Genomic DNA, 57,671 nt, shown 5'->3' on the forward strand with positions numbered 1-57,671 from the left:
TCAACACAAGACCCCGAATGACCCTCGGCTGGGCCAACCCAGCTGACAAAATGGCCCAACTACTCGGTGTTGCAACCACCGGTTGAGCTCGCCCATAGCGACGGTGGAGCGCCAAGATCCGACGCCACGGCGTTGCCGCAATATCCGTGTAATCGCGGCCTCAGCCACGCGCGGACACAGCATTACCCGCGAAGTTGACGGCTCCGCCCTCGCGCGAAGGCCGCAGCCCCGGCACGCGCGCGCCGACGTACGCGGCCGACGCATGGGTTGCGGTAGCCGACGCGCCGGGTCCACGGCGCCGCGCCGGGTCCACGGCCGTGACGACCGTATGCGCAGGTCTATGGCGACCAATGCCGCTGCCAGCGGCCGCCGTCCACAATGAGCTCGACGGCGGCTGCGGCGGCGAGGCTGGGCCAGGTCGCGCGTCGCGTCGATCAAGGTCATTCGCATGGATCAAGGGCGAACGCACGCGGAAAAGAGATCGAACCACGTGCATTCGCCCTTGATCGGCGCGCAGGAGGGCGCGCGCAGGAGGGCGCGCGCAGGGCGGCCGGCGCGGCGCCGTGCGGGGGTTAGCCGACGGGGCTGCCGTGTGGGCGGACGAGTAGGTCGGCGAGCGTGGTCTGGTCGACCACCTCTTCGATCGCCGAGTGCACGGCCAGCCACACCTCACGCAGGCCGGTGGCGACGCCGTGGTAGATGGCGAAGTCGGCCGGCAGCCCGCGTACCGTCGTCAAAGAGCCGCTGACGGCGCGCAGCACGTCGCCGACGGTGATCGTGCTGGCGGCTCTGGCCAGCGCGTATCCGCCCTCGACACCGCGGTGGCTGTGCAGGAGTCCCGCCCGGCGCAGGTCCAGCAGGATGCCCTGCAGGAAGCTGAGCGGGATCTCCTGGGCCGAGGCCAATGCGGCTGCCTTGACCAGTTCCTGGCTGTCGTCGGCGGCGATGGCGAGCATCGCCCGGACGGCGTAGTCGCTGCGCGCGGAGACGTACAAGGACTCACGCTCCTGCCTGGTCGAGCACTCCCCAACGGCGGCGGACCGCTCGGTCGGCGGCGCCGAAAGCGGCGTCCACGACCAGGCCGACCACCAGGATGACGATCATGATGGACATCAGCCGCGGCGCCTCGGAGAGTTCCCGGGCGTAGGTCAGCTGGGCGCCGATGGATGTCTTGGTGGCGATGACGACGAGCAGCTCGCCGGCCATCAGGCTGCGCCAGGCGAACGCCCAGCCCTGCTTGAGTCCGGCGATGATCGCCGGCAGCGCGGCCGGCACGATGACGTACCGGTACAGGCTGGCGCCGCGCGCGCCGATGTTGCGGCCGGCCCGCAGCAGCAGCGGCGGGATGTAGTCCAGGCCGTAGATGACACCGTTGGCGATCGACGGGGCGGCGCCGAGCACCACGACGAAGAAGATGGCCTGCTCGCTGAGCTGGAAGAGCAGGATCGCCAGCGGGAACCAGGCGATCGACGGCATGGTCTGCAACGCCGTGATCATCGAGCCGATCGCGGCCCGCAGGATGCGTACGCGGGCCACCGCGAGCCCGATGGCGAGGCCGATCGCGACCGCGGCCGCGAAGCCGACGGCTGCCCGCCGGAGCGTGGTGGCGAGACCGTGCCAGAACGCGCCCTGCGTGACGTACGTCCCGAGGTCGCTGAAGACCTCGGCGGGCGGCGGCAGGGAGTACGGCGGCTTCCAGCCGGTCCACACGACCACCTGCCAGATGAAGATGGCGATGCCGATCGCGGCGACCTTCGGCCAGGTGCCAGACCACAGCCGCCCCGCACGGCTGGTGACCTTCTGCTTGCTCGCGATCTCCAGGGCGTCGAGGCCGCTGATGGTGCTGTCGTCGCGGGTGAGTACGTCATTGGCCATGGCGCCCGACCTCCTTGCGGAGTTCCTCGGTTACCTTCGCCGCGACCGCCGCGACCTCGGGCGAGTCGATGCGGCGGGGACGTGGGATGTCGACCCGGGTCTCGGAGATGACCCGGCCCGGCCGGCTGGACAGCAGCACGATGCGGTCGGATAGCCGCGCCGCCTCCCGCACGTTGTGAGTGACGAACACGACCGTGAGCTGGCGTTCGGACCAGATCCGTTCGAGCTCGTCGTGCAGGATGTCGCGGGTCATCGCGTCGAGCGCGCCGAACGGCTCGTCCATGAGCAGTACCCGGGTGTCGAGCGCGAGCGTGCGGGCGAGCGCGGCCCGTTGGCGCATGCCGCCGGACAGCTCGTGCGGCTGCCGGTCGCCGAACTCTCCCAAGTGGACGGTGCCGAGCAGCTCGGCGACCCGGGCCTTGCGCTCGGCCCGTGCCACACCGGCCAGCTTGAGCGGAAGCTCCACATTGGCCTCGACGGTGAGCCAGGGGAAGAGCGCGGGCTCCTGAAACATGAGGCCGGGAGTGGAGTCACCCTCGACGGCAACGCTGCCCCCCGATGGCCGGTCGAGACCGGCCATCAGGTTCAGCAGCGTGCTTTTCCCGCAGCCGGACGCGCCCACCAGGCACACGAACTCGCCCGGACGCACGTCGAGCGACACCTGGTCCAGGGCCAGTACGGCGTTGGGTCCGCGACCGTAAACCTTCGTGATCCCGGTGAGCGCGACCGACGTCATGGCTGTACGACCTCCGGTTCGCCGGCGGCCGTGAGTGCCTTGTTCAGGTACTTGAGGTCGTAGAGGCCGTTCAGGTCGACCGGTTGGGTCAGGCCGACCGCGACGGCGTGGTCGAGGCCCGTCTTCAGCGACGAGGCGATCGGGTCGTTGGTGAACGTCAGCGTCGGCCACGCCTGCTGGATCAGCTTGATGTCGAGTGGCTTGCCGGTGATCTTGCCGATGTGCGCCGAGATGGCCTGCTGCGCCTCGGCCGGCTGCTTGTTGACGAAGTCGTTCGCGGCCACCTGGCCATCGACGAGCTTCTGCACGACATCGGGGTGCGCGTCGAGGAACTTCTTGCTGACGATCAGGTTGGTGATGACGAACTTCTTGTCCGGCCACAGGTCGCGCTCGTCGACGAGGACCTTGCCGCCGGCGTTGACCAGCCGGGAGACGAACGGCTCGGGCACCCAGGCGCCCTGGATCGCGCCGCTCTGGAAGGTCTCCAGCGTCTGCGCGTTCTCCTGCGGCACGATGCTGACGTCGCCGCCACCCTCCTTGGTGGTGGTGATGCCCTTCTCCTTGAGCCAGTAGCGGAGCGCCACGTCCTGCGTGTTGCCGAGCTGCGGCGTGGCGATCTTCTTGCCCTTGAGGTCGTCGACGCTGTTGATGTCGGGCTTCACGACCAGCGCGACGCCGCCCGACGCGGCACCGGAGATGACCCGGATCGCCTCGCCCTTGGACTTGGAGAACGCGTTGACCGTCGGGTTCGGGCCGATGTACGTGGCGTCGAGCGCGCCGGAGAAGATCGCCTCGACCGCGGCAGGGCCGGCGTTGAAGGTCGTCGTCTCCAGTTTGACGTTGCTGCCGAGCTTCTCGGCAAAGATGCCCTTCTCCACGCCGACAAGGGCTGGTGCGTGGGTGATGTTGGGGAAGTAGCCGAGGCGGAGGGTCACCGGCCCGGAGCTGCCACTATCGCCGCCGCTGCTGTCGTCGCCGCACGCGGCGGCGCCGCCGAGCGCGGCGGTGGCGAGCACCGCGACGGTCGCCAGAGCACGCAGTCTCATCGAAGATCCAATCCCGAGAATCCCTACTTGTTTGGTAGGTCCAGTGGACTAGATCGGATATCCCCCTGTCAAGAGGGGTTCGGTCGGATGTCTGCGCCGGGTGGGGCGCGTCACCGCTGACGCGCTAGTGTCGCCGTGTGGCGCGGAGATCAAGGATTCCAGCGACGAAGTACCCGGTAGAGCGGCGCACGCTCGACAACGGCCTGCGGGTGGTGCTGGCCCCCGATCGCAGCGCCCCGGTGATCGGTGTGGCGGTCGTCTACGACGTCGGCATCCGGTCCGAGCCCGAGGGGCGCACCGGCTTCGCGCACCTCTTCGAGCACCTGATGTTTCAGGGTTCGGAAAACCTCGAGAAACTGGCGCATTTCCGTCATGTGCAAGGTTCCGGGGGCACCTTCAACGGTTCCACCCATCTGGACTACACGGACTACTTCGAGACGCTCCCGAGCAACGCGCTCGAACGGGCGCTCTTCCTCGAAGCCGACCGCATGCGCGGCCCTCGCCTGACCGAGGAGAACCTGCGCAACCAGGTCGACGTGGTCAAGGAGGAGATCCGGGTCAACGTGCTCAACCGGCCGTATGGCGGCTTCCCCTGGCTGAAGCTGCCGCCGGTCATGTTCGACACGTTCCCCAACGCGCACGACGGGTACGGCTCGTTCGACGACCTGGAGAGCGCGACTGTCAGCGACGCGGCCGAGTTCTTCGACCGGTACTACGCCTGCGGCAACGCGGTGCTCTCGGTCTCCGGCGATCTCGACATCGACGGGGCGATGGAGCTGATCGAGCGGCACTTCGGCGATGTGCCCGCGCGGCCCGCGCCGCAGCGCCCCAGCTTCGCCGAGCCCGACCTGACCGCCGAGCGCCGCGAGTCGTACACCGACCCGCTCGCGCCCCTGCCCGCGGTGGCCGCCGGCTGGCGCATACCCGATCCGGTGAACGACTTTGCCGGCTACCTGCCCTACGTGGTGCTCGCCGAGGTCCTCACCGATGGCGACGCGTCCCGCCTCGTCGAGCGCCTGGTACTGCGCGACCGCACCGTCACGAGCGTCGGCGGATACATCGGCTTCCTCGGCGAGCCGTACGAGGTGCGCGATCCCACCGCGTTCCTGCTCCAGGCGCACCTGCCGCCCGGTGGCGACTCCGACAAGGTGATGCGCACGATCGACGAGGAGCTCGACCGGCTGGCCACCGACGGCCTGGCCGACGGTGAGCTGGCGCGTACCCAGGCGCGGATGGCCACGCACCTGCTGCGCGACACCGACGCGGTGCTCGGGCGGGCGCTGCGGATGGCGGTACTGGAGCAGCAGCGGGGGGAGCCCGCGCTGCTCAACGAGCTGCCCCGGCTGGTGGGCGAGGTCACCGAGGCGCAGATCCGGGAGGCGGCCGCGGCGCTGCGCCCGCAGCGCCGCGCATCCATCGAGGTCGTACCGGGAGCGGGCGCATGACGGCACAGACTGTGAAAAAGCTGCCGGACCTCGGTCCCACGAAGAAGCTCAAGCTCCCCAAGGAGACCGAGCGCAAGCTCCCCAACGGGCTGACCGTGCTCGCGATCCGGCGTCCCGCCGTGCCGCTGGTCGAGGTGCGGCTGCGAGTGCCGTTCGGCCGGGCGAATCTGGCGCGGGCGGCGCTGCTGTCGCAGACGCTGTTCTCCGGCACGGCCGAGAAGTCCACTGTGGAGATCGCGGCCGAGCTCCAGTCGGTGGGCGGCGGGCTCTCGGCGGGCGTCGACCCCGACCGGCTGATGATCAGCGGCAACGGCCTGGTGTCCGGTCTCGACCGGCTGCTGGAGGTGCTCGCCGAGGTGCTCACCGGCGCGGCGTTCCCGGCCGACGAGGTCTCCACCGAGCGCAGCCGCCTGATCGACCGCATCCAGGTCGCGCAGAGCCAGCCGTCGCACCTGGCACGCGTGGCACTGCTCAAGCGCATGTACGGCAAGCACCCGTACGCGGTGCAGACGCCCGAGGCGGATCAGGTGCGGGCGGTACGGCCGGCGCAGATCCGGGCGCTGCACGGCGAGCGGCTGCACCCGGCCGGTGCCACGCTCGTCCTGGTCGGCGACATCAACCCGGAAAGGGCGATCGACGCGGCGGAGAAGGCCCTCGGCACCTGGAACGGCGGCGGCAAGCAGGCCGACCTGCCGCCCGTGCCGGAGCTCGTGCCGGGCCCGCTGACACTGGTCGACCGGCCGAGCGCGGTGCAGTCGTCGCTGCGGATGGCGCTGCCGGCGGTACGGCGCACGCACGAGGACCACGCGGTGCTCCAGCTCGCCAACCTGCTCTTCGGCGGGTACTTCTCGTCGCGCTGGGTGGAGAACATCCGCGAAGACAAGGGCTACACGTACGGGCCGAGCTCGGGCATCGAGCACTCGGAAGCCGGCTCGGCCCTGATCGTCGCCGCCGAGGTGGCCACCGAGGTCACCGGCCCCGCGCTCCTGGAGACGTTCTACGAGCTGGGCCGGCTTGCCTCGCTCCCGCCCAAGGACGAGGAGTTGGAGCAGGCCCGGCAGTACGCGCTCGGCACGCTGCAACTCGGCATGTCGACCCAGTCGGGGCTGGCGAGCCTGGCCAGCACGTACGCCGGCTCCGGGCTGCGCCTGGACTACCTCGCCGAGCACGCGGCGCGGTTGGCCAAGGCGACCCGCGACGACGTGGCGGCGGCCGCCGCGCGGTACCTGGCGCCCAGCCAGGCGGTCACCGTGCTGCTCGGCGACGCGAGCAAGGTCGAGCAGCCGCTGCGCGCGCTGACCGCGGTCGAACGGGCCTGACGTGGCGCTGCCGCCGCTCGCGAGATCCACGCTCGACCGGGCGGCGCACCACCGCACCGACCCCGACTGGCTGGCGGACGCGTGGGCCCGCGCCCGCGTACTGGCGATCGACGTGGTGAGCGGCGGCAAGGCGCTCCTCGACGAGGGCGGCCTGGTCCTGCTGGACGCCAAGGAGGCGCCCGACGGCGATCGGCTCTTCCTCGGCATGGAGCCCGACGGCACGCCCGTCTTCGCCGTCGACGCGCCGCTGCCCGATCGCCCGGGCGCCACTGCGGTGGCCCTGCGGGAGGTGGGGCACGAGCTCAGCGACCGCGACGCCGGCCTGTTCGTCGCCGCGCTCGCCCTGGCCCAGTGGCACGCCGGGCACCCGTACTCGTCGGCCACCGGCCTGCCCACGACTCTCGCCGAGGGCGGCTGGGTGCGCGTCGACGAGGGCGGCGCGCAGAGCTTCCCGCGCACCGACCCCGCGATGATCGTGCTGGTGCACGACGGGGTGGCCGGACCAGACGGCCGGTGCCTGCTCGGCAACAACGCGACGTGGGGCCGGAGCTCGACCATCCGGCGGTTCTCGTGCCTCGCCGGCTACGTCGAGCCCGGCGAGTCGGCCGAGGCCGCCGTCGTGCGCGAGGTCGTCGAGGAGGTCGGCGTCGCGGTCGGGGACATCGTGTACGAGGGCAGCCAGTCCTGGCCGTACCCGGGTTCGCTGATGTTGGGCTTCACCGCGTACGCCGACCCGAGCCAGCCGGTGCGCGTGGACCCGGCGGAGATCGCATACGCCCGCTGGTTCACGCGCCGCGAGATCAGTGCGGCGCTGGCCGGTGAGATGGTCGACGCCGGCGACGGCCTGCGGCTGACGCTGCCGCCGCCCGCGTCGATCGCGTACTTCCTGGTGACGGCCTGGCTCAACCGCTAGGACTCTCGTGGTCGAACTCACCGTCTTTGGTGCTCGCCACGAAGTCACGCCACCGCTGCCGTTCGAAGACAAGCATCGGGCCGCCACGGTCTTTGCTGTCCCGCATGGCGACCGGTGAGGCGTTGCTCCGCCCGAGCGCGGCGACCTCGACGCAGTTGGTGTTCTGGCTGCGGGAACTTGTCCGCCAACGAACGGTTTTGGCGTTCGACCGGGCAGACCTCATGTGGCCACTCCTCTCTCTGCTGAGCGGTGCACATGTGGCCGGCGCTGTGCCGGCCGCTTCGGGGGGCGATGCGCTGCGGCGACCTCGGCGATGATCGCGAGGGAATCGTCGGGTGGCAGCGCCGCCGCGCGCAGCCACTCCGCAACCCGCCGGTACCGGGTGAGCGTGGGTTCGTCGGCCAGGATCATGTCGGCGGCCAGCGTCTCCACCGCAACAGTGTCGGGGTCGTCAGGGTCCGCGAACCGGTAAATCGAGAACGCCGTCTCCGGTACGAACCAGTTGGCGAGAGACACACCGTGTGGCAGCACCCGGATCGTGATCGTGGGTGACTCGCCCAACCGCAGCAGGCGATGCAGTTGGACGGTCATGACGTCGGCCGGTCCACCGCGCGGGCCGAGAGCGCCCTCCTCCAGCACCGCCTCGTATCGGGGCGGATCCTCGCGGGACAGGGTCGCCTGCCGCGAGCCGCGTGCCGCGATCTCCGTCTCGATCTCTTCACGCGCGAGAGTTTCGTCGTCGTCGGGCGCGAGCAGCGGGCGCGACGAGAACAGCCGGAGGCGGGTGTACTCGGGCACCTGGAGCAGGCCCGGGATGATGGCCGGCCCGTACTCGAAGATCTCCGCACACCCGGCTTCCAGCTCGGCGTATCCGCGCTGGCGCTGCGTCATCACGGGGTACGACCGCAGCCAGCCACGCGTGTTGCCGGCGTCGCGAGTGATCGCGATGAGGTCGTCGCGGGCCGCGCCTGTCACCTCGTACAGGTCGAGCAGGTCGAGGACGTCGCCCAGGTCGGGGCGGCTTCGGCCGTTTTCCAACCGGGAGAGCTTGGAGGCCGACGCCCAGCCGATCCGCGCCACCACCTGGTCACCGGTCAGCCCAGCGGCCTCCCGCAGCCGGCGCAGCTCCGCCCCCAACCGTCGGCGCCGCACCATGGGGCTGGGGGCTGGCGGCACGACTCGTCTCCCTCGATGAGGAATCCTGTGGGCCGACTCAGTATGAACCCGGCTGGGCCCGATTGCGGGTACCCGCCAAAAACCTTCTTCGATTAGCGGGTTATCTGCGTCAACCGGTCCTTGACCTGCGTGATCGACGGGTTCGTCAGCGCGGTTCCGTCCGGGAAACGCACCGTCGGCACCGTCTGGTTGCCCCCGTTGACGCTCATGACGTATTCGGCGGCCGTGAGATCCTGCTCGATGTCGACGACGACGTACCCGATGCCCTCCCGATCGAACTGCGACTTGAGCCGGTGGCAGTAGCCGCACCAGGCCGTCGAGTACATGGTCAGCATCAGTGGTCCTTTCGTCGGGGCCGTCATGCGCGTCAACGTCGGGGGTGGGTGTCATGATTCCTAGCTGTGGCGGGTGACTCACGGGCGACGGGAGTGCTGGCCGGGCTCGACCCGGAGCAGTGCACGGCGGTGACGGCAGCCGCCGGCCCGGTGTGCATCCTCGCTGGCGCGGGCACCGGCAAGACCCGGGCCATCACCCACCGCATCGCGCATCGGGTGCTCTCCGGTGAGATCGAGGCGCGGCATGTGCTCGCGGTCACGTTCACCGCGCGGGCGGCCGCCGAGATGCGCGCCCGGCTCGCCGAGCTCGGCGTCGGCGGCGTCCAGGCCCGCACGTTCCACGCGGCGGCGCTGCGCCAGGTGCGGTATTTCGCACCGCGGCTGCTCGACGGGCGGGCCATGCCCGAGCTGCTGGAGAGCAAGGCGCGCCTGATCACGCTGGCCGCGAGCCGTGCCGGGCTGCGCGTCGACCGCACCGGCGCCCGAGATCTGGCCAGCGAGATCGAGTGGGCGAAGTCGTCGCTGGTCGAGCCGGCTGAATACGCCGTCGCCGCCGCCAAGGCCCTGCGCGAGCCGCCGTACGAGCCGGCGAAGGTGGCCGAGGTGTTCGCGGCGTACGAGCGGGTCAAGCGTGCCGGTGGCGTCATCGACTTCGAAGACATGCTCCGGGCCGCTGTCTGGGGCATCGAGGAGCACCCCGACGTCGCCGAGCAGGTGCGCGCTCAATACCGGCATTTCGTGGTCGACGAGTACCAAGACGTCAACCCGCTCCAGCAGCGGCTGCTCGACGCGTGGCTCGGTGGGCGCGACGACCTCACCGTGGTGGGTGACGCCAGCCAGACGATCTATTCGTTCACGGGTGCCACATCGGGATACCTCATCGACTTTCCGCGCCTGCGGCGCGACGCCGTCGTGGTCCGGCTGGTCCGTGACTACCGCTCCACGCCGCAGGTCGTCGGGCTGGCCAACGCGGTGATCCGCCAGGCTCGCGGCGCCGAGGCCCGGTTGCGCCTGGAGTTGGTCGGGCAGCGACCGCGAGGGCCCGAGCCCGACCTGCGGATCTTTCCTGACGAGCCCAGCGAGGCGGCGGCGGTGGCGGTGCGCTGCAAGCAGCTGATCGCCGAGGGCGTCCCGGCCAGCGAGATCGCCGTGCTGTTCCGCATCAACGCGCAGTCCGAGACGTACGAGGAGGCGCTGGCGGCCGCCGAGGTGCCGTACGTGGTCCAGGGCGCCGAGCGGTTCTTCGACCGGGCCGAGATCCGGCAGGGCATGATCGCGCTGCGGGCGGCGACCCGTGCCACACCGGCCGACGCACCGGTGGTGCCGGCGGTCGTCGAGGCGCTCGCGGCCACCGGCTGGCAGCACGACATGCCGCCGCCGGGTGGCGCCGCACGGGAGCGCTGGGAGGCGCTCGCCGCCCTCGTCACGCTCGCCGAAGGCGCCGCCTCACTCGCCGACTTCGTTGACGACCTCCAGCGCAGGGCCGCCCAGCAGCACGCGCCCACGGTGGAGGGTGTGACGCTCGCCTCACTGCACTCGGCCAAGGGGCTGGAGTGGGACGCGGTGTTTCTGGTCGGGCTGTCCGATGGCACGCTCCCGACGACGTACGCCAAGACACCTGAAGCGGTCGAGGAGGAGCGCCGCCTGTTGTATGTCGGCGTGACCCGGGCGCGGCAGCGGCTGTGGCTCTCGTACGGCCAGGCCCGCTCGCCGGGTGGTCGGGCCCGCCGTCCATGTCGCTTCTTGCCGCAGTTCGAGCGGGGCGGTGGTGCGTCTTCGAGCGGCACGCCGGCGCTGAGTCGCAAACCCGACGGCCGCCGCGCTCAGACCGTCTCCTGCCGGGTGTGTGGAGCGACACTCCTGTCCGGCGCCGACCGCAAGCTGGGGCGTTGCGCGAGCTGTCCGTCCGATTTGGACGGAGAGTTGCTGGAGCGCCTGCGCGAATGGCGGGTTCGAGTGGCGGGTGTGCAGAAAGTTCCCGCATACGTGGTTTTCACCGACGCGACACTCGTAGCGCTGGCCGAGCGGCAGCCGAGCAAACCAGCGGAACTCCTGGCCATCGCCGGTATCGGCCCGCGCAAGCTCGGCCTGTACGGCGAGGCCGTGCTCGCTCTGGTAGCCGGCGCGAGCGTAGATGATCTTGCTCCGGAAAAAAGTTCCGCAACATAGCCGTAAAACCGTTTGCCAGCGCCCCGGGCAGGGGCTTAGCCTCAAGGCACACCTCGCGCGCGGCGACATTAACGCTGCTCGCAAGGCACCGGAGACCGAAACTGACGACGAGCATGAGACAGGAGGTGGCCCCGGTGAAGAAATTCAATCTGATTGAGCGACCGTCGGCGCTGCCTGCTGCCCACGCTCCCGTGTCGACCGAATGCGCCAATTGGCTCATGCACGTCGACGTCCCGCAGGTTCCGCAGGCGCACCAGGTCCAGGCCGTAAACCCGGTCAAGGCCTCGGTGCTCGTCGATGGACGCTACGGGATCAGTGGATCCACGGCGAAGGACGTCCCGGCTGGCGCCAAGAAGCGGCTGGATGTCCGCGGTGTTCCACCTCGAGGAAGGCCGGTCTGAAAAGACCATCACCGGCTCACCTCGAGGCCGCGGAACCCGCATACCGGGATCCGCGGCCTCAGTTTTTTCCGCCACAAGCCACAAGCCACAAGCGAGAGAGAGGTGACCGGGCGATGAGTCTGGCCTTGGCCCCACTCGACGAGCGCGTCGAGTTGGAGGCGAACCTGCCATGTCGGAAGTTCGACCCTGACCTGTGGTTCTCTGACTCGCCCACCGAGCTGGAACTGGCCAAGTCGCTCTGCGGGGACTGCCCGCTGCGCGTCGAGTGCCTGGCCGGTGCGGTGGAGCGGGCCGAGCCCTGGGGTGTCTGGGGCGGCGAAATCTTCGAGCGTGGCGCGGTGGTTCCGCGCAAGCGGCCCCGTGGCCGTCCACGCAAGGAGGACGTCGCGCGTGACGCAGCCCTGCGGGTCGAGGTCGAGGCGCGGATGGCGGCCACTGGGCTCGCCGAGACCCGCGACAACGTTCGGCTGGCGGCCTGACATGAACCCGATCGTCGGAACTTCCAAGACTTCCCGAGTTGGAGACACCAAAATGCAACATCTACTTCACGAAGCGCTGTCCCGGGCTCGAATGCTTAGGCCTCAGGCCGGCAAGACCACGAGCGCTGAGGCAACCGCAACCCGATCCGCCCGTCGCGTAGCGATGCGGGCCCGCCAGCAGGCGGCCCGTGAGATGGGCGTTCTCTGACCGCTACCAAGGGGATCTCGCCCCGGCGCCACGCGCCGGGGCGAGCCCCGTTCAGCGGGGCGGTCAGTCGACCGCGATCAGTAAATCCTTCGCAAGGACGGCGACGGACGCCGAGACCGTCGCCGGCTCACCGACACCTTCCTCGGCACGTCCAGCCATCGTCGATCCCAGCGCATCCGGCCCGCTCGCGAAGAGCGCATCCAGGAAGCGGATTGCCTGCTCGCTGGCGTCTCCGGCCAGCTCACTCGCGCGCAAGTGGCGCAGGTCGGCCGCGAGGCGACCGGTCGATACCGCCACGAGCAGCCGGTAGATGTCGTGCGCATCCTTGTCGATCAGCCGTGTCGGTGTCGCTTGCCGCTCGCCGACCTTGTGCAGCTTGGCGACGAGAAGAGCGGCAGGACCGGCGACGTTGGCGACGGGGCAGCGCCGATCTTCTGGATCGAGCGCGGGTACCGCCATCGGCGCGTGGTCGACGACCGCCGCTTCGAGCCCGACCGCCCGGCGGGCCGCGTTTCTCTCGTGCGGAGGTATGCGGGCCGCCCGGCGACCGGCGGCTCCGGCAAGCGACTCTGGCACCATCAGGTCGACCGGGATGCCATCGGCGTTCAACCAGGAGCCGGGCTGGCGCCCTTCGACGTTCAGATGGAAGCCCGCCGTGCGCATGGCCTCTTCGATCAGAGGCGCAGGTCCCAGACGGCGTGTATCGAGGGCGAGGTCGCAGTCTTTGGTCGCCTCGGCGAGGGCGATCGGAGCCTTGCCGGTGTGCAGGTAGATCGCCTGGGCGCCGATCACCACGACGGCTTCTGCGTGGTCAGCGAGTGCCCCGAGGGCGTCGATCAGTGCCCTGCGAGCGGCTATCAGGAGGTCAGCGTCGCCACGAACTCTCATTGGCTTCCATCCAGTCCAGCAGCTCCCGGGCTTCGGCCGGGCTTCGCCCGGGGCCGGTGAGCAGATCAACGGCCGTTTGACTAGGCGCGGCATATGTCACGCCATCGACGTTGTCGCACCGTTCGAAGACCATGCCGTACTCACCCGTGGCAAGGAGGACGTTGGCGCCGGTGTCGACAGGGCGGAGGTTGAGCAGTTCGGCGGCCCGTTCCAGGTCGTCGACGTAGACCATGCCAAGGCGTGCGGGAGCGTAAGGGGCGAAGCGATGGGCGGCCAACGTGCCGGTGACCGCGTATCTCAAACCTTCGACCGCGGCCAACCGCTCGGTCAGGGCTTCGAGCCCACGAGGCTCGAGAAATCTGCCGATGGTGTTGCTGTGCTGGAATCCGTAGTCGAAGCTCCACCTCTCAAGGAGAGGCCGCCATGCGACGTCGGCGATCGGCCCACGTGGAGTGCGCTCGATGAGCACCTCCTGCTCCAAGAACTCGACAACTCGATACACCGTGCCTAGAGACGTCCCGGATCGGCGAGCCAACTCCGGCACGGTAAGGGGCGGGACGAGATCCACCAGACTGCGGACGATGCGTGCCGCGGGAGGCCCCTGCAAACTTCCGCGCGGGCGGCCCGGTCCGCGCCAGGGGTCACGATCTGCGCCCCTGTCACTGATGTATAGGGCAGGTGCGTTCATGCGCACACGAAGGTTTCCTGTCGCATCCACATACGAGAGACCCTGGCCGTCGAGCCATGCCCTTGTCGACGGAGCGAGGTAGCGTGCCGCCACCAAGATTTGGATGGTCGGGTCGCCGGTTTCGGACTTCATCGGGACGCTCGCGAGGTCCCTTGTCGTAGGAGTGCGCTTCGCTTCGATGGCGAGGTATCCCGTCGCGCCACCCGGTGCGGCCACTTCGAGCACCGCGTCGTCGCGAAGGCGCGTCGACCATTCCGGTGGCAGGCGTACGCGGAGGAGCTCCACCACACGGCGCAGCACCTCTGCCCTGCGTGTTGGCTCGTGTTCTGTCACCAGCGCTCCCACCAGGGGTTTTCTAGGAAATTGCCGAATTCCGTTGTCAACGGAACTCCAGAATATCCCGAAAATCGGCCGGGCGGGGGCTAGGGGACGGGGGCGAAGCCGGGGAGCCAGCGTTCGAGGATCGAGCGGTAGGGGGCCTTGGCTTCGAGCTGGCACAGGACGCCGATCGAGCCGAGCGTCACGCGGTGGATGAGCAGGTAGTTGGGCGGCAGGTTGAGGTGGCGGCTCAACTGGTACGCCGGGCTCTTCGGGCTGGCCAGCCGGGCGGCTTCGGCGCGTAGCCAGGGCCGGGTGAAGCGGAACTCCTCCGCCGCCACCGGCTCCAGCATCGGCAGGAGGAAGTCGAGCAGCGCGTGCGCGTCGATAGGGTCGTGCTCCTTGACGAACCCTTCGGCCATCAGCCCGTCCAGTACGCCGTCCGCGTCACCGGCGAGCGCCAGCCGCACCAGCCGCCCGATCGGCTCGGGGTGGCCCTCGGGCAGCCGGGCGACGGCACCGAAGTCGATGACGCCGAGCCGGCCGTCGGGCAGCATGCGGAAGTTGCCGGGGTGCGGGTCGGCGTGCAGGAGGCGGGCCCGCTCGGGAGCCGAGAAGTGCAGGGTCGCCATCAGGCGGCCGGCTTCGTCGCGTTCGGCCTCGGTGCCGCTGCTGATGATTTTGGCCAGCGGCGTGCCGTCTACCCACTCGGTGATCAGCACTCGGGGTGCGGCGGCGACGACCTGCGGTACGAAGATCTCCTCGTCGCCCGCGTACGCGGCGGCGAACGCCCGCTGCGCCTCGGCCTCCAACTCGTAGTCGAGCTCTTCGGTGATGCGGTCGCGCAGCTCGGTCAGCAGCGGCTTGACGTCGATGCCCGGCTGGATCACGCGGAACATGCCGCCGAGGCGGGAGAGCTGCTTCAGGTCCGCGACGAGGGCGTCGCCGGCGCCCGGGTACTGCACCTTGACGGCGACCTCGCGCTTGCCCTTCTTCCACACCGCGCGGTGCACTTGGCCGATACTCGCGGCTGCGGCGGGGGTGTCGTCGAACTCCGTGAACTTCGCTCGCCAGTTCTCGCCGAGCTGCGCCGCGATCGCCTTGTGCACACTGGCGGCGGGCATCGGCGGGGCCGACTCCTGCAGCTTGGTCAGTGCCTGGCGGTACGGCCCGGCCAGCTCGTCCGGCAGCGCCGCCTCGAACACCGAAAGGGCCTGGCCGAACTTCATCGCACCGCCCTTGAGCTGCCCCAACACGCTGAAAAGCTGCTCGGCTGTGCGCTGCTGGATGTCTGCCGAGATCACCTCGGAGGCCAGCCCGGTGACCCGCTTTCCAAGCCCGAGGACGGTGCGCCCGGCGAACCCGAGCGGCAGTGCGGCGAGCCTGGCGGTGCGGGAGACGGCGCGGCGCGGGATGTCGGTCACCGGATCATTGTGACCGACGGTGCACGGATTTGACGGCTGTGAATGTCATCGGGGCGTCGTGCGGGCACACCCGCATCCCGGGTGGGGCGGCCAGGTGCGGCGCCGGGTGCGCCCGGGCGCGCTGATCTCCACCGCGGCGCCGACCGTCTCCGGCGTCCCGCCGTCGAGATAGGCGAGGGCTTCGGCGGCCGCGTACGCGACGGCGGCGAGCAGCGTCGGGGTCGCGCACGTTTCGGGTACGCCCCCCGCGGCTAGCTGGGCGGCGATGGCGGGCCACGCGGGGTCGCGGTCGTTCCGGTGCAGGTCGAGGCAGTTCAGGCAGGGCGCGCCACCCGGCGGTACCAGCGGGCCGATGACGGCGGTCCCGTCGCGTACCCCGACGGCGAGGTGTGCCTGCCTGCGCTGGGCGAACCCGGCCGCCACCAGCGCCGCCGGCCGATCGGTGCCGGCCTGTACGACCAGGGCCGGCCGTCCGTTTCGTACCGGACCGGTGTCGGTGTCCGGAGTGGTGCGGGCGATGGCGTCGGCGGTGGCCGCCCCGCGCGGCCGCTGGACGTCATCGGCGGAAAGGGGCCCACCGGGCATGTCGGCGAGGTCTACGGAGCCGGCGAGCGCCGGATGGACGTGCCCGACGCCGGCCTGCGCGAGCGCCACCGCCAGGGGCGCCGCCAGCCTGCTGTGCCCCGTGAGCACCACCTTGGTGGCAGCGCGCCGCCGTAGCACCTGAGCGGGGCTGGCAGGCGCGTCCGCGCCTCGTAGGGCCATCGCTGTGGCCTCGGGGACCAGCCGGCGGCGTACGGGCTCAGGAAGGCTCGTGGGCACCAGGCTGGGCGCCGCTATGACGAGGCCGGCGGCTCGGAGCGTGTCGAGCAGGAGCCGCGCCTCGTCACGGCTCACGCCGATCTTGCTGGCCTCGTCGAAGACGGCCCGCTCGGGGTGCGCCCCGTCGAGCAGGTCGAGCAGGCGGGCGGCGCTCGGGTTGGCGACCTCCAGCAGCACGGCGCGAGCCGGGTCGAGACCCAGCTGAAGGGTGTGCCGGTCGCGCCAGATCCGGTGCAGGCCGGGCAGGAGTATGGGCCGGAGGAGGGGCGGCGAGCTGCTCATGGCATGACAGGGTGTCACCGTTTCCTCGCGCCACGTCGTTCGTTGTCCACAGGTGGGCAGGCCCAGGTTCAGGGTTATCCACAGTTTTTCGCCGCTTGTCCACAGGCGGTGGAAGCTAACCCTCTGTGGCGGCGTGCTCACATCGACAAAACGAAAGGGGCGGCCCACCGGGCCGCCCCTTTCCGTGACTGTGGAAACAGGTAGCGGCCGTGGGTGACCCCGACGGCGAACGACCCGAATTCCGGTTTCGGTTTACTTGGCCTTGCCAAGGATCCGGTTCACGGTCGTGCCGCAGACCGGGCACTTGCCCTTGGCCATGTTCATGCCGGTCTTCGACACCTCGACGGTGCCCTCGAAGTCCCGCTTCTCCTTGCACTTGACGCAGTACCCGTTGTAGGTCTGGGTTTTGGTGGCCACGGTGCCCCTCCTCGTACTCTTTGCCGGTTTTGCGTTCCGGCGTCCCCCCAACCGGCGCCCGGACGGCGCCGGCGCTGAGACCCCCTCCGCGGCCACCCGTGTGACCGCCGGTTCCGCCGGACCCTACCCATGTTTGGGCAGTTCCATGTCGACAACGCGTCGACACTGTGAGGAACCCGACGACGTGAGTGTGCATGGGGGAATGTACCGGATAAGTCAGTTTCGCCGGGACACGCCGGAGGAACCGCTCAGAACACCCCTGATCAAGTGATCACTAACTGTAATCATGCAAGATTTTTTCGGGATAATACGGTTCAAACCGGGCTTTTCTGGCAGGCCAAGATGTCTTGACTCTTGCGGCCACCTGGCACGTACGGATTAGCGTGCCATCGTGAACGTTGCCCGGGGCTGCGCGGGCCAGTAATGGCTGCGGCGCGCAAGCCAGTCGTCGAGGTACGGCGCAGTCAGCGCCGGCGGCGGACGGTGTCCGCGTACCGCGACGGCGAGCGCGTGGTAGTGCTCATCCCCGATCAGTTCTCCCGGGCCGAGGAGACCGAGTGGGTCGACCGCATGCTGGCCCGGCTCGCAGCCCGGGAGGAGCGGGTCAGCCGCTCCGACGACGAGCTGCTGGTGAGGGCGCGCCGGCTGATCGGGCGATACCTGAGCGAGCACACCCGGATCGTGGTACCGACGAGCGTGCGCTGGGTGACCAACCAGAACGGCCGCTGGGGCTCCTGCACCCCCGCCGACCGCACGATCCGCATCTCGCACCGCATCCAGGAGATGCCCGAGTGGGTGATCGACTACGTGCTGTTGCACGAGCTGGCCCACCTCGTCGTGCCGAGCCACAACGCCAGCTTCTGGGAGCTCGTGGGGCGCTATCCGAAGGCTGAGCGTGCCCGGGGGTACCTCGAAGGGATAGCGGCCGCCACAGGCGTCGTCCTGGCCGATTGAGGTTGGGTTAGCCTTCTCCCGTGGTACGACGCGTGATCATTGCGGTCCTCGGGCCGGTGACCTGGCATCCGCCGGGTGTCGATCACGAGACGTGGCGAGCCGCGCTGGTGGAAGACGTGGTCGATCTGCTCGCGACGCTCAACGAGGTCGAGCCGGCCATCGCCGCGACCGCCGGTGACCGCGCGCTCGCCGAGTCGGTGGCCTGGCCGAGCATGCCGGTCTACGAGGTGCCCGACCTGAGCGCCTCGGCGATCTTCGCGGCGGCGGCCAAGGACGGCTTCGAGCAGGCCGCCACCGTGGCCGGTGACGCTCCGGACGTACCCGGACTGCTGCTCGGAAAGCTCCTGCGCCCTCTGACCACCCGGCCGCTGGCGGCGGCGCCGGCCGACCCCGGGCCCGGCCTGCTCGGCCTGGCGGCCCGGTTGCCGGCACCCGACTGGCTGCCGGCCGTCGATCTCGACAGCGGCTCCGTCGCGGCGCTGCGGAGCGCGGCGCCGCGCGCGGCGAACGTGGGTGTCTCGCCGGGGTGGCGCCGCATGCGTGGCCCCGTGGACCTGGCGACGCTCAACCCGGCCGTGGAGGGCTGGGACACCACCCGAGCCCTCCTGTCGGCCTCTTGAACGGCTAGAGCAGGTCGTCGAGGTTGCCTAGGTCGAGCTGGGAGCGGGCGTAGCCGTCGGGGTCGGCGAAGTCTTCCGCCGACGGGAGCAGATCGGGGTGGCCCCACAGCGCGTCGCGGCCCGAGATGCCCCGGTGCTCGGTGAGCGCGGCCCACAGCGTGGCCGCCTCGCGCAGCCGCCTCGGCCGCAACTCCAGCCCCACCAGCGCCGCGAACGTCTGCTCCGCCGGGCCGCCGGCCGCCCGCCGGCGCCGGAACGCCTCGCCGAGCTTCACGACGTTGGGCAGCCGCTCGCCGGCGGCACTGTCGACCACGTGGCAGACCCAGCCCTCGACGAGCGCGAGCGCGGTCTCCAGCCGGGCGAGAGACGCCTTCTGCGCCGGGGTGTCCTCCGGCGTGAAGATGCCTTCGAGGACGATCGCCTGCATCGACTCCGGATTCGTCGGGTCGACCCGGCCCATCGCCTCTTCGATGGCCTCGCGGTTGACGGTGATGCCGGCCGCGTACATCTCGACCGCCGTCAGCACGTGACCACGCAGCCACGGCACGTGCTGGAAGAGCCGCTGGTGAGCCGCCTCGCGCAGGGCGACGTACAGGCGTACCTCGTCGAGCGGCAGCTCCAGCCCCTTGCCGTACTCGTTGATGTTGGCCGGGACGAGCGCGGCCGTGCCCGCCGGTCCGAGCGGCAGGCCGATGTCGCCGGCGGAGAGCACCTCCGATGCGAGCGACCCGAGCGCCTGGCCGAGCTGGCCTCCGAAGAGCGCGCCGCCGAGCGTGGCGACCATTGACTGCATCGGGCCGAGCTGAGCGCGGGCCTCCGGCGGCACGAGGTCGCCCATGGCGGCGACCATGCGGCCGGCCACCGGGTCGCACAGCTTCTTCCACACGGGGAGCGTGTTGAAGATCCACTCGTTGCGGTTCCAGGCGACCGAGGTGTGGATGCCGGACGGCAGTGCGGACGTCGGCTCCAGCCACAGGTCGGCCAGGCGCAGTGCCTCGTCGACCGCGTTGCGGTCGAACGGGTTGACCGCCGGGTCGCCCGCGGGGGAGAGCTGGCTCACCGCGACCTGGCGCGCCAGGTCCCAGTTGACCGGCCCGGTGCCGGGTGAGGCGAGCAGCTGCTGCAGTTGCGCCATGAACTGCTGCATCTGCTGCGGGTCGTTGGGGTCGGGCGGCTGTGCGCCTGGGAGAGCGAAGCCGAACGGGATATCAGGCACGCAGTCCACGGTACGCGCGGCATCTGTGGGCTGCCTGGCTACGTCCTTAAGCTCAGGGTGAAACCGGGGGTGGGTACGCTTCGCGCATGAGACGTCGCGGTGTCACTGTCCTCCTCGGTGCGGTGATTACCGCGCTGTTGAGCATCGGCGTGCTGGCGGCACCCATCCCCTACGTGGTGCTGGGGCCCGGGCCGACGGTCGACACGCTGGGCAAGGAAGACGGCAAGGAGGTCATCCAGATCTCTGGCACCGCGACCTCGACCTCGAAGGGTCAGCTCCGGCTGACCACGGTCGGCGTCCAGCCCGACGTGAAGCTGCTCGCCGCGATCGCCGGCTGGTTCAACGACGAGAAGGCCGTGGTGCCGCGCGAGCTGATCTACCCGCCGGACGAGAGCGAGAAGCAGGTCGAGGAGCGCAACGCCCAGGAGTTCGCGGCGTCGCAGACCAGCGCCGAGACCGCGGCGCTCGTCGAGCTTGGCTATCCGGTACAGGTAGCGGTGAAGAACGTCGTCGCCGGTGGGCCTTCGGAAGGCGTACTCCGTGCCGGCGACGTGATCACCAAGGTAGACGGTGAGGCGATCACCACCGCGCCCCGGCTGACCGAGCTGATCCAGGCGAAGCCGGCGGGCACCGTGTTCAACGTGGAGTTCACGCGGGACGGCAAGGCCACCAGCGCCAAGCTCACCACGCGGGCGCAGGAAGGGCAGCCGCCGCGCATCGGCATCGAGATCGAGCAGAAGCAGCCGCATCCGTTCGAGCTCAAGATCGACCTGGACGAGATCGGCGGCCCGAGCGCGGGGCTGATGTTCGCCCTCGGCATCATCGACAAGCTCGACACCGACGACGATCTCACCGGCGGCCACATCATCGCCGGCACCGGCACCATCGACGACGAGGGCCGGGTCGGGCCGATCGGTGGCATCGCGCAGAAGCTGGTCGGTGCCAAGAACGCGGGCGCCACGGTGTTCCTCACGCCCGCCGACAACTGCGCGGAGGCCAAGAGCAACGCACAGTCCGGGCTGCCGCTGGCCAAGGTCAGTACCTTGGACGACGCGCTGGCGGCGCTCAAGGCAGTGCGTGACGGAGCGCAGCCGAGCCTCTGCTAACCGCTCCAGGTACACCCCGTACTGTAGGTGGCCTGATCGGAGCAGATCGGACCCTAACTTTGCGGAGCCTGCCGTGGTTATGCGTAGTAGTCCCCTGCCGAGGATGAGCCGACGCGGTCGCGTCACGGTCGGCGTACTCATAGGGGTGTTCCTACTCTTCACCCTGCTGGGCTGGGCGGTCGAGGCGTGGACCGACTGGCTCTGGTTCGACGAGGTGCAGTACACGCAGGTCTTCACCGATGTGCTGACGACCCGCATCCTGCTCTTCCTGGCGGTCGGTCTGGCGATGGCGGTCGTCGTCGGCGGCAACCTGTACCTGGCCTACCGGCTGCGCCCGCTGCTGCGGCCGCACTCCGCCGAGCAGGCCACGCTGGAGCGGTACCGGATGGTGCTCAGCCCGCGCATCGGCACCTGGATCGCCGCGCTGGCCGCCATCATCGGCCTCTTCGCCGGCCTCTCCGCGCAGGGCCGATGGAGCCAGTGGATGCTCTTCCGTAACGCCCAGCCGTTCGGGGTGAAAGACCCGGAGTTCGGCGTCGACATCGGGTTCTACGTCTTCGAGTACCCGTTCTGGCGTTATCTGCTCGGCGTCGGCTTCACCGCGGTCGTCCTGTCGGTGCTCGGCGCGCTGGCGGTCCACTATGTCTTCGGGGGCGTGCGCCTGCAGGGCATCGGCGACCGCATGACCACCGCCGCCCGCGCGCACCTCACCTCGCTGGTCGCGGTGTTCGTGCTGCTGAAGGCGATCGCGTACGTGCTCGACCGGCGCGCGCTGCTGCTGTCGTACAACGAGGGCACCAAGCTGTACGGCGCCGGGTACGCCGACATCAACGCGCTGCTGCCGGCCAAGGAGATACTGGCCTACATCTCGATCGTCGTGGCGATCGCGATAGTGCTGTTCTCCAACGCGGTGATGCGCAACCTCGTCTGGCCCGGCGTCTCGCTGGCCCTGCTCGGCATCTCGGCGGTCGCGATCGGCGGCATCTACCCCTGGGCCGTGCAGACGTTCGAGGTCAACCCGAGCGTGCGCGACAAGGAGCGCCCGTACATCGAGCGCAGCATCCAGGCCACGCGCGACGCGTTCGGCCTCACCGACACCAAGAGCGCCAACTACCAGGCCAACAACCTGGTACCGCCGGCGACTCTCGCTACCGACACCTCCGTCGTGCCCAACATCCGGCTGCTCGACCCGGCGCTGGTGTCGCAGGCGTTCACCCAGCTCCAGCAGGTGCGTGGCTTCTACGACTTCGGTGAGAAGCTCGACATCGACCGGTACACGGTGAACGGCAAGACCCAGGACTACGTCGTGGGCATGCGCGAGATCAACTATGGCAAGCTGACCGAGCAGCAGGGCAACTGGATCAACCGGCACACTGTCTACACGCACGGGTACGGGCTGGTCAGCGCGCCCGCCAACCAGGTGTGCCCCGGCGGCCAGCCGTACTTCGTTTCCGGCTTCCTCGGTGAGCAGGCCAGCAAGGCGTGCTCGTCGGCGTCGGAGCAGATCAAGGTCGACCAGCCGCGGATCTACTACGGCGAGCTGATGGGCCAGACCGGCGCCGACTACGCGATCGTCGGCCAGGCCGACGCCGACCGCAACGTCGAGTTCGACCGGCCGATCGGCAGCACCGGCGAGCAGGGCCAGTACTACACGTACGACGGCACCGGCGGCGTCGAGATCGGTTCGTTCACGCGGCGGCTGCTGTACTCCATCAAGGAGCGCGAGTCGAACTTCATGCTCTCCGACGCGGTTACCGACAACTCGAAGCTGCTGTACGTGCGGAACCCCCGGGACCGGGTGGAGAAGGTCGCGCCGTTCCTGACCATCGACGGCGACCCGTACCCGGCGGTCGTCGACGGGCGCATCAAGTGGATCCTCGACGGCTACACGACGTCCGGCACCTACCCGTACTCCGAGCGCATCAACCTCCAGGCGGAGACGCGCGACGAGTTGACCGGCACGGGCACGTTCGCGCTCGCCCGGGAAGACGTGAACTACATCCGCAACTCGGTCAAGGCCACCGTCGACGCGTACGACGGCACCGTGACGCTGTACCAGTTCGACGAGACCGACCCGGTGCTCAAGGCGTGGAACAAGGCCTTCGGCGGTGAGCTGGTCAAGCCCAAGTCGGAGATCCCGCAGGAGCTGGCGCAGCACTTCCGGTACCCGGCCGACCTGTTCAAGGTGCAGCGCAACATGCTGTCGCGGTACCACGTCCAGGACCCGGGCGACTTCTTCTCCGGCTCGGACTTCTGGGAGGTGCCCAACGCTCCCGACGACCCTGACAGCGACGTCAAGCAGCCTCCGTACTACCTGATGACGCAGTTCCCCGGTCAGGACCAGCCACGCTTCCAGCTCACGTCGGCGGTCACACCGCTTGGCCGGCAGAACCTCGCCGCGCTGATCTCCGGCTCCTACGTGGACGACAAGCCACAGTTGGCCGTCTGGGAACTGCCGGATCAAACCGCCGTCTCCGGCCCCGTACAGGTCCATCAACAGATGACCAACACGGTGGCGCAGATCCGAACAGACCTGAACCTGTTGCAGTCCAACCAGGCCAGAGTGCTCTACGGCAACCTGCTCTCCCTGCCGTTCGGCGACGGCATGCTGTACGTCGAGCCGGTCTACGTGCAGAGCAACCAGGAGAACGCGTACCCGCTGCTGCAGAAGGTGCTGCTCTCCTACGGCGACGGCTCGTACGTCGTACTGGCAAACTCGCTCGCGGATGGCATCAAGGAACTCGTCAGACAGGGCCAGCAGGGCGGCGCACCACCGCCGACATCGGGCGGCGAGAATCCGCCGCCAACAACCGGCGGCAACCAGGCGCTTACTCCCGAACTGGCGGCCGCCGCCGACCGGGTGGAGAGCGCCTGGGCCGAGGTCAAGGCCGCCCGCGCGGCCGGTGACTTCGAGCGCGAGGGTCGGGCACTCAAGGCGTTCGACGACGCGATGACGGCGTTCCAGGCCGCCCTGAACGCCGCGGGCGCCGCACCGTCGACCCCAGCGCCATCGGCAACCCCGTCAGCCCCACCAGCCACCCCATCCCCAACCCCAGGCGGCTAACCCCACCGTGATCAGGGCGTCCCTCAAGTCGTAAGAGCGACTTGAGGGACGCCCTGATCATTGGGGCGCCCCCCGTGGCGCACGCCACGGGGGGTCGTTTTGGAGGTCCTGGGATCCGTGCGCTACTGTTAACGAGCCGACGCGGGGTGGAGCAGCTCGGTAGCTCGCTGGGCTCATAACCCAGAGGTCGCAGGTTCAAATCCTGTCCCCGCTACAAGGGAAAACGGCCCTCCAGAGATCATCTGGAGGGCCGTTTCGTATGTACGTGTAGCCAGATGTGTAGCTGAGACCCCACTCCTGACCTAGCTGTCCCAGATCGGACAGTAGAAGCAGCCGTCCGGCCGTTTCGATTTCCCTACGGCACCGGCGCGTCACGCTCCCGCCGGGAACCTCGATCGCCTAATGTTCGAGGTCAGGTGTGTTCCTCTGCTTTCGTGATCCCTGTGTATCTATGCCGGACTCGGCGCGTCGGCCCCCTCAGCCGGCGAACAGTGCGTCTGGCCTGAGATCCACGAAAGGGTTTCATGAGGGGTAAACACCGACGTAAAACCACTGTCCAGTTCCGAGACAAGGCAAGCCGTGGCCTAGCCCTGGCTTGTGGGCCACTGAACCTGACGTCCGATGTGCTTCACATGCACGGATATCACAGGGCGGCCTTCTTGCTTCGGATTGTTTCAGTGGGCGGGCAGGTAACGGCTGAGGTTTGCCGCCGCCGCCGCTAACCCGACCCGCACCACCGTTTCACCGCGAGGGGGGACGACGGCGAGAGCTGTCGCCCCCCTCGTCATTCCTGACGGGTGGACCAGGCTCGACCAGCCTGTCAGGAACGGTCGGGCAGAGGATTCCCATATCGACATGCATCGATAAATAAGCGCACGGTGCCGAAGGTGACCAGCACTGTCGCTGATTCTGGGCTATACCCCCTGCTTCGTTCTTGCCACCCCCTTTTGGGTGATGCCACCAACCTAGGGCCTTCGGAGTGACCTTGGGGAATTGACGCGCCGGAGTCACCTGAAAGGCATATCAGGCTAAACGGACATCTAATGAGTTATGAGCACAGACTTACCTATACTTAACCCCGGTATGGGCTGACTAGCTAGATTCGCCGGTTTGTGCGCTATTCGAGATCTCCCACCCTGAACTGAAGATCAAATCAGCCACCTTCTCGGCTGCACTCCGGTCCCGGCCTGTTGAACGGTGTGTGTAGATGCTCAGCGTGTACGCCATGTTGGCATGCCCGATTCGGTCGCTCACCACCTTCGGCTCGACGCCTGCGTCGAGGGACATCGTGGCGTAGGTGTGCCGTACATCATGGAGCCGGATCCGAGGGACCCCAGCCCGATCAACCAGTCGATTGAACCGGCGGGTGATCGTGTCTGCATGGATCGGTCGACCGTCGGGGTGACAGAAGAGCTTGCCGTGGCCGTGATACGCCATGCCGAACTCCCGGCTTTCCCGGTCGAGCATGGCCAGATGGAAGCGCAGGTACGTCACCGTGAGCGGATCGAGCGCGATGGTCCTGTTCGAACTTTCCGTCTTCCCATCCGAGTCTTCAGTCTTGCCGTTGACCACGACTCGGGTGTCTTCGATGGTCATTGTTCCGGCGTCAAGGTCGAGTAGGCCCCGATCAGCCCCAGCCAGCTCTGACCGCCGCATCCCGGTTGTGGCGACCAGCACCCACAGCGCGGCGTCCCGATCGGCGGTGGCCATCCGAAGCCACGCCTTGAGTTGATCGGGCGTCCACGTCGCACCGCGGCGGCGCTTTCCCTTTCGGCTCTCCCTTGGCAGGCTCGCATGCGCGGCCGGGTTGAACTCGATGTAGCGCCAGGCAACCGCGTCAATCCAGGCCCGGTGCAACATCCGGTGCACGTTCTTGACCGTCTTCGGGGCAAGTCCCGGTGACTTGGCGACCGGGATGCGGCCGCGACGGTACCGCAAAACAGCGGACCGGGCCGCATAAATGCTGACCTTGCAGTGCGCGGCGATCTCTCTCGGCCTGGGCTCGACCCCGGCGGCCTTGCGGGTCTGCCAGTAGTTGAACATCCGTGCGTTGTTGTCCGGCTTGCAGCGTCCGGACTTCAACAGGTATCGGTACAGGGCGTTCAACACCGGCACATCGATGTCCTGCAACCGTCGCTGACCGATCTGCGGAAGGACGTACGCGTCGATGTAGTCGACATAGTTCGCGTAGGTGGATGGCTTGATCGCGTCCTTGATCGAGGTCAGCCATTCGGCGAGGTAGGTGGCGACCGTCCGCCGGGACGGCGAAACCCGGCGACCGGCGTCAACCGCGGCTTTCGCCTTGAGCGCGGCGGTCCATGCCTCCTCCTCCGTCGTGAAGCCGCCCTTGTACTCATACCGAATCTTGCCGGTCAGGGGATCAGGTTCGAGGTCCACGTTGTACGCGAAGCTCTTCCCACGCGGATAGACCGTCACCCCCGGCACCGCCAGCCGTTGGACACGCTTTGGCTTGCTCATGCAGGCAGCTCCTCCGATCCGTCCAACAGGGACCGAATCTTGGCGGTGATGACATACACGCGTCCACCGAACCGTTTGACTGGAAGTTCACCGGCCGCTGCGTACCGATACGCCGATGCGCGGCTGAGTCCGAGGATCTTTGCAGCACGCGGAACCGTGAGCAGGGCGGGCAGGTCGGTTATGGCGTTGGTGCTCACTTGGACTCCCTTCGGGTTGGGCGTCGAGGTAGATCCGTTCCAAGGTGGACGGTGGCCGGTCGGGGTAGGGCCGGGTGACGGGTCCGGATGTGGAGCACATCGGCGAGGATCGCGAGCGTGGCGCGGTTCTCTGCCGGGTGCCGTGGAGCCTGAGACGCATCGTGGGCGCCTTTCGGAGGGGCGGGCGGTTCCGGGGTGGGTATGGGGGTCGATTCGTCAGCGGGCCGTAGGGCGGCCCGCTGAGAGCACCGCTGAGCCAAGATCTGTCATGTCCTGATGTCTTTACATGCGTCCGATTGTCTGTGTGGCTCTGAGGGCGTCTGGTGGTGGGGTGGATCTAGGTCGGTCGGTGTCGGTTCGTTGCTTGTCGGGAGGGCTGGAACATCTCCGCATCTCCGCATCTCCGCAAACGTGCCGTTGAGCTGGGCAAACGGTTGCGGAGATCTTGAATAGTGGTGGGGCAAGATCTCCGCAACCGGCTGTCATCTCCGCAAAGTCGGTTGCGGAGATGCGGAGATCGAGGGTTGTCGAGACGGGGCTATCTCCGCAGGGTGTTTGCGCCGGTAGCGGGCCGTTTCTGCGGGGATTGCGGAGATGCGGAGATGTTCCAGCCGGTTTTAGCCGCCGTGTCGTTCGACCCAGAACACGGCCCGGTCACCGCGGTCGTTCTTGCCCGCGCGGAGCACGTGGTCACCGCGCCACCGGCCAGCCTGCCCAGTGAGCAGCCGACCCAGTTGAAGCGGGTTGGGTAGCCGGCCGTTGTGGGTGGTGATGAACTGGCCGTCCCACGGGTCGGTGACCTCTGCGGCGAACGTCTGCGGTTCGCCGTCCTTGCGCAGTTCCGCGGCCGTCATAGCCCTACCGCCGTGGCGCTCATGCCAGCAAGTGAGGAACGCGCGCCAGCGTGTTTCGTCTTCGTCTATCTCCCGCACGTCGGCGAGGTTGGTCAGGAACCCCTCGATGCCGTGATACGTGAGGAATCCGCCCAACGCTTGCGCCCACGGGGTGAACTGGCGCATCGACATCCCCGCCGCGCGGGGTGCCCCGTTGCCGGTCCAGTCGAGCACCATCACCAGCAGATGCCACAACACGGTGAGCTGATTCGCCGGAACGGTGATCCACTGGTCAAGGTGCGGGATGCCGAAACCGGATTGGTCGCGCTGCTCCGGCCGCGGCATGTTCGGGTCGAGGTGAACCCGCACCGTGCGGGATGCCATGTCCCCACCGACTTGCAGGTTGTTCCCGGTCGCCATCCACAAGCGGTCGTTGACGGTGGCGATGTTCCGGGACGTGCCCAACGGCCGGTCGGACCAGACGCCGCCGGTGACGAGCTGGGCGAGGATCGCGGAGTCGATGACGCTGCCCTCCGCGATGTTGTCCCAGATCACCACACCGACCTGTTCATTCAGGACGGCGGTGATGGACTTGCGTAGTTCCTCATCGGAGTAGGTCCACGGCAACACGCGCTGGCCGTAGAGCATGCCCGGCCCGGCGGTCAGGATCGTCTTGCCGGAGGCGGGCATGGTGGCATCGACCAACGCGAACGGGGTCAGTGATCGGGTGAAGTGCCGCAGGATCGGCGTGGCCAGCAGCGCCACATAGTTCGCCCGGTCCGCCGGTCCGGACCAGGGGAAGTCCCGCAGGAACCGGCCCAGTAGGAACGTGCGGGCGGCCCGTACCTGTTCCGGTGTGGGTTGGTCGGGGACGGGTGGCAGGTCGACCCTGGTGGCCAGGAACAGGCCGGTAGCCGGGTCGTAGCCGGGTGCCTGCAACAGGGTGCCGTCGCGGCGTAGCACCGGTGCGCCGATGATCCCGCGTAGCGGTGCCACGTTCGGCCATGTCTTGCCCGTAAGGACTGAGGACAGGATCTCCCGTGGCGGGGTGACCTCTTCCGGGTACTGCTCAGGTTGACCGTCGTCTCCTTTGCGGGTCTTGAGCCGGTAGACGTAGGCGTGTGCGGCCAGCAGTGCGGCCAGCCCGGCGGGGGTCAACGTGCTGGCCGAGACCGGTAGCGGCGCGTCCTCATCGGCGGCCACCATGGGCAGACCACCCGAGACGGTCTCCATGTGCACCAACGTCCCGCCGGACACGTACGTGTCCGGCAGTAGACCATCGGCGAGCGCGGCCTTGAGCACGCGGATGGTTTCCGGGCCGGTGCCGACCTGTACCCGATGGCCACGCTTGTCGATGGTGTCGGTCATGGCCTGCCCTTCAATGCGTCACGCCGGCCGCGGATGATCTCGCCCATCTGGCGTAGGTCGATCGGCACGGCACCGGCCGCGAGTGCTTCCCGGCGCTTGGTATCGGTGACGTCGTAGTGCCAGTGCACTCCCGGGCCTCCTCCCAGGTCGGCCTTGTCCTGGAACCAGGCCCGGCGTAGCCCGATCCGCGACGCGAACGCGTGCAGCTCCTCCTTGGTGTCTGCGGTCAGGTGCGACCAACGGGCACTGATGCGACCGACCCGGGCCGGTATGCGGGCGTTGTCGACGTAGACGCTCATGCGGCCACGCTCCGAGGGCTCTTGGCACCGGCCCGCAGCCCGGATCGGATGGTCCTGGCCGTCTCGGTCGGGCTGAGTCCGGCCCGCCCGGCGGCGTCGGTCAACGCCGTGGTGGCGTCGTGTTCGGTCAGTGCGCCACCGGCCACGAGTTGGCCGAGCGCGACCGCCGCGGTGTAGAGCAGATGGTTACGCTCACCCTTGGCAGCGTCGGCGACCAGCGCGGTTTCCCGCTCGATCGCGGCGCGGACGTAGGCGGCCCGGCGTCCGGTGCCCAGGTCGAGGACCACCGCCCGCCGCGGCGCCGGGGGTGCCGGCCGTAGCAGGGTGGCCAGCCAGCCCGGTAGCGGCGCCGGGTCGGTTTCCCCGTCGACCTCGTACCCGCGGCCGGCGACGGTGCTGCCCGCGGCCACGACATACCCGCCGTGGCCACGGGTGTCGACGGCCGGGCCGAGTCCACCCCGGTCGCCTTGGGTGTTGCGCAGCCGCGGCCCGGCAGGCGGGTGCCGGTAGTACAGGTGCAGGCCACCGGAACCGGTACGGACCGTGTACGTCGTCCACGCGTCCGCCACGTGGTGCTGTTCGCACAGGGTGCCGAACACCTCGATGCCGTCCGGGCCGCCGGCGGTCTTGGGTCGGTCGAGGTCGACCACGAGCAGCCCGGACGGGCCGCACGCGATCCCGATCCCCCACCGGCCCGCGGACCATGCGCGGGTGATCCGGGCCGGGTCGACGGTGGCCCGTTCCTCCCACCCGACGTGCCGCCCGGCGGTGCGGCATCGCGGGTCGCTGCCGGTACAGGCGTCCTCAGGGTGGTCGGGAAACGCGGGCCGCTTGTCGTTGGGGCGTAGCGGGAACACGTGCCAGCCACGCGCCGCGTGGTCGAGCGCGGCGGTTAGCAGGTCGGGCATGCGGGGTTCCTCCCTTGCAGGAGTAGGCGGGGCGTCGACAGGCGGGCTATGCCGCGGCGGGCCGGCCGCGGGCCACCGGTACCGGCCGCGGCTTGATGGCGGTTTCGGCGCAGGTCTTGTGACACGGGCGTCGGTCGAACGGGTCGAGCAGACTGGTAGGCCGGCCGCACAGGTGGCAGGGGCGGGTCGGCTCGATGACGGTGGCCCGGTGTTCGTTCTGCCAGTCCAGTAGCGGGGCTATGCCGGTGTAGACCCAGAACACGTGACGTAGCAACGCGCCGCGTTCGCGCAGGTCGGCAACCAGCGGCCCGGCCGCGGGTGGGCCGTCGACGTTGATGCCGGTACCGGTCGGGTTGCGGGTCAGGGTGACGCCGGCCCGTTGCGCGTCGGCGAGCACCTGTATGCCGGACGGACGACCGGCCGGCCGCTGGCTTGCGCGGCCGGCCGCGGTCGTTGTCGCGCGGTGCCGGTCCACGGCTACCCCTCGTTCGGGAAGCACTGCGCGGCGGTGCATGGGCGGGCCGCGTGCTGGTAGTCGGCCCATCCGGCGCTCATCTGCCACATGTCGGTTTCGTGCCACCCAGTGGTGGCGGTGGTCTCGGCCGGGTCCGGTGCTGGCTCGCACGCGGGCCGCACAAGGATGCTGCCGGTGCGGTGGGAGTTCATGAGCGCGGCGGTATCGGCCGGGGCCGCCGCGGCGGCGGTGCCAACCGGGACGGGGTGGGCGATCCACCGGTACGCCGGACGGTGGGCGAGGTCACCGGGTCGGGCGGGTGCGGTCATGACAACCTCGCCGTACGCGCGGAACCCGGTAGGCAGGCGGTTAGCCGTGGTTGTGGTGTCCACTGTGCAGAGTCCTCTCAACGAGAGTTACAAGGCAGGCAAAGGGAAGTCATGCGGCCCGGCGACGGCTACGCGGTGCCGGGCGGCCCGCCACCGTCGCGCGGGTCACGAGGTCACGCAGTCCACTCAGGAGCGTGTGCAACTGCCGGCGGGCGTACGGCTCGACGGGGGCGAGCGCGACCCGGGCGCGGATCTCGGCGTACTCGCGGCCGTCGGCGTCCCGGACCCGGACCAGGCTCGCGGCGCCGTAGGCGGCACCGCCGACGGCCCGCAGGTCGACCCGGATCGAGTCAGAGCGGTGCTCTCCGGCGGTGCCGCACAGGTGGTTGCGGGCACACCAGTCGGTGTGATCAGGGTTGAAGTCGAAGAAGCTCATCCGGCGGCCCGCCGGATACGACGGAAGTGGTTGAACACCCGTCGGCCGATCCGTAGCCGTAGCCCGGTGCCGCGGCAGTGCCCACAGTCGGGCCGGCCGCGTAGCGCCCGCGGGCGGGGGATGCGGCGTCGGAGCCGGTCAATCAGGCTCGGTGCGCGGGTGCCGGTGCCCTTGCAGCGGTGACAGGCTGTGAACGGCTTGAGCCAGCACGCGGCAGCGTAGCCGACAGTAACGAAAAGGGCGATTCCGGCGAATAGGATGGCGGACATAACGGGCACGTTTGTGCTGGTAGCGGCCACGATGCGGGTCACGGAAGGCTCCAAACAGGGGTGACCGGCGGTAGCGGACCATGGGCCGCTACCGCTACCGGTGGATGTTGGTACTGGTGGGCCGGGTAGCGGGCCGGGTAGCGGCGCCGCTACCTATTGCCGGTCCGCTACCCGGCCCGCTACCGACCTTCAGTCGGTGCCGGCCGTCCGCTGTTCGATGGCGGCGGTGATGTCAGCGAGGTACACACCCTTGCGGGTCGCACCGTTCGCCTTCACGTTGCGTGACTCGATGTTCTTGGCGCGCACGAGCGCGGACAGCGCCTCAGCGTTGAGCGCGCTGTACGCGTCGGGGAACCGGTCGGCCAACCGCGGCGCGAGGGTGTCCCAGTGCTGGCCACGCTCACCGGCCACCCACACCGCCCGCAGGTCATCCAGGATGTCCCGGACGGCCGGCAGGTCGACCCCGGCCACCACGTCACCGCGCAGGGCCACGCCGCGGCGGCATACCCGCTCGACCGCAGCCCGGTCGAGGTAGGCGGCCCGCACGCTGGTCATCGGACCGAAGCCGACCCGCACACCCCAACCGGCATCCACGCCGATCTCGAACTGCGTCGGGCGGGCACCCTGCCGGTAGGCGCCGGTACCCAACGCCAGATCGGTCTCGACGTGCGAGGGCACCGCGAGGCAGGTCCGGATTGCGATGTTCGACGTGACGCCCTTGGGCAGCGACTCCTTGTCGATCCGCTGCGTCATCATCACCAGGTGAATGCCGAGCGCGCGGCCACGCTTGACGATGCTGGTCATAGCCGCGGCAGCGCTCTTGCCGATCTCCGGATCGGTGATCAGCTCCTGAACCTCATCGATCGCGGCCACGATCGGCCGGAGCCGAGCGTCCTTGAGCGCGATCGCGCGGTTGAGCTTGTTCTCGGTGTTCAACCCGGCCGTGGCGTACTTCTTGATCAGCGGGCCGCGGGTGTCGCACTCCTTGAGCAGCCACATCAACATGCGGTACGCGTCCGCCTTGGTGCCATCGTCGGCGCCGGAGCCGAACAGGCCGGGCGCGCACAGCGGTTCGAACGCGTCGAAGTCACCGCGGCCGGCGAGGTCGAACACCGCGAACGTGACCAGCGGATCGAGGGCCATACCAGCGAGCACGACGCGGGCGGACAGGCTCTTGCCAGAGCCAGGGAACCCCGCGAACAGGCTGTTCCGTTCGTCCATCCGGTACATGACCGGCCGCATCCGCGGGTCGAACCCGAACACGAACGGCTTGAAGAAGTCAGTGCGACCGTCTTTGAGCAGCGGCCACGCCGGTTGCTTCATCGCCGACACGGGCCGGTCCGCGACCCACAACGCCAGCCGGGACGGGTGCTCACGGGGCATGACCTCCGGCCAGACCTGATCGATCGGCAGACGCAGCCCACCGGCCAGCTTCTCCCGCTCCTCGACCACGTCGACCGCGATAACCCCATCGGGTAGGTCAACGATGGCCAGATAGCCGGGACCGTCGCGGCGGATCTCGCCGATACCGGCGGGGAACACGATGTCCTCCGGCCGCTTGACCAGGCCGGTGGCCATGATGCCCTTGCGGGTCAGCTCCGCGGTGAGCTTGCGATAGCGGGCCTTGACCACCGTCCGCTCAATGATCGGCTTATCCAGGGGCCGGCCGTAGCGGGCCAGCGCGATCAGGCCACCGGCCAGTACCGGAGCCTTGACCCACCACGGGGTCAGGTCCGAGTACAACACCCCAGCGGCGGCGAGGCTGCCGAGCAGGCCGGCCGCGGTGACCCACCACCGCCACGAGGTTTGCCGCTGCCGGTGCCGGTCCAGCTCCAACCAGGTCTTGGCGTCGTTGCGGTTGGCGGCGTCCTGCCGAAGCGACCAGTTCCCGGTCTCGGCGGTCGTCCAGCCCAGCACCCGCCCGGCCAGCCGGCCCGCGCCCTTGGGCGCGTACCAGGCCACCTTGCCCGCGTACAGCGGCGAGCGGACCGCGTGTACCCCGGCGTGGTAGCCGGCCACGGCCATGGTCCGGGCGAGCTGGGCGCGGGCCTCATCGACGTTGGCCAGCCAGGCGGGCAGGATCGGCACCCGGCGCGGCGCGTCGAGCAGGTCGGTCAGCCGGTCGGGCGGGTCGGGCGGGTCGACCGGTGCCCCGGCCGTCACCGACTCCGGCGCCATGGTCTCCACATCGGACTCGTCAGCGGTGACAAGCCCGTCAGCGGCGGCGGCTCGGTCGGCGCGCCGCTGGTTCAGGTCAACGATCCGGGCCGACTTCGCGTCAACGTCTTCGGCCGGAACCATCGGGTCAGTCGTCACCAGGTCACCTCTGTCTCGTCTTCGAACATGTCCTGAAAGGACAGCCAGTCAGTCAGCGTGTCGGCGGTGTCCGGGTCGGTGGCACGGATGCGCTCGATGTGCTCCACAACGGCGGCACCGTCGCGGCGCTCGATCGCCTCAGCGAGGTCGGCGAGCGCGGCGGCGTACTCGTCCAGATCCGTTGCGATGTAAGTGATTGCGGTTGATGCGGGCGTTGCCACGATGGCCATGGTCAGGCGGCGTCCTTTCTGGACAAGCGCGTGAGGGCGCGGATTCCGGTGCGTTGTGCGGGCGGGTGTGCCTCGCGGGCAACGGCGGCGGTGATGCGGGCTACGCAGGGCTTGCAGCGGCCGGTGTTGCGGCAGGTGCAACCGGCCGCGCCGGGGTTCATCCGGCCACCATCAGCGCGGCGGCGAACAGCCAGCCGACGTGCCAGGATTGGTCAAGCGCGTACGCGCCGGTACCCAGCGACGGGTTGTCATCGTGGTCGGGCCGGGGCGCGCCGAGCGCGTAGAACCTCGCCGATCCGAGCGCGGCGGCGATGCGCTGTAGCGGTGTCCGCCGGTCCGCGATGTAGTGCGACACGGCCGAGAGGGCCATACCGGTGGTCAGGTGCCAGGCGTCGGGCCGCCAGCCGGTGGCCAGCGACAGTGTGAGCAGCGCGAGCATGCCGGTGGCGGTGTAGGTCGCCACGTGCGCCGCGCATGCCAGACGGCCCGCCCATCCGGGCTGGCCCTTGGTGTCTGCCTGATGCTGGGTCTGTACCCAGTGGTCGGCGACCTGGTGAGCGGCGTACAGGGCGGCGAACACCGCCGCGAACGTGCCCAGGTCGGCGGTCGGATCTGCGAACATAGGGGTTCCTCCGAAGGGCTCTCGTAGCTGAGGGGTTTGGAAGAGGGGCCGGTGGCGCGGCACGGGTTTGCGAGGCCATGGGCCGCGCCACCGGGCGGGATCAGGTCAGGGTCGGGCCGTACGCCTGCCGCTCACGCTCGGCGGCAGCGCGGGTGTGGAGGTCTTCCTGAACGATCGGGGGCAGGCTACGCAGCGCCTGCCGGCCCTGATCGCTCCTGCCGGCCAGCTTGAGCAGCGCCCACGCGGCCACGTTGCTCACGTCTTCTTCGGTGGCGGGTCGAGACTTGCGGGACATCTCAAAGCTCCGTTCAGGTCAGGCGGCGTGGAGGGTGGTGGGTGTCGACACGCTGTCGACAGCCTGTCGACGGTGCCGCTTGACGGTGGCCTCAGACAGATCAAGCCGGGCGGCGATCGTGGCGTCACTGGCCTTAGGGCTACGGGCGATGGCCTTGGCGACCCGCTCCGCGTTGCTGGGCTGGCGCTTCGTCGCCGGACGGTTCGCCTTCACCGGGGCCGCCGGACGGGCCGGAATCTGCTTGGTCAGGCGTGCCGTCTGCGCTTCCAGCTCGGCCAGCCGGGCGCGTAGCGCGTCGGTCTCGCTCGTCTGCGCGGCGGTAGCCTCAACCGCCCGCGCGGCGGCGTCCTCGGCAGCCTGACGTGCCTGGATGGCGTCGGCGAGCTGCCCAGCGAGGTCGTTGGCGCGTGCCTCGACCGCGGCCCGCATCTCGTACTGAGCGTTGAGCGCGTCCACCGTGGTCGCGACCTCGTCAGCCATCCGGGCCGCGTGCGTCTCAGCGTCACGTGCTCGCGCGGTGGCGGCGTCCGCGGCGGTGTTCGCCTCCTGTACCGCGGCGATCGCGCGGGTCTCGCCGTCGCGGGCCTGCTCGATTTGCGCGATGAGGTCGGCGTCGGTGTTGACCAGCCGTGTCGGGTGCAGATCGGTGCCGATCAACGTGGTCAGGTTGTCGTAATCGGCGGTCGCGGCCAACCGCGTGGCGACCTCATCCAGGTCGTAGGTCGCGGTCGCGATGTCCGCGGTCAGCGGGTCGACCACCGCGCGGATTTTGCGGTGCAGCACCTTGGCGATCGCGGTACGGCGACGCTCCCGGCGGACCTCGTAGCGGGCCGCCTCGATCGACCCGTACAGGCCCAGATTCGCGTCGGTCTTGGCCAGCGACTTGGCCCGCAAGGTCAACAGCGGGTGGCGCAGCCAATGCCCGAACACCTCATAGGCGGGCGTGGTCGGTGGCAGGTTCCCGGTCGCGCGGAGCCGGTCCCGGCGCTGGTTCTCGGTGTGCATCAGCCACACCAGGTAGCCCAGCAAGCTCATACCGGCGAAGAATCCGGCCAGCAGCCGGTCGCTGTGGGTCAGCAGGTTGAACGCGACCGCACCCGCGGCGATGCCGGCGGACAACAGCCGGGACAGGGTGGAGCGCTCACCCAAGCGGCGGCGTACGTCCGCATTGGACAGTACGACGATGCCGCCCAACTCCAGCGCGGCCACCGCGGGCAGCGCAACCACGATTGGGATGTCGAGCGCTTGATGGGCGCCCATGACCTGACCGGTCAGCGCCACCAGCAGCACCACGGCGTAAAAGGCTTGCCGGACGATCGAGGCGTGCCGGACCGCGCGGGACAGACCAGCGTCGAGGCTGGCCACATGCGGGTTACTGGTCATCAGTCGGTACCTCCAGACGCGGCCAGCGCGCCGAGTTGGTCCAGGGTCGGCGGGTCCAGCGGCGGCGCGTCGGGGTACTCGACCGCGGACGCGTAGATGTCCCAGCCGTGCCAGGTCGGGTACGCGTGCAGCGACCGGTACGCCCGGCCGCTTTGGTCAGTGCGTTCGTGCTCGGTGATCAGCAGGCACGGGCCGTTCAGCCCGGCCAGCTCAAGCCACGAGCGCAGGTCGGCGGCGGTGGCGAACTCGAAGGTCAGCGAGATGCCGTCACCTTGGGCACTGAACCCGATCGGGTCGGCCAGCAACAGCAACTCGGCGAACACCGCACGGCGGTGCTTACGGACACTCACAGCGGACTCTCCTCCGGTTGGGGGCAGGTAGCGGGGTGGTCGTACGGACGGTGTGGCAGACCGAGACGGCCGGACCACGCGTGAATCCGGGCCGATCCGGGCTCGCCGACCCACGCCAGCGGGTCACCGCAGGTGGTGCAGCGACCCGGGTGGATGTCGGCCACCTCGACAGGGCCGGGCCGGCAGGTCGACCGGTAGCGGCGACCCGCCGTCATCGGGCGGCCCGCCGAGACTTACGCCGAGAACCTGCGCAGTGCTCCGCACTGGACGGAAGCGCGGTCAGCGCGTCGCAGGTCTCGCAGGTACGCCACGCGGCGCTGTTGCGGATAGTGACCCGCACCGACTGTGCAAGGGCAGCCATCACGCCACCTGCCGCACCGTCGAGCCAACCGCCCGCGCCGGGCGGGCGTAGAACTCAGCCGCGACCCGCAACACCCGGGCCTCAGCACGACGCAGGGCACGCCAGTCCAGTTCCGACGGGTGATCCGCCGCGGCCAGCCGCGCCTCAGCGTCCACCAGGTCTATCTCCGCCTCGATCACCGGCCATTCAGCCTCGATCGCAACCAAGTCATCACCAGTCGGCTCCGCAGAGCCAGCACCGAACCTGTCCATCAGGTCTCCTCAAAGACTTGCGGCCAGCGGAACGGCAGCGCACAACACGGGCCACGCCGTTCCTTGGCTCGATCAGGGGAAAGTCGAAAACTGCTCAGCGACGGACCTTCCGGTCTTGCTCGCCTCGCTCACCCGGGACCTACCGGGGTCGGCCAGCCATGCGGCTCAATGCGAGGTAACTACTGCTCACGGCCTAGGCCGTCGCTGCTTAGCTGGCGCCGCCCCGCGTGCCGTTTCCCAACGGGCCGGGGTAAGGCGCCTGACCGTTCGGGATACAGCCGGTCAACGCTGCCTCTGTGGAGTTCTCAAAGATCAAGACGAATACAGCGTGGCGCTGTATTCGATGCCGCGACCGTACAACGCCACGTTGTACTCACGCAAGTGGTTGCCTTCGATGGATCTCTGGGAGTTCGCGCCTTCGGCCCGGTACGCTCGCGGGTGATGTCTGAGCCGAAGCGTGACTTGCCTACGGACTGGTGGACGACCGAGGACGTTCTAGCGTTCTTGCGGTCCGCGGGTGCGCCAGTGAGCCGTGCGACGTGGGCCGCGTACGTGTCCAGGAGCCAGGCTCCACAACCTGACCGTATGTTCGGCCGATCGCCAGTGTGGAAACCGGCAGCGGTCCGGCAGTGGCAGGCGGGCCGACCCCGCCGGGGCTCCTCGCCTCCTTCCGATCTGCCCTCATCTGATGACGACAAGTCAACCCCGAGAACGGTCCGACGGGGATGAGTTCTGTGTGCAACCGCTGTGCACTCACGATGCAATCCGTGTGCGCTCCCAGCAGTCACAAGGGGAGTTAGCCGCGTGGAGGTGGTGGACCAGTGGACTGGCCAACACGCGTGCGCCCTTCAATTCGCGCTACGGATGACGCAAGACGAGTTCGCCGAGTCTCTAGGAGTGGCACGTCGAACAATTGCCAACTGGCATGAGAAGCCCGAAATTGTCCTTCGTCCCGAATTGCAGCGCGCTCTCGATACGGCGTACGAGCAGGCATCCGAACAAGCGAAACTCAGATTTGCGCGCCAACTGAAAGCCAACGATGCAGTCGACACAGAGGCGAGTAACGGCGTTGCGCTTACGGTCGCTATCGCCATCGTCCTGAATGGTGCAGATGTACTGATCGTTTGCAGACGGGACAGCGACCCCAGCGGAATAACATGGCAGTTTCCGGCGGGCATCGTCAAGCCTGGAGCGTCACCTAGCACCGTCGCCGTTAGAGAGACATTGGCCGAGACCGGTATCCATTGCGCGATACGCGAGAGGCTTGGCAGGCGCCTGCATCCCCTGTCCGGCGTTGACTGCGACTACTTTCTGTGCGACTACCTTACTGGAACGGTCGAGAACCGGGACGCCTCAGAAAACGTTGATGCCATTTGGGTGCCATGGCAGGATGTCACGAGGTTCATCCCGGAAGATAGAATCTTCCCGCCGATCCTGCGTTCTCTAGAGGAGCTATCTTGACTCAGCAATTGACGAATGATCTCGCACCCATCGCGGCGGCGGTGATCGTGCGCGACGGCCATGTTCTGATGGTGCGGCGGCGCGTCAAGGAAGGTCAGCTCTCGTGGCAGTTTCCGGCCGGGCAGGTCGAGCCCGGGGAGGACGACCTAGCCGCGGCAGTTAGAGAAACCCGCGAGGAAGTCGGCCTCACGGTCAGCGCCGTAGAGCGCCTTGGCGAGCGAGTGCATCCCGCTACAGGCCGAACCATGGTCTACGTCGCTTGCATGGTTGTAGAGGGTACGGCACACGTTGCAGATCAGGACGAGCTTGCCGAGGTCGACTGGTGCGACCGCGCAAAGCTCGCTGAGTATGTGCCGTACCCGTTCTACGGTCCTGTGCAGGACTACTTCGACGCTAACCTCAGTGGCTAACTATCGAGTAGATCCCCGAGCCGCCGACGAACAACTCCATCGTGAAACCGCTCAGGGAGGGGAACACCACCGAGGGTAAGCCGAGTCGAGGAGACATCCTCTAGCGACGATGCGGGAAGTCCTTCGGCTAGGCGCAGGGATTCCATGGCGTATCTCTGGGCTTCGCTTCTGTCACCCTCAGTCCGAAGTCGGATAGCTAGGACGTAGGCGTACTCGGCAGCCGCGCGATCGTCACCATAGAAACACTCATCTTCAAAGCTCTTTCTCAGCTCACTAATCGAGGTGGGCAACTTTTCTTCGTCCATGTGGCTCAAGACCCTTAAAACACGAAGCGTTCGGCGAGTGTCTTATATTCGAACAGCTCACTTGAGTCGAACCATAGCTCGACCTCGTACTTAGCCTCTTCGGTATTGCCCGAAGCATGAATCAGGTTTGCTACCACCTGATGATTGGCTTCCGAGTATGCCTTAGACGTGTGCGCGAAGTCGCCGCGAATCGTCCCTGGTGCCGACTCGTTCGGGAACGTCTTACCGGCCAGGCGGCGCACGTTCGCGACGGCTTCAGCCCCCTCCAGCACAAGAGCAATCACTGGGGCTTGCTGCATGAACGTTGCTGTGGCGTTATAAACAGATGCTCCGAACCGCTCTTCTAGGTCGAAGTAGTGCCGTCGGGCGAAATCGGCGTCCATTAGCTTCATCTTCACGCCGATGACCTTCAGGCCAGCCTCCTCAAACCGTTGCACGATGCGACCCACCAGCCCGCGCGCCAGCGCGTCCGGCTTGAGTAGGACCAGGGTCCGTTCCACGGCTGACACTTGCTACCTCCCCTTCGAGGGCTTCCTGCGGCCCTACCAACCTTGCCTTACCGCAGCACCTGGGCTGCGGGCAGGGCAGGTCGACAAGCCTAGACACACCATGATCACGCCACCGGCCCCGCCGCCGTGATAGCTGTAGCCGATCCGTTGGTCGCGTTTGCGCAGGTCAGGGATATGTTCGGTGCCGTGAGATTCAAAGCCCTCCGGAGGCGGGAACGCGGCTGGCCCAGACCAGGGCCAGGGCGCCGCCCTGGCCCCGGCCCCGGCCCCGCTCCCCGTGGGGTGGGTCAACAGCAGACGGGATGGTCTGGTCCGCCCTACTTGTTGCAAGGTTGATAGGTTGGACTCTTGATGGTCTCCACTCCCATAAGATACGCGAGAGATCGCTTTGGTTCAGGGCTCATCGCGCATATCTGTCGATAGGCTACGTCTTCGGTCTTATAGCGAACTATGCCTCCACCGTTTCGCCAGTAGACCAGCAGCTGGCCATCCTTTTCCTCCAGCACGTAGCCGGTGCCACTCAATCTGCTGTTCTTTATGGAAATCATTTCTGGCGGTAGCCACATGTTATTGAGTGCAGCTATTTCAAGTGTAAAAAGAACGGCTATCGTCACGGCTAGTTCCTTCCAGCCCATGCCGCGAGGCAGCAGGCGTGCGAAGCTCCTCAACCAATTCCGCGTCCTGCTATTCGCGTAACCCGTCAGTGCAAACGCAACCAATCCAGCAAAACTTGCCAATGCAACGGTTATTAGCTGATATGTATTGTACGGTATAAAAATGAGATTTATAAGCAGTACGGGCAACCACAGGAAGAATATGCGCGTAGGCCCACCCGGATCCGACCTGCGAGTTTCGCCCAAACCCACCGTGAGAACATGAACGAGGAATGCTAGAGGAAAAATAAGCGGCAAGAATCGAATATAAGTCGAAATTAGAAGCGCTGGAACATTCAAGGTGCGAATAAGTGCATCAAAGTTGCTCCAACTGCCCGCAGATGCGATTAGTAGCGAAATTCCCGCTAATAGTATCGGCCCCACTGTGAGTGAGACGGCGACAATATGCTCGCGGGTAAAGGTACCCAACATGTCGGGGGTACGCGACTTGACGCCGGTGACCGATTGTCGAGGTGTCCGTAAACGACGAGATCGATCTTGAAAGCGGGCGGCGGCGGGACGGCGAGGCCGATTCATGTGAACCAGTGTCAACACACACCTCCTCGCCCGACCTCCTCCGGGTGGCGTGACGAGGGGAGGCCGAAGGTGCATGGGGTCAAAACCTCTCGGCGACGGGGCACCCTGCTCGCCGATCCGCGAGCGGGCGATGCGGGCCGCTCGCGCCGCCGACCAGGCCCCCGGGCTCGCCGCGCGGGCGCTTCCATCTTGGTGCTCCCGTGGTCGCCTAGCAGATCGTGCCGGCGATATCCGATCCGGAGCTGTAGCCAGATGTGTAGCCAGGACGCGCCGAGTCGATCGGGTACGGGTGAGACGAGTTGCGCCACGCAGTGCCGCGACCCATGGCCAGCACGCGTCAGCGGCGACCTGTTGGTATACGTGAGACGACCGGCATACCGCTCATAACCCAGAGGTCGCAGGTTCAAATCCTGTCCCCGCTACAAAGGGGAAACGGCCCTCCAGAGATCATCTGGAGGGTCGTTTCGCATGCGGGTGTAGCCGGATGTCGTCTTCCCGTACCGTGCAGCACTGTGGACAGTGAGCGCGCGGCAGCGCGCCCCAGAGGCGTGCGACGCGGCCGGGCTCTGACCGGTGTCCTCAGCGCGATCGCCGCTCAAGTGTTGGGCAACCTCGGCGGCATCGTGATCAGCGCGCTGACCAAGGACGAGCTCGACCCCCTGACGGTGGCGCTCGCTGTCACTGGCGTGAGCGTGGTCATCGGGCTGCTCGTCACGCTGCTGCCCGAAGGGGAACGCCATCCGGTCGGTGCCGCTCCGCGGCAGTACCGGAGCCCGGGCCGACGCCCGACCTACGTGCCGACCGCCGCGGCCGTGCTTGTCATCCTGATCCTTTTCGGAATCGGTGGTGTCGCCGCGGCGTGGGCGTTGCAGAAAGGCTACGGCGCGCTCTGCGGGCAGGCGGGCCTCTGCCGGTCGACGGATGCCGCACAGATCACGGCTTACGCCACTGGACGTGCGCCGTGGGTCGTCGAAGGGTACGGGCACCGGTTCGAGGTTGTCTCCACGGTCCGGAGTACGAGCGAGTGGCAGTTCAAGAAGCGCCCGTCGATCACCGTCACGGCGTACGTCACCCGGAGTCAGAAGACCTTTCAGCCCGCGATGGACTACCGCATCAGCGACCAGGGCAGCGGGACCGCACTCGAGGCGGTGCCATTTCAAGGGTCTGGCGACGGCAATCCACCCATCGGGCAGCGCAGCAAGTTGGTCTTCGTGGTCTGGGACGCCAGCCCGAGGGCGACCAGGCTCGTCTTTACCCTGCATGACTTCTACTGGCCGGATGGACGCGACCTGATTCTTCAGGACGTGCCTGTGCCGGGGCGCTGAGCAAGGTCCTGCGCGACAGTGCGGCTGTCGGGTTGTGGACATGTCCCGGGGGTCGGAGCGAGTAGCCACTGTAGACAGCCCGAACGGGTGGCAGGCTGAGCTGATGGCCCGTTGAGGCGGGCGTACCCGAGAACGTTTCATGAGGCCATGGCGCCTCCGGTCCGCTCACCTCGTCGCATCGTCACGGCCGCGCTCGCGGCTGTCGCCGTCGTGCTGACGTTCCTACCGGTACCGCCGTCCGCGGCGGCGGCCGAGCCCGACTGGCTCGCGGAGATCAACCTGTACCGGGAGGCGGCGGGCCTGGCACCGGCCGTGGAGGATCCCGCGCTGACCGCCGGCATCCAGAAGCATCTGACGTACCTGCGTGAGACGCCCTCGCAGTACCTGACCGGCCAGTACGCCAACCTGCACCTGGAGAATCCGGCCAGCCCGTTCTACACGCCGGAGGGCGACGCGGCGGGCCGGGCGAGCCTGCTGGTCTTCGGCGCCGGCACGCATGGCGTCACGAACGTCCGGATCTGGTTGACCGGGCCGTTCCACGGGTTGGGGATGCTGCGTGCCCAGCTGGCGAAGGTGGCCTACGCCGCCGACCCGCTGACCGGCACCGCCGCCCTGAACGTGATCAGCGGCTTGGACTACACCGTGCCGGTGGCCGAGGAGCCGATCCTGTTTCCCGGGCCGGGCGTGACCACCAACCTGATCGCGTACTCCGGCAACGAGCGCCCAAGCCCGCTGGAGACGTGCGGCTGGGAGGAAGACGGCTGGGGCGGTGGCGTCGGGCTGCCCATCATGGTGCTGCTGCCGGAGGCGCCGGTGGCGGGCATCACGGCCACCCTGGTCGCCGACAACGGGCCCGACTTCAGCACCGCCAACGGCAGCCTCTGCGTCGTCGACCAGCACACGTTCCACACCACCGACACCGTGTACGGGCCGACGGGGCAGTCGATTCTGGAGGGCGACCGGGCGGTCTTCCTACTGCCGCGCGAAGGGCTGACGTGGAGCCGGTATCACGTGAAGCTCCAGCAGCCGGGGCGTGACCCGATCGAGTGGTCGTTCGTCGGGGCGCCGCCGTGGTCGGTGAGCGCGGGCCGGTCGCTGGTGCTGCACGTTGGTGAGGCGGGCGGCGGGACGGTGATGGGCAATCTGACGGTGACGAACCCGTACCGCGCCGGCTATACGACGGTCTATCCATGCAAGGCCGGCCGTCCGACCGCCTCGAACAACAACTACGTGGCGGGTCAGACGATCCCCAACTTCGTCGCCGTCCAGCCAGACGCCAATGGCGACATCTGCGTGTACACGAGCGGCGATACGGACCTGATCTGGGATCAGGTGGCGGAGACCGGCGCGCTGGCCGCGCACAAGGCCGCCCGCCTGCTGGACACCCGGTCAGGGGCCAAACCCCGCGCGGGCGCGGTGGTCAAGGTGCGTGCGACAACCGCGGGCGAGCAGACGGTACTGGCCAACCTGACCGTCACCGAGCCGGTGGGTGCGGGATACACCACGGCGTATCCGTGTTTGGAGGGTCGTCCGACGGCGTCGAACAACAACTACGTCAGGGGCGAGACGATCCCGAACTTCGTGGCGGTGAAGCCGGACGCCAACGGCGACGTGTGTGTCTATACGAGCAACAGCGCGCACCTGATCTGGGATCAGGTCGCCGAGACCGACGCGTTCACCGCGCACAATGCCCTACGCGTGCACGACACCAGGACCGCGTCCAAGCCTGGAAAGGGCGGCACCGTGCGCATACACGTGGCCGACTCGGCGGTCGGCACGGTAATGGGCAATCTGACGGTGACCGAGCCGGTGGGTGCGGGATACACCACGGCGTATCCGTGTTTGGAGGGTCGTCCGACGGCGTCGAACAACAACTACGTCAAGGGTCAGACGATCCCGAACTTCGTTGCCGTCCGACCGGACTCCAACGGTGACGTCTGCGTCTACACGAGCAACAGCGCGCATCTGATCTGGGATCAGGTCGCCGAGACCGACGCGTTCACCGCGCACAACGCCGTGCGCTTCTACGACACGCGCGCCCCGCGGTCGTTCCGCTGACGTTCGATACGGAGGGGCGCATGGCGCGCGGCAGGGTACTCCTTGGCATCGGTCTGTGCGCCGCTGTCGTCGTTTCCGGTGCCGCGGTGGTCACCGGGCCGGTGGAGAAGGCGGAAGCGGCCGAGACGGTGAGCTTCACGGATCGCGCCTACCGTCCGCTCTCCCCGGCTCGGGTACTGGACACGCGGGGTGGTGCGGGCGCGGTCGGTGCCGGATCGAGCATCGCCGTGCGGGTGACCGGTGTCGGTGGAGTCCCGGCCGAGGGGGTCGGCGCCGTGGTGCTGAACCTGACCGGTACCCAGCCGAGCGCCGACACCTACGTCACCGCGTACCCGGACGGCGAAGCCCGCCCCACCGCGAGCAATCTGAACCTGCGCCGCGGTCAGACGGCGCCGAATCTCGTCATCGCGAAGGTGGGTGCCGGCGGGAACGTGCGGCTGTACAACAACGCCGGCACGGTGCACCTGATCGCCGACGTGATGGGGTGGTTCGTGGCGGGCAGCGAGTACTCGTCGCTGAACCCGGCCCGGCTACTGGACACGCGCGGTGGCGCGGGGCCGGTGGGTGCTCGGTCGAGCATCGCTGTGCGGGTGACGGGTGTGGGTGGGGTGCCCTCCGAGGGTGTGGGTGCGGTGGTGCTGAATGTGACGGGTACGCAGCCGTCGGCGGATACGTTTGTGACGGCGTATCCGGAGGGTGAGTCGCGCCCGACGGCGAGCAATTTGAATCTCCAGCGTGGACAGACGGCGCCGAATCTTGTCATCGCGAAGGTCGGTGTCGACGGGAAGGTGCGGCTGTACAACAACGCCGGGAGCGTGCACCTCGTCGCGGACGTGATGGGGTGGATCGCGCTTGGCGGCGACTACGCTCCCGAGGTTCCGGCTCGGATACTCGACACGCGCGGTGGCGCCGGGCCGGTGGGTGCTCGGTCGAGCATCGCTGTGCGGGTGACGGGTGTGGGTGGGGTGCCCTCCGAGGGTGTGGGTGCGGTGGTGCTGAATGTGACGGGTACGCAGCCGTCGGCGGATACGTTCGTGACGGCGTATCCGGAGGGTGAGTCGCGCCCGACGGCGAGCAATTTGAATCTCCAGCGTGGACAGACGGCGCCGAATCTTGTCATCGCGAAGGTCGGTGTCGACGGGAAGGTGCGGCTGTACAACAACGCCGGCACCGTCCACCTCATCGCGGACGTGATGGGGTGGATCTCCGTCGGTGTCGAGGGCGATGTCACGAAGCCCGACAGCACCGATGTCGTCGAGCCCGCCGACGTCACCGAGATCAGCGCGGAAACCGGTGACCTGACGGTGTCGGGTGCGGCGCCAGCCGTTGGCGAACACGTCTTCGTGCCGCCGGGCGCGGGCACCGGCGAGGGACTGCTGGGCAAGGTCACCGGCGCGACGCCGCGACCCGACGGCACCACCGAGCTCAGCACGGAGCCGGCGCGCCTGGAAGAGGCGTTTCCGTCCGGCGAGGTGCACGGCAGCGTCGACAGCCGCGCGCTGGCCGCCGGCAGCCCGCTCGCGCCGAGTATCGCCGGCCGGCTCAGGGCGGATGAGAATGGCGTATTCGCCGTGTCCGCCCGTGCGGCCAATGTGGACTGTGATGGGGCTCCACTGGCGTACGACGTGGACCTGAGCGTCGAGGCACGGTTCGTCATCGACGTGCGGTGGGGCGTGGGCACCGTACACGAGCTGAGGCTCGTCTTCGAGCTGGAGATCGGCAGTACGGTCACCTTCACCGTCGGCGGTACGGCTTCCTGCGAGATCGCGCTGCCGCCCGCGATCCACCTTCCGCCGGTCTGGGGATTCGTGCCCACGCTCCAGCCGGTGATGAAGCTCGATTTCAGCGGTGGGCTGACGGTGACCAGGGAGGTCGCCGGGGGCGTCACGGTCGGCGCCAACTACCGCGACGGCTCCATGCGGTGGATCCGCGACGGCTACCTGACCGGTACCCAATCGGCGCCTGAGGTCGCCGCGGAGGCCAGCGCCAAGGTGACGTTCGGCCCGAAGGCGTCGGTCAAGTTCGCGGGCCGGCTGGGCGCGTCGCTGTTCGGCGGGCTCTTCGCGGAAACCGAAGTGTCGACCACCGGTGACCCGTGGTGGAGTGTGGACGGTGGCGTCGAGGTGTCGGTCGCGCTGGAGGCCGACCTGTGGTTCGCGAACTTCTCCTACACGCTCGCCACGGTCGTCTTCGGGCGGATCCGGCTCGCGGCCGCGACCGGGCCATGGCCGGGCCCCCGGTTCACGAGCCGGAGCCTGCCCACCGGTGAGGTCGGGCTGGCGTACAACGCCGCCGTCCCGGTCACGGGCACGGCGCCGCTGACCGTGCGCCTGATCGGGGGCACGCTGCCGGCGGGCCTCGCGCTGTCCGGCGGCCGGATTTCCGGTACGCCCACGACGCCCTCGTACCGGACCGTGACCGTGCAGGCCACCGACGGGCAGGGGCGCACCGCCCAGAACACGCTCTCCGTCAGCGTTGTCGGCGCCGGCGAGTCGAACGAGCTGCCGCTGCCCGGCTCGCCCGAGGCGCGCGAGTTCGCACTCTCCACCTATTGGATGCCGCAGATCTTCGGTCCGGGGCCGCGCGGTGAGGCGTTGCTGTGCGGCTGGGAGCAGACGGGCAGCGGACTGGTGGAGCGGGCCCGTTTCGTGGCGCGTGACGGCTCGGTGGCTACCGCGACGCCGGCGCTGTGCGAAAACCGCCCCCGCCAGGAGTACTGGTGGTTCACGACGCTCGGCGATTCGATCTGGGGCGCGGACGGCTGGACGTACGAGCTCGCCAACACCGCGAAGGAGGTGCGCGGGTACGGCCCAGATGGCGCCCTGCGCTGGACCTGGCCGTTCACGCACACGGCGGCGACGATCAACCTGACGCCGGACCGGAAGCAGCTCGTGGTCACCGGTGACTACTTCACCGCCCGCGCGCTCGATCCGCACACCGGCGACTTCCTGTACTCGTTCCCGTCGTCGCAGTTCAGCTATGTCTCGGCGACCGACGCGTACTTCATCATGCCGAACGGCACCTCGTCATACGTCGACATCGACTACGTGTACCGCGGCAGCGGCCAGGTCGCGGCCCGCGAGTCCCTCCCACCGGGTTTCGGTGTGCGGCCGGCGGACGGCACCGCCGTGCTGGCGGCCCGCACGTTCGACCACAGCTGGAGCGGCGACACCGAGACCAAACCGTGCGGCTCCGACGTGTACCGCGTGACCGCCGGCGGCATCGCGTGGCAGGTCACCGTGCCGGCGGCGTACGCCGAGTGCTCGTTCCAGAGCGTGTACGCCACCGGTGACGGCGGTGGCTACCTGGTGCAGGTGCGCGACAACGAGGCGTCGTTCCGGGTCACGCGCGTCAACCCGGGTGGCACGGTCGGCTGGTCGTCGGAGGTACCGCTGTCGGGCGGGCGGATCGCCGCTGGCAGCGACGGCGGCGGTGGCGACGAGCTGGTCTTCGCCGACGCCAGCGGCCGGATCGCGTACGTGACCGAGCACCCGTACTCCTGCACGTCCGGTGGAGCGGCGGCGACCTGCCTGCGGACCCGGCTGACCGTACGCGGCCCGGACGGTGCCGTGCTGGCGACCCGCACGTATGAGCAGGCGGGCTACCGGGTGTTCACGTACAGCGCGGTCGGCGGGTTCGGTCAGATCTTCCTGGCGATGCACTACGGCCCGGCCGGCACGCAAACCGTCGAACGGTCGACGCTCGTCAGCACGCTGGTCCCGTTCGACGGCGACTGGGATTTCACCCGCCAGTACCGATCCCAGCCGGGCTGATTTCCCCGCCAGCAGGCACCACTGTGGATACTCACCGTAACGGTCGTCTACTTTGGGCGTTTTCCCCTTGGATGCATCGTTTCGTACGCGAGGGGGAAGCCGGATGGCCGGCATTGAGGCCGAGAACGCCAAATATCTAGCGGCACGGCGCCGCATGAACCAGTTCCGCTGGACCGCGATGGGATTGGCGGCCGCGGGTGCCGCCGGTCTTGCCTTCGCCAGCAGCATGGCCAGCGCCGTTCCGCCGCCGTCGCCGCGCCTGGTGAAGGGCAACATCACCACGTGCCAGGAGGCAGGGCTCAGCGGCTCGATCCTGCTGAGCAGCGCGAATCCCAGCGGGCCCGCCGGCAGCGGCACCGTGAGCGCGGATGGGCTGTTCCTCGACGTCACGATCAACTCTGGGTTCACCGCCAGCGGCGTCGCTGTCAAGGGTGGGCCGGACGCCTACGTGTACGACGGCCCGTTCACCGGACCGGTGACCATCGACAACATGCGGGCGCCGGACAACAACGGCGGCCAGCAGCCGCAGATCAGCCACTGGTTCGTCTGTGGCGGCGAGTCACCCCAGGCGACGACCCCGCCGGCCACGACTCCGGCCACCACGCCGCCCACGACGCCGCCGACGACTCCGCCTACGACGCCGCCCACCAGCGGCCCGGCGACGACTCCGCCGACCACGGGTCCGGCGACGACCCCGCCGACGACCGGTCCGGCGACGACCCCGCCTACCACTGGCCCGGCGACGACTCCGCCCACCACACCCCCGACGACCGGCCCGGCGACGACTCCGCCGGCCACGCCTCCGGTGACCACGCCGCCAGCCACGCCTCAGGAGACCACGCCGCCACCGGCGACCGGTGGCGAGCTGCCGACCACGGGTACCAAACTCGGCCTGTACATCGGTAGCGCCGCAGCCCTGCTCGGCGCCGGTGTCCTGCTCGTCGCGTTCGCTCGCCAGCGCCGCCGGTTCGTCGCCTGACGCACCAGGTAACCGCTGATCCCGAGGGCCGGCACCGGAGACGGTGCCGGCCCTCGGCCATATTGATTTCGCCATAGCACGTCGCTGACCCGTAACGATGCGGCGGGCGCCCGGAATGACCCTTGCACCGGTTCGCCGCGCAGAGTATCCACGCATGCAAAGGCGTGTATTGGGGGACTCATGCGAAGCGTGCTCGCCGTTGCCGTCGTCGTCGCAGGATTGATCATCCCGGGGAGCGCGGCGGGCGCCGCGCCAGCCGCCCCGGCACCGGCGGCGGGGCTTGCCGCCGAGACTCACGAGTCCAAAGACAAGGACAATCGCGCTGGTCGGGTCGCACCCTCCGCCCAGCAGCGCGGCCTCGCCAGCGGTGCGCGCTTCAACTCACTGGGTACGCCCAGCGCCCTCGGCCCGGCACGGGAGCCGCTCGCCACCGGGCTGCCCGCCGACCCGGTGGCCGCCGCTCGCGAGTACCTCGTGCGGAACCAGAGCCTCTTCGGGCTCGACGAGTCGGCCGTCGCGGACCTCGACGTGCTGCTCGTTCAGAAGATCGGGCCGGGCGCCGTCGTCACCCTGCGGCAGCGCTTCGGTGACCTGCCAGCCGGGTACGACGGACTGGCGTCGATCCTGGTGAACGGCGGCACGGTGGTGCGGGTGACCTCGTCCCTGTCCCGCGACACCAGCGCTCCCGAGCCGGCGACACTCGACCCGGCCGGCGCCGTTCAGGTGGCGCGCGACGACGTGGGGCTCGCCGCCGAGCAGGTGGCGTCGAGCACGGTGCGGCTCGTGGCGGTGCCGACACCGCTCGACGGGCCCCGCGCGGCGTACGCCGTCACGCTCAACGGGCGCGCCGCCGCCGATCCCACGGCCGTCACCACGTACGTGGACGCCCGCACCGGCAAGGTCCTGGTGCGTGAGGACCTCGTCGACTTCGACTCCGACAATCCGATGTGGGCGGTGTTCCCGAGCAACCCGCCAAGCGCCCTTCCACCGCGCGACCCGCGGGTGCTGTGGTGCGCCGAACCCGCACCCCGTTGCGTGCGCGCGGCTCACGACCCGGCGACCGGAGAGGCGTGGGACGTCCTGAACGGCGCGCCGACGTTCACGTCTCGCGGCAACTCCGCCGACACCGTGCTCTTCCTCGGCGGCACGACGACGCCGGTACCGGCCACACCGAGCGCGACCCGCGACTACATCTACCCGTTCACCGACCAGTGGCGGCAGTCGCGCTGCAACCCGAACGTCTACACCTCCGCCCGGCGCAACGACGCCGACGCCGCCATCACGAACCTCTTCGCGATGCACAACCGGATGCACGACTGGGCCTTCCACCTGGGCTTCACCGAGTCGGCGTGGAACCTCCAGACGGTCAACGTGACCGGTGAGGGCCTGGGCGGCGACGCCGAGCTCGGCCGGGCGCAGGCCAACGCGCTGGGCGGCAGCCGCAACAACGCCAACCAGAACACGCCGCGCGACGGCCTGGTCCCGGTGTCGAACATGTTCCTGTGGCAGCCCGTCGCCGGTGGCGTGTACCCGCCGTGCGTCGACGGCGACTACGACATGACGGTGATCGGGCACGAGTACGGGCACGCGATCTCGAACCGCATGATCGCCGGGCCGGACGCCGGGATCGGGTCGGCGCAGGGCGGCGCGATGGGCGAGTCCTGGAGCGACCTGCTCGCCGCCGAGTACCTGCACGAGTACGGGTACCGGGCGCAGGGCGACAGCCCGTTCGTGATCGGCGCCTACGTCACCGGCAACAACGCCAACGGCATCCGCAACTACGACTCCAGCAAGAGCCCGCTCAACTACTCCGACGTCGGGTACGACCTGGTCGGGCAGCAGGTGCACGCCGACGGCGAGATCTGGAGCGCGACGAACGTGCGGCTCCGCGCGGCGTTCCTCGACCGGTACGGCAAGGGCACGCCGTCCCTGCAGGCCCGGTGCGCCGACGGCCTGGTGCAGGCGACCGCGTGCCCGGGTAACCGGCGCTGGGTGCAACTGCTCTTCGACTCGTTCCTGCTGCAGGCCGGCAGCCAGTTCAGCATGCTCGACATGCGCGACAACATGCTCGCCGCCGACCTGGTCCGCTTCGGCGGCGACAACCAGCAGCTGATGTGGGACGTGTTCGCCGAGTCCGGCATGGGTCAGGACGCCACGAGCGGCCCGAACGACGCCGACCCGGTGCCCAGCTTCGCGTCCCCGTACGCCCGGAACGCGACGGTCACGCTGCGCGTGGTCGGCGACTCCGAGGGCGCGCCGATCAAGCTGTACGTGGGCGGGTACGAGGCTCGCGCGACCCCGGTCGCCGACACCGACCCGGAGACCGACCTGCCGGACACCTTCGAGATCGTGCCGGGCAAGCAGTTCCAGCTCGTGGCGGCCGGTCCCGGGTTCGGGCACCGGAAGTTCACGACGCTCTTCCTGCCCGGCCGCGCCCAGGAGCTCAAGGTCAACCTGCCGCGCAACCTCGCGTCCGGCACGTCGGGTGCGGTGGTGTCGGGTCCAGGTCTCAACCTGGACAAGCTGATCGACGACACCGAAGGCACCAACTGGGCATCCCGTGACGGCGTCGCCGGGCGCAGCCTGACCGTCGACCTCGCCGGCGAGGGCCGGCATCTGGTCAGTACGGTCAACGTCAGCGCGCTGCTGCGCCCCGCGATCGAGGGCGATGTCGACGACGGCCCGCAGAACAGGTTCACCGCGCTGCGTTCGTTCGCGGTCTGGGCCTGCGACGCGACCGTGGCCGACTGCGCGAGTGACAGCAGCTGGCGGCGCGTGTACCGCAGCGAGTCGAACGCGTTCCCGGCGGGCGCCTTCCGGCCCACCGCGCCCGCGCTGAGCCTGCGCACGTTCCGGTTCGCGCCGACCAGGGCCACGCACCTGCGGCTGGAGGTACTGGCGAGCCAGTGCACCGGTGGTCCCCTGTACGCCGGTGAGCAGGACGACGACCCGACGGCCGCGACCGACTGCGCGACGGCCAGCGCGTTCGCGCCCCAGGTCCGGATCTCCGAGTTCCAGGCGTTCACCCGTTAGGAGGTTTCCAGACGTGCACCTGATCGGTTTGCGAGGGCAGGGCACCATGGGGGCATGTCGTCTTTGAACCGCTGGTGGGCGCGGCTGGCCGCGGCGGTCACCGCTGCCGTGGTCGCCGTCCTGATGCCGGCGGCCGCGTGGGCCGCCTCGAACGAGACCATCCTGGAAGCGGCGCGACGGCGTCCACGTTCCAGTGGCTTCGGACTCCTCGGCGGCCTGTGCTGCCTGGTCGTGGTGGCGATCGTGGTCATCGGCCTGTTGCTCGTCGTGCGCGGCCGCAACCGCCGCCGCTGACGCCGCCTGACCTCGCGGTCAGGACAGGCCGCGGTGCTTCCAGCGCAGCCGGAACGGCATGACCGCGCTCTCGATCTTCGTGCGCGTGGTCATCTTGGACGCGCCGACCGTGCGTTCCTCGAAGCGGATCGGCACCTCGATGATCGTGTGACCGAGCCGGGTGGCCAGGTAGTGCATCTCCACCTGGAAGCTGTAACCGTTCGACTGCACCCGGTTGAGGTCGATGGCGCGCAGGGTGTCGGCCCGCCACACCTTGAAGCCGGCCGTGAGGTCGCGGATACGCACGTTGAGCAGCGTGTGCACGTAGAAGTTGGCCCAGCCGCTCAACGCCCGCCGGTAGAGCGGCCAGTTCTCGTCGAGCTGGCCACCCGGCACGTACCGCGAGCCGATCACGGCGCCCGCACGGGTCGACAGGAGCGTGCCGAGCAAGCCGGGCAGCGCCTCGGGCGGGTGGGACAGGTCGGCGTCCATCTGGGCGACGAAGTCGGCGCCGCCGTCGAGCGCCCGGGTCATCCCGTCGACGTACGCCCGACCGAGGCCCTCCTTGCCGGCCCGGTGCACGGCTATCACCCGGTCGGGGTGGCGCGCGGCCAGCTTGTCGGCGACCTCGCCGGTGCCGTCGGGCGAGTTGTCGTCGGCGATGAGGATGCGCAGCCCGGGCAGCGGCAGCGCGAGGAGCCGCTCGACCAGTCGCGGCACGTTGCCGACCTCGTTGTAGGTCGGCACGACGACGGTGAGGGCGCAGTCACGCCACGGGGCGGGCAGCTCGACGGGCTGTGCCAGCGGTTCGGGACCTGTCACCGCGCTAGGGTATCGCTGCCGGCCGTCAGGCGCCTGTAACGCTGGGCCACAGGCGCATCTAGCAGCGCATGAGGAGTGACGTGGAGCTGTTGCACTCGGGCAAAGTCCGGGATGTGTACGCCGACGGCGACGACCTGATCTTGGTCGCGTCCGACCGGGTGTCCGTGTACGACACGGTGCTGCCGACGCCGATTCCGGACAAGGGCGCGGTGCTGACGAGGCTGTCGCTCTGGTGGTTCGACCAGCTCGCCGACCTGGTGCCGCACCATGTGATTTCGGCAACCGACGTGCCGGAGGAGTTCGCTGGGCGGGCGATCCGGTGCCGGCGGCTGCGGATGGTGCCGGTGGAGTGCATCGCTCGGGGCTACCTGACCGGGCTGGGACTGAAGGAGTACGAGAAGTCCGGCTCGGTGTCCGGTGTCCGGTTGCCCGAGGGGCTGGTGGAGGCGGATCGGCTGCCCGAGCCGGTCTTCACGCCGACGACGAAGGCGCCAGTGGGCGAGCACGACGAGTTCATCACGTACGACGACGTGGTGGCCGAGGTCGGTGCCGACACGGCTGCCGAGCTGCGCCGGATCACCCTGGAGGTGTACAGCCGGGGCGCCCGGATCGCGGCCGAGCGCGGGATCATCATCGCCGACACGAAGATCGAGCTGGGGTGGGCGCCCGACGGCACGCTCGTCCTGGCCGACGAGGTGCTCACGCCGGACTCGTCGCGCTTCTGGCCGGCCGATTCGTGGGTACCCGGTCGGGTGCAGTTCTCGTTTGACAAGCAGTACCTGCGGAACTGGGCTACGGGTACGGGCTGGGACAAGCAGCCGCCCGCCCCGGAGCTCCCGGACGACGTGGTGGCGATGGTCCGCGCGCGGTACATCGAGGTCTACGAGCGGCTGACGGGAGTTACCTGGGATGCGTGACATCGCGGTGTTCAGTGGGAGTGCCCACCCTGAGCTTGCCGAAGAGATCTGCGCGCACCTCGGCGTGCCCCTGCACCCGGTACGGGTCTCCCGGTTCGCGAACGACTGCCTGGAGATCCAGCTCGACGCGAACTGCCGGGAGCGGGACGTCTTCCTGATCCAGCCGCTCGTGCCACCGGTACAGGAGCACCTGGTCGAGCTGCTGTTGATGCTGGACGCCGCACGGGGTGCCTCGGCGGGCCGGATCACGGTGGTCATGCCCCACTACGCGTACGCCCGCTCCGACAAGAAGGATGCGCCGCGCATCTCGATCGGCGGCCGGCTGGTCGCCGACCTGCTGAAGACCGCCGGCGCCGACCGGGTACTGGCGCTGACCCTGCACTCGCCGCAGGTGCACGGGTTCTTCAGCATGCCGGTCGACCACCTGCACGCCCTTCGCGAGCTGGCGGCCTACTTCCGGCAGTACGACTTGAGCGAGACCGTGGTGGTCTCGCCCGACCTGGGCAACGCCAAGGAGGCGGCGGCGTTCGCCCGGATGCTCGGCACGCCCGTGGCGGCGGGTGCCAAGCAGCGGTTCAGCGACGACCGGGTACAGATCAGCGCGGTGATCGGCGACGTGGCGGACCGCGACGTGATCGTGCTCGACGACGAGATCGCCAAGGGCAGCACGGTGATCGAGCTGATGAACCACCTGCGTGACCTGAAGGCACGCTCGATCCGGCTGGCCTGTACCCACGGGCTCTTCGCCGCCGGTGCGCTCGACCGGCTCAGCGAGCCCGACGACGTGCTGGAGATCGTCTGTACGAACACCGTGCCGATCCGGGCCGACAAGCGGGTGTCGAAGCTGCGGGTGCTCTCGGTCGCGCCGGCGCTGGCCGAGGCGATGCGCCGCATCCACAACGGCGAGTCAGTGAGCGCCCTCTTCAGCTAGCGAGGCGGGCCCGAGCGCCGCGCTGATCCGCACCGTCGTGCCGCCCGGACCGGTGCGGACCTCCATGCGGTCGCTGAGCTGGCGGGCCAGCCACAGCCCCCAGCCACCGGCGGTGTCGAGCCGGGGTCGGTCGTGGTTGCCGAGCCGGGCGGCGTCGATGCCGGCGCCCTCGTCGGAGATCTCGCAGACGACGTCGCGGTTGGCGCGCCACAGCCGGATGCGGCCCCTGCCGCCGCCGTGCCGGACCGCGTTGGTGATCAGCTCGTTGACCGCGAGAACGAAGTCTTCGAGGCGCTGACCAGCAAGTCCGGCGGCACTTGAGCAGGACGTGACGGCATGGCGCAGCCGGGTGACCTGGCTGCGATCGAAGGTCTGAGCGAGCAGCGCGGCAGTCTCGATGAACAACACCGTACGCGGTGGGGCGTTGCAGGGCACCCCGTGGGCACCGGACGGGGGTTGCATGGGGCTTATCGTCTAGACGTGCCGGACGCCCTTCAGGTACCGCTATGGCGGGCCATCGCGGTCTTCCGGTTCGCGTCGATGGCGTTCGTGGTGGTCTCCGTGATCCGGAATGTCCGCGACTACACGCACCCGGTCGCGGCGGTGCCCGCGGTGGCGGTACTCGTGCTGTGGAGCGTCGCGACGGCGGCCCTCTACGCGCGGCCGGCGTGGCGGCACTGGCCGCTGCTGCTCGCGGATCTGCTGGTCACGCTGGCTCTGCTCCTCGCGTCGCCGTGGGTCGTCGGGCGCACGGCGCTGGATTCGGGCGCGCCGACACTGGCCGTGGCATGGCAGGCCGGACCGGTGCTGACCTGGGCGGTATCGGGCGGGCGGCGGCGCGGCGCGGTGGCCGCCGTGATCCTCGGCGCGGCCGACCTGCTCGTCCGCGACAAGCTCACCCAATCGTCGATCACCGGCCTGATGCTGATGCTGCTGGCCGGCGTGGCGGTCGGACATGTGGCGCGGCTCACTGTGGAATCCGAGCAGCGGCTGCAGCGCGCGGCCGAGCTGGAGGCCGCCGGCCGGGAACGCGAGCGGCTGGCGCGCGGCATCCACGACTCGGTGCTCCAGGTGCTCGCGATGGTGCAGCGGCGGGGCGCACACCTGGGCGGCGAGGCGGGCGAGCTGGCTCGGCTGGCGGGCGAACAGGAGGCCGCGCTGCGCGCGTTGATCGCCACGAGCGCGCCGACGGCCCCGGGGCCCGACATCGACCTGCGTGCGGTGCTTGACCGGTACGCCACGCCGGAGGTGTCGATCGCGGCGCCGGCGACCCCCGTGCTGCTGCCGGCGCAGGTGGCGAAGGAGGTCGGCGCGGCGGTGGGCGCGGCGCTCGACAACGTCGTCAGGCACTGCGGTGGCGGTGCGCGCGCCTGGGTGCTGCTGGAGGACGAGCCCGATGGGGTGGTCGTCTCGGTACGCGACGAAGGCCCGGGTATCGCCGAAGGCCGGCTCGCCGAGGCGGCGGGGCAGGGCCGGCTCGGCGTGGCGCAGTCGATCCGCGGCCGGATCGCCGATCTGGGCGGCACGGTGGAGATCGTTTCCGAGCCCGGCCAGGGCACCGAGGTGGAACTTCGAGTCCCTAGAGTGGCGGCATGAGTGTGGCCGCATGACCAGGGTGATGGTGGTCGACGACCATCCGATGTGGCGGGAGGGCGTCGCGCGCGACCTGACCGAGGCCGGCTTCGAGGTGGTGGCGACGCTCGGTGAGGGGCGGCAGGCGGTGCGCGTCGCCGGCGCCGCGCGGCCCGACGTGGTGGTACTCGACCTCCAACTGCCCGACACCTCCGGCGTCGAGGTGATCAGCGGGCTGCTCGCGGCCGTGCCCGGCGTCCGGGTGCTCATGCTGTCGGCGAGCGGCGAGCAGCAGAGCGTGCTCGACGCCGTCAAGGCGGGCGCCACCGGCTACCTGGTCAAGTCGGCCAGTTCGCAGGAGTTCCTGGAGGCGGTGCGGCGAACGGCGGCCGGCGACGCGGTCTTCACGCCGGGCCTCGCGGGCCTTGTGCTGGGTGAGTACCGCAGGCTGGCCACGACCCCGGATCAGGCCGACGACGACGGTGCGCCCAAGCTGACCGACCGCGAGACCGAGGTGCTGCGCCTCGTCGCCAAGGGGCTGTCGTACAGGCAGATCGCGGAACGGCTCGGGCTGTCGCACCGCACGGTGCAGAACCACGTGCAGAACACCCTGGGCAAGCTGCAACTACACAACCGGGTGGAGCTGACCCGGTACGCGATCGAGCGCGGCCTCGACGACGCCTGATCACGGAGCGCGGGTCTCGTGGATGGCCCGCTCCTCGGCGGTCGCGCCGCCGCCGTCCGCGCCCACGTCGTGCGCCCCTTCGCCGTCCTCAACGAGCCGTCCCACCGGCTCGCCTTCCGGGGTGTCGTACATGGAGACCGCCGAATCG

The 57,671-nt window shown here is 68.9% G+C and carries 55 protein-coding genes and 1 tRNA gene (1 of these 56 running past the window's edge); 23 read left to right on the forward strand and 33 right to left on the reverse strand.

From position 1 onward, the window contains the following. Positions 1-572: 572 nt before the first annotated feature. Genes QMG73_RS12000 through QMG73_RS12015 form a run of 4 tightly spaced genes read right to left on the reverse strand, consistent with a single transcriptional unit; the run spans position 573 to position 3,657 of the window. Positions 573-995: an RrF2 family transcriptional regulator gene (locus tag QMG73_RS12000; RefSeq protein WP_281894680.1), complete on the reverse strand. Its 423-nt coding sequence runs from the start codon at positions 993-995 to the stop codon at positions 573-575. Positions 996-999: 4 nt separating this feature from the next. Next, positions 1,000-1,875 (reverse strand): ABC transporter permease, encoded by an 876-nt coding sequence (locus QMG73_RS12005; protein ID WP_281894682.1) that lies wholly within the window; start codon positions 1,873-1,875, stop codon positions 1,000-1,002. Next, positions 1,865-2,611, reverse strand: a complete 747-nt coding sequence (locus QMG73_RS12010) for an ABC transporter ATP-binding protein (RefSeq protein WP_281894684.1) — start codon at positions 2,609-2,611, stop codon at positions 1,865-1,867. The genes QMG73_RS12005 and QMG73_RS12010 overlap by 11 nt, the downstream gene beginning before the upstream one ends. After that, positions 2,608-3,657, reverse strand: coding sequence for an ABC transporter substrate-binding protein (locus QMG73_RS12015; protein WP_281894686.1), 1,050 nt, complete (start codon positions 3,655-3,657; stop codon positions 2,608-2,610). Before QMG73_RS12015 ends, QMG73_RS12010 begins: the two co-directional genes overlap by 4 nt. Positions 3,658-3,794: 137 nt before the next feature. On the opposite strand from QMG73_RS12015, the gene QMG73_RS12020 reads away from it, so the two are divergent. The 3 genes from QMG73_RS12020 to nudC are packed head-to-tail and all read left to right on the forward strand — an operon-like array spanning position 3,795 to position 7,334. Beyond that, entirely contained in the window at positions 3,795-5,102 is a 1,308-nt protein-coding gene (locus QMG73_RS12020) for a M16 family metallopeptidase (protein ID WP_281894689.1), read from the forward strand. Then, positions 5,099-6,421 (forward strand): M16 family metallopeptidase, encoded by a 1,323-nt coding sequence (locus QMG73_RS12025; RefSeq protein ID WP_281894690.1) that lies wholly within the window; start codon positions 5,099-5,101, stop codon positions 6,419-6,421. Before QMG73_RS12020 ends, QMG73_RS12025 begins: the two co-directional genes overlap by 4 nt. A 1-nt stretch (position 6,422) precedes the next feature. After that, entirely contained in the window at positions 6,423-7,334 is a 912-nt protein-coding gene (nudC, locus tag QMG73_RS12030; protein ID WP_281894692.1) for an NAD(+) diphosphatase, read from the forward strand. Here the strand turns inward: nudC and QMG73_RS12035 are convergent. From QMG73_RS12035 to QMG73_RS12045, 3 genes are all read right to left on the reverse strand, one after another. Next, positions 7,324-7,557, reverse strand: coding sequence for a DUF397 domain-containing protein (locus tag QMG73_RS12035; RefSeq protein WP_281894693.1), 234 nt, complete (start codon positions 7,555-7,557; stop codon positions 7,324-7,326). The two genes, nudC and QMG73_RS12035, sit on opposite strands and share 11 nt — an antisense overlap. Then, the gene (locus tag QMG73_RS12040; protein WP_407676788.1) at positions 7,554-8,489 is read right to left on the reverse strand and encodes a helix-turn-helix domain-containing protein; all 936 of its coding nucleotides are present in this window, start codon (positions 8,487-8,489) and stop codon (positions 7,554-7,556) included. The genes QMG73_RS12035 and QMG73_RS12040 overlap by 4 nt, the downstream gene beginning before the upstream one ends. Positions 8,490-8,602: 113 nt before the next feature. Further along, positions 8,603-8,845: a mycoredoxin gene (locus tag QMG73_RS12045; RefSeq protein WP_281895047.1), complete on the reverse strand. Its 243-nt coding sequence runs from the start codon at positions 8,843-8,845 to the stop codon at positions 8,603-8,605. A gap of 66 nt (positions 8,846-8,911) precedes the next feature. Here QMG73_RS12045 and QMG73_RS12050 point away from each other — a divergent pair, with 66 nt between their 5' ends. The 3 genes from QMG73_RS12050 to QMG73_RS12060 all read left to right on the forward strand — a co-directional run bounded on the left by QMG73_RS12050 (position 8,912) and on the right by QMG73_RS12060 (position 11,894). Next, a complete protein-coding gene (locus QMG73_RS12050) occupies positions 8,912-11,014 on the forward strand; it encodes an ATP-dependent DNA helicase UvrD2 (RefSeq protein ID WP_281894695.1) in 2,103 nt (700 codons plus the stop codon). A 134-nt stretch (positions 11,015-11,148) separates the two neighbouring features. Next, a complete protein-coding gene (locus QMG73_RS12055; protein WP_281894697.1) occupies positions 11,149-11,415 on the forward strand; it encodes a hypothetical protein in 267 nt (88 codons plus the stop codon). A 113-nt stretch (positions 11,416-11,528) separates the two neighbouring features. Next, complete coding sequence (locus QMG73_RS12060) at positions 11,529-11,894, forward strand: WhiB family transcriptional regulator (RefSeq protein ID WP_265250767.1); 366 nt, start codon at positions 11,529-11,531, stop codon at positions 11,892-11,894. A 271-nt stretch (positions 11,895-12,165) separates the two neighbouring features. Here QMG73_RS12060 and QMG73_RS12065 read toward each other — a convergent pair whose 3' ends face one another. The 5 genes from QMG73_RS12065 to QMG73_RS12085 all read right to left on the reverse strand — a co-directional run bounded on the left by QMG73_RS12065 (position 12,166) and on the right by QMG73_RS12085 (position 16,941). After that, positions 12,166-12,897 carry a hypothetical protein gene (locus QMG73_RS12065; RefSeq protein ID WP_281894698.1) on the reverse strand — a complete coding sequence of 244 codons (732 nt, stop codon included), beginning with the start codon at positions 12,895-12,897 and terminating at the stop codon, positions 12,166-12,168. Positions 12,898-12,967: 70 nt separating this feature from the next. Next, positions 12,968-14,011: a hypothetical protein gene (locus QMG73_RS12070; protein WP_281894700.1), complete on the reverse strand. Its 1,044-nt coding sequence runs from the start codon at positions 14,009-14,011 to the stop codon at positions 12,968-12,970. 89 nt (positions 14,012-14,100) lie between these two features. Further along, positions 14,101-15,420, reverse strand: coding sequence for an ABC1 kinase family protein (locus QMG73_RS12075; RefSeq protein ID WP_281894702.1), 1,320 nt, complete (start codon positions 15,418-15,420; stop codon positions 14,101-14,103). 45 nt (positions 15,421-15,465) lie between these two features. Then, positions 15,466-16,524: a TOMM precursor leader peptide-binding protein gene (locus QMG73_RS12080; protein ID WP_281894704.1), complete on the reverse strand. Its 1,059-nt coding sequence runs from the start codon at positions 16,522-16,524 to the stop codon at positions 15,466-15,468. A gap of 252 nt (positions 16,525-16,776) precedes the next feature. Continuing rightward, complete coding sequence (locus QMG73_RS12085) at positions 16,777-16,941, reverse strand: DUF5679 domain-containing protein (RefSeq protein WP_173057968.1); 165 nt, start codon at positions 16,939-16,941, stop codon at positions 16,777-16,779. 423 nt (positions 16,942-17,364) lie between these two features. On the opposite strand from QMG73_RS12085, the gene QMG73_RS12090 reads away from it, so the two are divergent. Then, positions 17,365-17,895 carry a M48 metallopeptidase family protein gene (locus QMG73_RS12090; RefSeq protein ID WP_281894707.1) on the forward strand — a complete coding sequence of 177 codons (531 nt, stop codon included), beginning with the start codon at positions 17,365-17,367 and terminating at the stop codon, positions 17,893-17,895. Between the two features lie 20 nt (positions 17,896-17,915). Next, on the forward strand, positions 17,916-18,515 hold the full coding sequence (locus tag QMG73_RS12095; RefSeq protein ID WP_281894708.1) for a hypothetical protein: 600 nt from the start codon (positions 17,916-17,918) through the stop codon (positions 18,513-18,515). A 4-nt stretch (positions 18,516-18,519) separates the two neighbouring features. On the opposite strand, the gene QMG73_RS12100 is transcribed toward QMG73_RS12095, so the two are convergent. Next, positions 18,520-19,731 (reverse strand): zinc-dependent metalloprotease, encoded by a 1,212-nt coding sequence (locus QMG73_RS12100; protein WP_281894710.1) that lies wholly within the window; start codon positions 19,729-19,731, stop codon positions 18,520-18,522. Between the two features lie 86 nt (positions 19,732-19,817). On the opposite strand from QMG73_RS12100, the gene QMG73_RS12105 reads away from it, so the two are divergent. From QMG73_RS12105 to QMG73_RS12115, 3 genes are all read left to right on the forward strand, one after another. Continuing rightward, entirely contained in the window at positions 19,818-20,837 is a 1,020-nt protein-coding gene (locus tag QMG73_RS12105) for a YlbL family protein (protein ID WP_281894713.1), read from the forward strand. A 73-nt stretch (positions 20,838-20,910) separates the two neighbouring features. Then, a complete protein-coding gene (locus QMG73_RS12110; protein ID WP_281894716.1) occupies positions 20,911-23,901 on the forward strand; it encodes a UPF0182 family membrane protein in 2,991 nt (996 codons plus the stop codon). A 140-nt stretch (positions 23,902-24,041) separates the two neighbouring features. Then, a tRNA-Met gene (locus QMG73_RS12115) sits at positions 24,042-24,115 on the forward strand. Between the two features lie 878 nt (positions 24,116-24,993). Here QMG73_RS12115 and QMG73_RS12120 read toward each other — a convergent pair. The 15 genes from QMG73_RS12120 to QMG73_RS12190 all read right to left on the reverse strand — a co-directional run bounded on the left by QMG73_RS12120 (position 24,994) and on the right by QMG73_RS12190 (position 37,280). Next, a complete protein-coding gene (locus QMG73_RS12120) occupies positions 24,994-26,379 on the reverse strand; it encodes a site-specific integrase (RefSeq protein WP_281894717.1) in 1,386 nt (461 codons plus the stop codon). Beyond that, complete coding sequence (locus tag QMG73_RS12125) at positions 26,376-26,576, reverse strand: helix-turn-helix domain-containing protein (RefSeq protein ID WP_281894719.1); 201 nt, start codon at positions 26,574-26,576, stop codon at positions 26,376-26,378. The genes QMG73_RS12120 and QMG73_RS12125 overlap by 4 nt, the downstream gene beginning before the upstream one ends. A 617-nt stretch (positions 26,577-27,193) precedes the next feature. Further along, positions 27,194-28,777, reverse strand: a complete 1,584-nt coding sequence (locus QMG73_RS12130; protein WP_281894720.1) for a hypothetical protein — start codon at positions 28,775-28,777, stop codon at positions 27,194-27,196. Continuing rightward, on the reverse strand, positions 28,774-29,076 hold the full coding sequence (locus QMG73_RS12135) for a DUF4031 domain-containing protein (RefSeq protein ID WP_281894722.1): 303 nt from the start codon (positions 29,074-29,076) through the stop codon (positions 28,774-28,776). Before QMG73_RS12135 ends, QMG73_RS12130 begins: the two co-directional genes overlap by 4 nt. Further along, positions 29,073-29,984, reverse strand: coding sequence for a bifunctional DNA primase/polymerase (locus tag QMG73_RS12140; RefSeq protein ID WP_281894725.1), 912 nt, complete (start codon positions 29,982-29,984; stop codon positions 29,073-29,075). The genes QMG73_RS12135 and QMG73_RS12140 overlap by 4 nt, the downstream gene beginning before the upstream one ends. 46 nt (positions 29,985-30,030) lie before the next feature. Next, the gene (locus QMG73_RS12145; RefSeq protein ID WP_281894728.1) at positions 30,031-30,459 is read right to left on the reverse strand and encodes a hypothetical protein; all 429 of its coding nucleotides are present in this window, start codon (positions 30,457-30,459) and stop codon (positions 30,031-30,033) included. Between the two features lie 2 nt (positions 30,460-30,461). Then, positions 30,462-30,830, reverse strand: coding sequence for a hypothetical protein (locus QMG73_RS12150; RefSeq protein WP_281894731.1), 369 nt, complete (start codon positions 30,828-30,830; stop codon positions 30,462-30,464). 46 nt (positions 30,831-30,876) lie between these two features. Next, positions 30,877-31,203 carry a hypothetical protein gene (locus QMG73_RS12155; protein WP_281894733.1) on the reverse strand — a complete coding sequence of 109 codons (327 nt, stop codon included), beginning with the start codon at positions 31,201-31,203 and terminating at the stop codon, positions 30,877-30,879. A gap of 458 nt (positions 31,204-31,661) precedes the next feature. Then, the gene (locus tag QMG73_RS12160) at positions 31,662-33,788 is read right to left on the reverse strand and encodes an FtsK/SpoIIIE domain-containing protein (protein ID WP_281894736.1); all 2,127 of its coding nucleotides are present in this window, start codon (positions 33,786-33,788) and stop codon (positions 31,662-31,664) included. Further along, on the reverse strand, positions 33,785-34,018 hold the full coding sequence (locus QMG73_RS12165) for a hypothetical protein (protein WP_281894738.1): 234 nt from the start codon (positions 34,016-34,018) through the stop codon (positions 33,785-33,787). Before QMG73_RS12165 ends, QMG73_RS12160 begins: the two co-directional genes overlap by 4 nt. A 157-nt stretch (positions 34,019-34,175) precedes the next feature. Continuing rightward, on the reverse strand, positions 34,176-34,640 hold the full coding sequence (locus QMG73_RS12170; protein ID WP_281894740.1) for a DUF3307 domain-containing protein: 465 nt from the start codon (positions 34,638-34,640) through the stop codon (positions 34,176-34,178). Between the two features lie 100 nt (positions 34,641-34,740). Further along, positions 34,741-34,935, reverse strand: coding sequence for a hypothetical protein (locus QMG73_RS12175; RefSeq protein ID WP_281894741.1), 195 nt, complete (start codon positions 34,933-34,935; stop codon positions 34,741-34,743). 18 nt (positions 34,936-34,953) lie between these two features. After that, positions 34,954-36,318 (reverse strand): hypothetical protein, encoded by a 1,365-nt coding sequence (locus tag QMG73_RS12180; protein ID WP_281894744.1) that lies wholly within the window; start codon positions 36,316-36,318, stop codon positions 34,954-34,956. Further along, positions 36,318-36,668, reverse strand: coding sequence for a hypothetical protein (locus tag QMG73_RS12185; protein ID WP_281894746.1), 351 nt, complete (start codon positions 36,666-36,668; stop codon positions 36,318-36,320). Before QMG73_RS12185 ends, QMG73_RS12180 begins: the two co-directional genes overlap by 1 nt. A 360-nt stretch (positions 36,669-37,028) precedes the next feature. Next, entirely contained in the window at positions 37,029-37,280 is a 252-nt protein-coding gene (locus QMG73_RS12190; RefSeq protein WP_281894748.1) for a DUF6284 family protein, read from the reverse strand. Between the two features lie 804 nt (positions 37,281-38,084). On the opposite strand from QMG73_RS12190, the gene QMG73_RS12195 reads away from it, so the two are divergent. Next, positions 38,085-38,741: an NUDIX hydrolase gene (locus QMG73_RS12195; protein ID WP_281894750.1), complete on the forward strand. Its 657-nt coding sequence runs from the start codon at positions 38,085-38,087 to the stop codon at positions 38,739-38,741. Then, the gene (locus tag QMG73_RS12200) at positions 38,738-39,151 is read left to right on the forward strand and encodes an NUDIX hydrolase (protein WP_281894752.1); all 414 of its coding nucleotides are present in this window, start codon (positions 38,738-38,740) and stop codon (positions 39,149-39,151) included. Before QMG73_RS12195 ends, QMG73_RS12200 begins: the two co-directional genes overlap by 4 nt. Before the next feature lie 319 nt (positions 39,152-39,470). Here the strand turns inward: QMG73_RS12200 and QMG73_RS12205 are convergent, their stop codons facing one another. Beyond that, complete coding sequence (locus QMG73_RS12205) at positions 39,471-39,956, reverse strand: nucleoside-diphosphate kinase (protein WP_281894754.1); 486 nt, start codon at positions 39,954-39,956, stop codon at positions 39,471-39,473. Between the two features lie 326 nt (positions 39,957-40,282). Further along, complete coding sequence (locus tag QMG73_RS12210) at positions 40,283-41,173, reverse strand: hypothetical protein (RefSeq protein WP_281894757.1); 891 nt, start codon at positions 41,171-41,173, stop codon at positions 40,283-40,285. Between the two features lie 584 nt (positions 41,174-41,757). Between QMG73_RS12210 and QMG73_RS12215 the strand changes: the two genes are divergently transcribed. The 6 genes from QMG73_RS12215 (at position 41,758) to QMG73_RS12240 (ending at position 52,617) form a co-directional block, all read left to right on the forward strand. Then, the gene (locus QMG73_RS12215; protein ID WP_281894758.1) at positions 41,758-42,480 is read left to right on the forward strand and encodes a hypothetical protein; all 723 of its coding nucleotides are present in this window, start codon (positions 41,758-41,760) and stop codon (positions 42,478-42,480) included. 147 nt (positions 42,481-42,627) lie between these two features. Then, positions 42,628-44,538 (forward strand): CAP domain-containing protein, encoded by a 1,911-nt coding sequence (locus tag QMG73_RS12220; RefSeq protein ID WP_281894759.1) that lies wholly within the window; start codon positions 42,628-42,630, stop codon positions 44,536-44,538. Positions 44,539-44,558: 20 nt separating this feature from the next. Continuing rightward, a complete protein-coding gene (locus tag QMG73_RS12225; protein ID WP_281894761.1) occupies positions 44,559-48,311 on the forward strand; it encodes an Ig domain-containing protein in 3,753 nt (1,250 codons plus the stop codon). 103 nt (positions 48,312-48,414) lie between these two features. Further along, positions 48,415-49,290, forward strand: a complete 876-nt coding sequence (locus QMG73_RS12230; protein WP_281894764.1) for a hypothetical protein — start codon at positions 48,415-48,417, stop codon at positions 49,288-49,290. A 180-nt stretch (positions 49,291-49,470) separates the two neighbouring features. Beyond that, positions 49,471-52,323 carry a M36 family metallopeptidase gene (locus QMG73_RS12235; protein ID WP_281894766.1) on the forward strand — a complete coding sequence of 951 codons (2,853 nt, stop codon included), beginning with the start codon at positions 49,471-49,473 and terminating at the stop codon, positions 52,321-52,323. Positions 52,324-52,377: 54 nt separating this feature from the next. Then, positions 52,378-52,617, forward strand: a complete 240-nt coding sequence (locus tag QMG73_RS12240) for a hypothetical protein (RefSeq protein ID WP_309299461.1) — start codon at positions 52,378-52,380, stop codon at positions 52,615-52,617. An 18-nt stretch (positions 52,618-52,635) separates the two neighbouring features. Here QMG73_RS12240 and QMG73_RS12245 read toward each other — a convergent pair whose 3' ends face one another. Further along, positions 52,636-53,400, reverse strand: coding sequence for a polyprenol monophosphomannose synthase (locus QMG73_RS12245; protein WP_281895050.1), 765 nt, complete (start codon positions 53,398-53,400; stop codon positions 52,636-52,638). Between the two features lie 98 nt (positions 53,401-53,498). Here QMG73_RS12245 and QMG73_RS12250 point away from each other — a divergent pair, with 98 nt between their 5' ends. Beyond that, a complete protein-coding gene (locus tag QMG73_RS12250; RefSeq protein WP_281894769.1) occupies positions 53,499-54,335 on the forward strand; it encodes a phosphoribosylaminoimidazolesuccinocarboxamide synthase in 837 nt (278 codons plus the stop codon). Further along, positions 54,328-55,266, forward strand: a complete 939-nt coding sequence (locus QMG73_RS12255; protein ID WP_281894772.1) for a ribose-phosphate diphosphokinase — start codon at positions 54,328-54,330, stop codon at positions 55,264-55,266. The genes QMG73_RS12250 and QMG73_RS12255 overlap by 8 nt, the downstream gene beginning before the upstream one ends. Here QMG73_RS12255 and QMG73_RS12260 read toward each other — a convergent pair. After that, positions 55,243-55,728 (reverse strand): ATP-binding protein, encoded by a 486-nt coding sequence (locus QMG73_RS12260; RefSeq protein ID WP_281894775.1) that lies wholly within the window; start codon positions 55,726-55,728, stop codon positions 55,243-55,245. The two genes, QMG73_RS12255 and QMG73_RS12260, sit on opposite strands and share 24 nt — an antisense overlap. 18 nt (positions 55,729-55,746) lie before the next feature. Here QMG73_RS12260 and macS point away from each other — a divergent pair, with 18 nt between their 5' ends. Both macS and QMG73_RS12270 read left to right on the forward strand, forming a co-directional pair. After that, positions 55,747-56,862, forward strand: a complete 1,116-nt coding sequence (gene macS, locus QMG73_RS12265) for a MacS family sensor histidine kinase (protein WP_281894778.1) — start codon at positions 55,747-55,749, stop codon at positions 56,860-56,862. A 10-nt stretch (positions 56,863-56,872) separates the two neighbouring features. Beyond that, complete coding sequence (locus QMG73_RS12270) at positions 56,873-57,523, forward strand: response regulator (protein ID WP_281894779.1); 651 nt, start codon at positions 56,873-56,875, stop codon at positions 57,521-57,523. Here QMG73_RS12270 and QMG73_RS12275 read toward each other — a convergent pair whose 3' ends face one another. Beyond that, positions 57,524-57,671, reverse strand: the end of a protein-coding gene (locus tag QMG73_RS12275) for a hypothetical protein (RefSeq protein WP_281894781.1). Its footprint extends 308 nt past the window's final position; the window shows 148 of its 456 coding nt (coding positions 309-456); its start codon lies off the right edge, out of view; it ends in the stop codon at positions 57,524-57,526.

The sequence above is a fragment of the Phytohabitans aurantiacus genome (assembly GCF_027923225.1).
Lineage (GTDB): Bacteria > Actinomycetota > Actinomycetes > Mycobacteriales > Micromonosporaceae > Phytohabitans > Phytohabitans aurantiacus.

Coding starts and splice junctions, on each gene's coding strand:
- QMG73_RS12005 (WP_281894682.1), bottom strand. CDS start 1,875: ATGGCCAATGACGTACTCACCCGCGACGACAGCACCATCAGCGGCCTC.
- QMG73_RS12010 (WP_281894684.1), bottom strand. CDS start 2,611: ATGACGTCGGTCGCGCTCACCGGGATCACGAAGGTTTACGGTCGCGGA.
- QMG73_RS12015 (WP_281894686.1), bottom strand. CDS start 3,657: ATGAGACTGCGTGCTCTGGCGACCGTCGCGGTGCTCGCCACCGCCGCG.
- QMG73_RS12025 (WP_281894690.1), top strand. CDS start 5,099: ATGACGGCACAGACTGTGAAAAAGCTGCCGGACCTCGGTCCCACGAAG.
- QMG73_RS12035 (WP_281894693.1), bottom strand. CDS start 7,557: ATGAGGTCTGCCCGGTCGAACGCCAAAACCGTTCGTTGGCGGACAAGT.
- QMG73_RS12040 (WP_407676788.1), bottom strand. CDS start 8,489: ATGGTGCGGCGCCGACGGTTGGGGGCGGAGCTGCGCCGGCTGCGGGAG.
- QMG73_RS12045 (WP_281895047.1), bottom strand. CDS start 8,845: ATGCTGACCATGTACTCGACGGCCTGGTGCGGCTACTGCCACCGGCTC.
- QMG73_RS12060 (WP_265250767.1), top strand. CDS start 11,529: ATGAGTCTGGCCTTGGCCCCACTCGACGAGCGCGTCGAGTTGGAGGCG.
- QMG73_RS12080 (WP_281894704.1), bottom strand. CDS start 16,524: ATGAGCAGCTCGCCGCCCCTCCTCCGGCCCATACTCCTGCCCGGCCTG.
- QMG73_RS12090 (WP_281894707.1), top strand. CDS start 17,365: ATGGCTGCGGCGCGCAAGCCAGTCGTCGAGGTACGGCGCAGTCAGCGC.
- QMG73_RS12105 (WP_281894713.1), top strand. CDS start 19,818: ATGAGACGTCGCGGTGTCACTGTCCTCCTCGGTGCGGTGATTACCGCG.
- QMG73_RS12120 (WP_281894717.1), bottom strand. CDS start 26,379: ATGAGCAAGCCAAAGCGTGTCCAACGGCTGGCGGTGCCGGGGGTGACG.
- QMG73_RS12130 (WP_281894720.1), bottom strand. CDS start 28,777: ATGACCGACACCATCGACAAGCGTGGCCATCGGGTACAGGTCGGCACC.
- QMG73_RS12135 (WP_281894722.1), bottom strand. CDS start 29,076: ATGAGCGTCTACGTCGACAACGCCCGCATACCGGCCCGGGTCGGTCGC.
- QMG73_RS12140 (WP_281894725.1), bottom strand. CDS start 29,984: ATGCCCGACCTGCTAACCGCCGCGCTCGACCACGCGGCGCGTGGCTGG.
- QMG73_RS12155 (WP_281894733.1), bottom strand. CDS start 31,203: ATGAGCTTCTTCGACTTCAACCCTGATCACACCGACTGGTGTGCCCGC.
- QMG73_RS12165 (WP_281894738.1), bottom strand. CDS start 34,018: ATGGCCATCGTGGCAACGCCCGCATCAACCGCAATCACTTACATCGCA.
- QMG73_RS12170 (WP_281894740.1), bottom strand. CDS start 34,640: ATGTTCGCAGATCCGACCGCCGACCTGGGCACGTTCGCGGCGGTGTTC.
- QMG73_RS12175 (WP_281894741.1), bottom strand. CDS start 34,935: ATGTCCCGCAAGTCTCGACCCGCCACCGAAGAAGACGTGAGCAACGTG.
- QMG73_RS12180 (WP_281894744.1), bottom strand. CDS start 36,318: ATGACCAGTAACCCGCATGTGGCCAGCCTCGACGCTGGTCTGTCCCGC.
- QMG73_RS12190 (WP_281894748.1), bottom strand. CDS start 37,280: ATGGACAGGTTCGGTGCTGGCTCTGCGGAGCCGACTGGTGATGACTTG.
- QMG73_RS12220 (WP_281894759.1), top strand. CDS start 42,628: ATGGCGCCTCCGGTCCGCTCACCTCGTCGCATCGTCACGGCCGCGCTC.
- QMG73_RS12225 (WP_281894761.1), top strand. CDS start 44,559: ATGGCGCGCGGCAGGGTACTCCTTGGCATCGGTCTGTGCGCCGCTGTC.
- QMG73_RS12230 (WP_281894764.1), top strand. CDS start 48,415: ATGGCCGGCATTGAGGCCGAGAACGCCAAATATCTAGCGGCACGGCGC.
- QMG73_RS12235 (WP_281894766.1), top strand. CDS start 49,471: ATGCGAAGCGTGCTCGCCGTTGCCGTCGTCGTCGCAGGATTGATCATC.
- QMG73_RS12240 (WP_309299461.1), top strand. CDS start 52,378: ATGTCGTCTTTGAACCGCTGGTGGGCGCGGCTGGCCGCGGCGGTCACC.
- QMG73_RS12255 (WP_281894772.1), top strand. CDS start 54,328: ATGCGTGACATCGCGGTGTTCAGTGGGAGTGCCCACCCTGAGCTTGCC.
- QMG73_RS12260 (WP_281894775.1), bottom strand. CDS start 55,728: ATGCAACCCCCGTCCGGTGCCCACGGGGTGCCCTGCAACGCCCCACCG.
- QMG73_RS12270 (WP_281894779.1), top strand. CDS start 56,873: ATGACCAGGGTGATGGTGGTCGACGACCATCCGATGTGGCGGGAGGGC.